The following is a 56,148-nucleotide window of genomic DNA, read 5'->3' on the forward strand; positions in this document are numbered from 1 at the left end:
CAGTTTCCTCTCCTATACGCGTCATGAATACTTCCGCCGCATTCTGTGCCAGATGATTGGCCGCTGGGTACATGCGGGTGAAGCGCCAGCGGATCTTCAGCTGCTGGGCGAAATGGTGAAAAACATCTGCTTTAACAATGCGCGTGACTACTTCGCCATTGAACTGAACTAAGGCCGTTTGAGGTTGATATGCAATACATCAAAATCCATTCGCTGGATAACGTTGCCGTCGCGCTGGCCGATTTAGCCGAAGGCACGGAAGTAACCTTCGACAACCAGTCGGTGACGTTACGTCAGGCCATCGGACGTGGACATAAATTTGCCCTGATCCCCATCGCGAAAGGGGAGAACGTGGTGAAGTACGGTTTGCCCATCGGTCATGCGCTGGCGGATATTAAGCCGGGTGAATACATTCATTCCCACAATACCCGCACCAATCTCAGCGATCTGGACGAGTACAGCTATCAACCTGACTTCCAGACAGAAGAAGGACAGGCGGCCGATCGTGAGGTGCAGATCTACCGCCGCGCCAGCGGGGAGGTGGGGATCCGCAATGAACTGTGGATCCTCCCGACCGTCGGCTGCGTGAACGGGATCGCGCGTCAAATCCAGACGCGTTTCCTGAAAGAGACCAACGATGCTGAAGGCACCGACGGCGTGCATCTGTTCAGCCATACCTACGGTTGTTCCCAGCTGGGCGACGACCACATTAATACCCGCACCATGCTGCAAAACATGGTGCGTCACCCGAATGCGGGTGCGGTGCTGGTGATTGGCCTCGGCTGTGAGAACAACCAGGTCGACGCCTTCCGCGACACGCTGGGCGAATTTGACCCTGAGCGTGTGCACTTTATGGTGTGTCAACACCAGGACGACGAGGTGGAAGCGGGCGTTGAACAACTGCACCAGCTGTATGAGGTGATGCGTCACGACAAGCGCGAGCCGGGCAAGCTGAGTGAACTGAAGTTTGGCCTGGAGTGTGGCGGATCTGACGGGCTTTCCGGCATTACCGCTAACCCGATGCTGGGCCGCTTTTCAGATTACGTCATCGCCAACGGCGGCACCACGGTGCTGACCGAAGTGCCGGAGATGTTCGGCGCAGAGCGCATTCTGATGAGCCACTGCCGCGACGAAGTGACCTTTGAGAAGACCGTCACCATGGTCAACGACTTCAAACAGTACTTCATCGCCCATAACCAGCCGATTTATGAGAACCCGTCGCCGGGTAACAAGGCGGGCGGGATCACCACGCTGGAGGAGAAATCCCTGGGCTGCACCCAGAAAGCGGGGGCCAGCCAGGTGGTGGACGTGCTGCGCTACGGTGAGCGTCTGAAAACGCACGGTCTGAACCTGTTGAGTGCACCGGGCAACGATGCGGTCGCCACCAGTGCGCTGGCGGGAGCGGGCTGTCACATGGTGCTGTTCAGTACCGGACGCGGCACGCCGTACGGCGGATTTGTGCCAACGGTGAAAATCGCCACTAACAGCGAACTGGCGGCGAAGAAAAAGCACTGGATTGACTTTGATGCCGGCCAGCTGATCCACGGCAAAGCGATGCCGCAGCTGCTGAGCGAATTCGTGGACACGATTGTGGAATTTGCCAGCGGCAGGCAGACCTGCAACGAGAAGAACGACTTCCGCGAGCTGGCGATCTTTAAGAGTGGTGTGACGCTTTAATCGGTACGGCCTGATGCCCTCTCCCACGGTGAGAGGGTACAAACATTAAAAACGGCAACATATGTTGCCGTTTTGCATTTACCTTGTAGGCCCGGTAAGGCGTAGCCGCCACCGGACTTTTCGTTTTAACCGCGCAGGGCGTTCTTCGCTAACCGCGCGTCTTCCGCCTGGCAGGCCGCAGCGGTGAACAGCACGTCGGTGGAAGAGTTCAGGGCCGTTTCGCAGGAGTCCTGCAATACGCCGATGATAAAGCCGACGGCCACCACCTGCATGGCGATCTCATTCGGGATACCGAACATGTTACATGCCAGTGGGATCAGCAGCAGCGAGCCGCCCGCCACGCCGGACGCGCCACAGGCACACAGTGATGCAACGACGCTCAACAGCAGCGCGGTTGGCAGATCCACCGGAATGCCCAGCGTATGCACTGCCGCCAGCGTCAGCACGGTGATGGTGATCGCCGCACCTGCCATGTTCACGGTTGCACCCAGAGGAATCGACACGGAATAGGTATCGCGATCCAGATTCAGCTTCTCCGCCAGCGCCATGTTGACCGGAATGTTTGCCGCCGAGCTGCGGGTGAAGAAGGCATACACGCCGCTTTCACGCAGGCAGGTCAGCACCAGCGGATACGGGTTGCGGCGGATCTGCCAGAACACCAGCAGCGGGTTGATCACCAGCGCTACCAGCAGCATACAGCCGACCAGAACGACCAGCAGCTGCGCGTAGCCCCACAGCGCGTCAAAACCGGTGGTGGCCAGCGTGGAGGAGACCAGCCCGAAAATACCGATTGGCGCAAAGCGAATCACCAGCTTCACCATAAAGGTCACGGCGTTCGACAAATCATTGACCAGGTTTTTCGTGGTCTCGTTACCGTGACGCAGCGCGAAGCCCAGACCGATCGCCCAGACCAGAATGCCGATGTAGTTTCCGCTCATCAGCGCGGTGACAGGGTTAGAAACCATGCTCATCAGCAGACCGCGAAGCACTTCCACAATCCCGGACGGCGGGGTGATATCACCGGCCGCGCTGGTCAAGTGCAGCGTGGACGGGAACAGGAAGCTAAACACCACGGCCGTTAAGGCAGCAGAGAAGGTTCCCAGCAGATACAGGAACAGAATAGGGCGAATGTTGGTTTTTTGTCCGTGCTGGTGGTTGGCAATCGACGCCATCACCAGCATCAACACCAGTACCGGCGCGACGGCCTTCAGGGCGCCCACAAACAGCGTCCCGAGCAGCCCCGTGGCCTCCGCGGCAGGTTTTGACACCATCGCCAGCAGAATACCCAGTACCAACCCGATCAGAATTTGTTTTACAAGACTGCCCTGCGCCAGGCGCGCCAACAGACCGCGTGATTGTGTGCTCATACGTTATTCCTGAGTGAAATTGCGTTCCATCCTGGATGTGCTCTAAGTCACATTTATTTCCGGATGTAAGTAAATGTTTGCCTGGTCGAGTATAGGGAATACGTGAAAGGAGGGAAGCGTAAAATGCTGGATTTTACGTGTTGCGTCATGTTTTTTAACTATTGGTTAACGAAGTGCCGGGTGGCGCTGCGCTTACCCGGCCTGCATTGCATTTTCCCCTCTCCCTGTGGGAGAGGGGTGGGTGAGGGCATCAGCCCGCACCAAACGTTTCACTAAACCTGCTGTTTCTTATCGTGCTGGCGGTTAACCCAGGTATTGATAATCAGCGTAACCAGCAGAATGCCAAATACCACGCCGAGCGAAATGGCGATCGGGATATGGTAGAAATCAACAATCAGCATCTTGATACCGATGAATACCAGGATCACCGACAGACCGTACTTCAGCATGGAGAAGCGCTCTGCCGCGCCTGCCAGCAGGAAGTACATCGCACGCAGGCCAAGGATCGCGAACAGGTTTGAGGTCAGAACGATGAACGGGTCGGTGGTGACTGCGAAGATAGCCGGGATACTGTCCACCGCGAAAATCACGTCGCTCAGTTCGACAAGAATTAGCACCAGCAGCAGCGGGGTGGCGAACAGCAGGCCGTTCTTACGCACGAAGAAATGCTCGCTCTCGATCTTGTCCGTCATGCGCAGATGACCACGTATCCATTTCACCAGTGGCTTATCACCGATACCGGTATCGTCTTCTTTCGCGAGCGCCATTTTGACCCCCGTGAACAGCAGGAACGCACCAAACACATACAGCAGCCATTCGAACTGAGTAATCAGCCAGCTACCGGCGAAGATCATAATGGTACGCAGGACAATAGCGCCCAGCACGCCGTACACCAGCACGCGACGTTGCAGAGCCGCAGGTACGGCGAAGTAGCTAAACAGCATCAGCCAGACGAAGACGTTATCGACCGCCAGCGCTTTTTCAATCAAATAGCCGGTAAGGAAGGCGAGTGCCTGAGGATCGGCCACCGCGCGGCCTTCGGTTGAGGCCAGATACCACCAGAAGGCGGCACAGAAGAGGAGTGAGAGGGTAACCCATACCAGCGACCAGACGGCGGCTTGCTTAACGCTCATGCCGTGCTCGCCGCGACGGCCCTGCAAAAAGAGGTCGATTGCCAGCATGATGAGCACGACAACCGCGAATCCGCCCCACAGCATTGGAGTGCCGACAGAATGCATACTATTTTCCTTACACATAAAAAACAAAAACGGCCATGGTCAGAAGACGATAGCCGTTAGCTTTTTATGCATAGACCTCGCCTTCCGGCAAGGTCTCACTTACAACCACGAAGGTTGCCCGGCGACCGGATGCGGTTTTGCACGCATCGTAATGACGATCCACCGGCGAAGAAGTTACTCCCCTTTGCAGGTAACAAATTATGTCAGACCGTCGATTTCGTCAATGGTCTGCATGGTTTCATTACACAGCTTTACGCGACGGCTTCCACATTCACGCCGTCTGCGGGGAACACCACGCCAGTCTGTCGGCGGATCTCCGTTTGCAGCTTCGCGGTGGTGCGGCTGATCGCAAGCCCTGGGTGGTTCACTTCGTTATCTTCTACCAGACGGGCGAAGACCTCTGCCTCATAGAGCATAGTGTTAATATGCTGAGGCTGCGTCAGCTCCTGCGCTTTGCCGCCGCGCGGGACGATGCTTAGCTTCTGGCATTCGGAGATTTTTTCGATCACCAGCGAGCCGTCTTCGCCCTGAATTTCGCTTGGCAGTACGGAGTCACTGACCTTCGAGTGCTGCAACGTCACGCTGAAATCACCGTAGTCCAGCACCACAACGCCGTGCGCATCCACGCCGCTCTCCAGCAGGCTGGCGGTGGCCGTTACGCCGTGCGGTTCACCCCACAGGGCGACCGCAGAGGCCAGGCAGTAAAAACCGATATCCATAATCGAGCCATTCGAGAAGGCCGGGTTAAAGGTGTTCGGGTTTTCGCCGTCCAGGTAGCGCTGGTAGCGTGAGGAATACTGGCAGTAGTTGATGAAGGCTTTACGCACTTTGCCAATTTTCGACAGGGACTGCTGCAACAGCAGGAAGTTCGGCAGGCTGGCGGTTTTGAACGCTTCAAACAGCACCACCTGGTTTTCGCGGGCAAGCGCAATGGCGGCTTCCACTTCCTCAATATTCGAGGCCAGCGGCTTCTCGCAGATCACATGCTTTTTGTGGCTGAGGAACAGCTTCGTTTGCGGGAAGTGCAGAGAATTCGGGCTGGCGATATAGACCGCGTCAATGGCGTCGCTTTGCGCCATCTCATCGAGCGAGGTGAACAGATGTTCAACCAGGTAGTCATTCGCAAAACTCTGCGCCTGCTCAAGGCTGCGGGAATAGACTGCGGTGAGCTTATATTTGCCGGTTTCGTGGGCGGCGTCGACGAACTGGCGCGTGATCCAGTTCGTACCGATGACTGCGAAACGTATCATAAACGTTTACGTACTCCGTAGCAGGGAACCTAAAGCCACTGTAGCACGTCATCATGACATTTCGCGTGCGCTACTGCGCATTACTCTTTAACGATAAATGCGTCAGCCACAAACGGGTATCAAACTCCAGCTGGTGGTATTGCGGTTCCATATGGCAGCACAGGGAGTAGAACGCTTTGTCGTGCTCTTTCTCTTTCAGGTGGGCAAGCTCGTGGACCACGATCATCCGCAGAAAGGCTTCCGGCGCGTTGCGAAAGACGGTCGCCACACGGATCTCCGCTTTGGCCTTCAGCTTGCCGCCCTGTACGCGGGAGATGGCGGTATGCAGGCCAAGCGCGTTTTTTAGCACGTGGATCTTATTGTCGTACATCACCTTATTGATCGGCGGCGCGCTCTTCAAATACCGGTTTTTCAGATCCTGCGTATACTGCCAGAGCGCCTTATCGGTGGTGACATCGTGCGTATCGGGGTAGCGTTTTTCCAGCACCGCGCCGAGCTTCTGCTCGGCAATCAGGCTGCGAACCTGAGAAAGTAAATGCTCCGGATAGCCCTGAAGATAAGTCAGCTGGTTCATCAAAACCCCAAAATAGTGTGAAAACAGGTATACTCACGCACCCTTTTCAGGGATACGCCAAATTTTACCATTCAGGAGGGCCGATGAGCCACTTAGACAACGGTTTCCGTTCACTCAACCTTAAACGTTTCCCGGAAACGGACGACGTTAACCCGCTTCAGGCGTGGGAAGCGGCGGATGAATATCTGCTGCAACAGCTGGATGAGACTGAAATCAGCGGGCCGGTTCTGATCCTGAATGATGCGTTTGGCGCGCTGGCCTGCGCGCTGGCGGAACATGCGCCTTACAGTATCGGCGATTCTTACTTAAGCGAGCTGGCGACGCGTGAAAACCTGCGCCACAACGATATCGACGAATCCAGCGTGAAGTTCCTCGACAGCACCGCGGACTACCCGCAGGCGCCGGGCGTGGTGCTGATCAAAGTGCCAAAAACCATGGCGCTGCTGGAGCAACAGCTGCGCGCACTGCGTAAAGTGGTGACGCCGGAAACGCGTATTATCGCGGGTGCCAAAGCGCGCGATATTCACACGTCGACGCTGGAGCTGTTCGAGAAAGTGCTCGGCCCGACCACCACGACGCTGGCCTGGAAAAAGGCGCGCCTGATCAACTGCACCTTCAGCGCGCCAGCGCTGGCCGACGCCCCGGAGACCCTGAGCTGGAAACTGGAAGGCACCGACTGGACTATCCACAACCACGCGAACGTTTTCTCCCGCACCGGTCTGGATATCGGCGCGCGTTTCTTTATGGAACATCTGCCGGAAAACCTGGAAGGGGAGATTGTCGACCTGGGCTGCGGTAACGGCGTGATTGGCCTGACGCTGCTGGCGAAGAACCCGGAAGCCAGCGTGGTGTTCAGCGACGAGTCACCGATGGCGGTGGCGTCCAGCCGTCTTAACGTGGAAACCAACCTGCCGGAGGCGCTGGATCGCTGCGAGTTTATGATCAATAACGCGCTGTCAGGCGTAGAGCCTTTCCGCTTCAACGCCGTGTTCTGCAACCCGCCGTTCCACCAGAAGCATGCCCTGACGGATAACGTCGCGTGGGAGATGTTCCACCACGCGCGCCGCTGCCTGAAAATCAACGGCGAGCTGTATATCGTGGCGAACCGCCACCTGGACTACTTCCACAAGCTGAAGAAGATTTTCGGTAACTGCGTCACCATTGCCACCAATAACAAATTCGTGGTGCTGAAAGCGGTGAAGCTGGGGCGTCGTCGGTAAGATTGGATATGTGCGGCCTGATGGCCTCACCCCAACCCTCTCCCACAGGGAGAGGGAGCAAACACTAAAAACGGCAACTGGGTTGCCGTTTTGCTTTTACCTTAGCCGCCCGGCAATGCCCTAGATCGCCAGAGCCAATTTCGTTCCCTGCGCAATTGCCCGCCGGGCATCCAGCTCCATCGCCACATCGCACCCGCCGATCAAATGCACCGTTTTCCCCGCCTCGCGCAGCGGATCCGCCAGATCGCGCTTCGGCTCCTGCCCGGCGCACAAAATCACATGATCCACGCGCAGCAGCTGCGGTTCGCCGCCGATCAGCACGTGTAGCCCGTCGTCGTCGATCTTCTGGTAGCTCACCCCGGGGATCATCTTCACCCCGCGTGAGAGCAGGGTGGCGCGGTGGATCCAGCCCGTGGTTTTTCCCAGACCTTCACCCGGCTTGCTGGCTTTTCGCTGGAGCATCACAATCTGACGCGGGCTTTTCGGCAGCTGCGGACCTTCCGGGCGTAAACCGCCGGACTGACTGAGACTGGTATCAATGCCCCATTCCACGCAGAACTCAGCGATGTTCTGGCTGGTGGCTTCGCCCGGCTGGCTTAAATACATCGCGGTATCAAAACCGATCCCGCCGCAGCCGATGATCGCCACCTTCTCGCCAACCGGCGCTTTGGCCCTTAATACATCCAGATAGCTCAATACCTTCGGATGATCGATGCCTTCGATCGCAGGCGTGCGCGGGGCGATCCCGCTCGCGAGGATCACCTCGTCGAAACCGATCAGATCCGCCGCGCTGACAAACTGTTTAAGCCGCAGATCGACGCCCGTCAGGTCGATCATTCTTCTGTAGTAGCGCAGCGTCTCGTAAAACTCCTCTTTGCCGGGGATCTGCTTGGCGATGTTGAACTGCCCGCCGATCTCGGCCGCGGCGTCAAACAGCGTCACGCTGTGCCCGCGCGCGGCGGCGTTAACCGCAAATGCCAGCCCCGCCGGGCCCGCGCCGACCACGGCCAGGCGTTTTTTCGTCGCTGCCGGCACGATTGGCATTTTGGTTTCATGACACGCGCGGGGGTTAACGAGGCAGGAGGTGACTTTGCCGACAAAGATCTGATCCAGACACGCCTGATTACAGCCGATGCAGGTGTTGATCTCATCCGCGCGCCCGCTTTGCGCTTTGGAGAGCAGTTCGGCATCCGCGAGGAACGGACGCGCCATCGAGACCATATCGGCGTCGCCGCGGGAGAGCACATCGTCCGCCACCTGCGGATCGTTAATGCGGTTAGTGGTCACCAGCGGAACGGAGACTTTGCCTTTCAGCCTGCGCGTTACCCAGCTGAACGCCGCACGCGGCACCGGCGTGGCGATGGTGGGGATGCGCGCTTCATGCCAGCCAATCCCGGTGTTGATAATGGTGGCACCGGCGGCTTCTATTGCCTGCGCCAGCTGCACGGTTTCGTCGAACGTGCCGCCGCCCTCCACGAGGTCGAGCATCGACAGGCGGAAGATGATAATAAAATCCGCGCCCGCACGTTCACGCACCGCGCGCACCACCTCCACGGCAAAACGCATGCGGCGGGCATAGTCCCCGCCCCATTCGTCGTCGCGCTGGTTGGTGCGGGTGGCGAGGAATTCGTTGATCAGATAGCCTTCCGAGCCCATCACCTCCACGCCGTCGTAGCCTGCTTCCCGCGCCAGCGCTGCGCAGCGGGCGAAATCGTCGATCAGCGCGAGGATCTCGTCGTGGCTGAGGGCATGGGGTGTGAAGCGGTTAATCGGCGCCTGAATAGCCGACGGCGCAACCAGGTTCGGCTGATAGCTGTAGCGTCCGGTATGCAGAATTTGCAGGGCGATCTTGCCGCCCTCGCTGTGAACCGCGTCGGTCACAATGCGGTGATGTGCAAGCTGGCTCGCATCGTTCAACACCGCGCCGCCCTCCATCGTCACGCCAGAGGAGGCAGGCGCGACGCCGCCGGTGACGATCAGCGCCACGCCGTGTCGCGCGCGCTCGGCATAAAATGCGGCCAGGCGCTCTGGCCCGTCCGGCCGCTCCTCCAGGCCAGTGTGCATCGAGCCCATCAGCACGCGGTTTTTAAGCGTGGTGAACCCCAGATCGAGGGGGGCGAATAACGACGGGTAGCGGCTCATAGTCTCTTCCAGTGTAAAATTATTGTTATGTGGTCGGATGAGTTACTAATTTAGCCAGCGGGGAGTAAAAGGGAAAAGGGGAATGCAGTGAATGTGATGGGATTCAAATATTGGCGTGGCCTGATGCCCTCACCCTAACCCTCTCCCACAGGGAGAGGGGACTTAATCTCCCTCTCCCTTAGGGAGAGGGCCGGGGTGAGGGGGATGCCCGCACCAACCCCGGCGCCTGCCACATCGACGTTGTCAGCCCGCTGTCCACCAGCCCAAGCTGGTCGGCATACACCGCCTGCCACTTCTGCATCATGCCGTCGTACAGCTCCCGGTGCTGCGGGTTTGGCGTGAACTCGCGGCTCCACTTCACCAGCCGCTCGCCCGTCGAGGCCATATCTGCGAACAGCCCCGCGCCCGTTCCGGCAGCAATCGCACAACCGAGGGCCGTTGCTTCTTTCACTTCCGGTACGCGCACCGGCAGGCCGGTAACGTCGCTTAAGATCTGACTCCACAGCGCGCCTTTCGCGCCGCCACCCGCAAAAACTAAACTTTCAAACGTCACGCCAGAAAAGCGCGAAATCTGCGCGAGGTTGCAGGCCGAGACGATCGCCGCGTTCTCTTCCAGCGCGCGGAACAGCGTCGCTTTGTTGCACTTTTCCGGGTCGATGGAGAGGTTAATAAACGACGGCGCGGCGTGGTACCACTGCTTGAAATGCATCGCGTCGGAGAAGATTGGCATCACCCCGTGGGAGCCTGCCGGCACGCGGCTCGCCATCTCTTCCAGCAGGGTATAGGTGTCCATTCCCATCCGCTCGGCAATCAGTTTTTCCTCTGCGCAGAAGGCGTCGCGGAACCAGCGCATGGTCAGCCCGGTAAAGAAGCTGATCGACTCCGCCTGCGCCATGCCGGGAATGACGTGCGGGTTCACGCGAATATTCATCTCAGGATCGGTGCGTACCTGCGGCAGATTCACCACCTGCTGCCAGAAGGTGCCGCCCAGCACCGCCGTTTGTCCGGCGCGAACCACGCCCAGCCCCAGACAGCCCAGCTGCACGTCGCCGCCGCCCATCACCACCGGCGTGCCCTCGCGCAGGCCGCTCTGCTGCGCGGCCTGTCTGGTAATCGCCCCCAGCACGGTGCCGGTCTCTTTCACCGGGGAGAGGATATCGGCGCGCAGCCCGGCCATGTCCAGCAGCGCCGGACGCCAGTCGCGGGAGAAGAGGTCCAGCATGCCGGTGGTGCCCGCATTGGAGGGATCCACCGCCAGCTCGCCGGAAAGTTTCGCCGCCAGCCAGTCGCTGATCATGGTGATGGTGGCGGCGTTACGATAAATATCCGGACGATGGTGCGCCAGCCACAGCAGGCGCGGCATCGCGCTGAGCGCCAGCGTCTGGCCGGAGACGTCATACACTTCGGATTCAAACCGGTAGTCGTGGATCTCTTTGAGTTCAGCTACCTCGCGGCTGGCGCGGGCATCAACGTTGGCGCAGGCCCAGATAGCCTCGCCGTTGCGGTCGTACAGCACAATCCCTTCGCGCATCGAGCAGCAGGCGACGGACTCAATATCCGCCGCGCTCAGGCGCGCGCGCTCCAGCGCCTGCTGAATGCACCGGCAGGTCAGCCGCCAGTTGGTGTCGAGGTCGAACTCCATTGAACCCGGGACATTCTCCACGCTCAGGTGCTTCCACTCGGCCTGGCCAACGGCAATCTGATTGCCCTGTAAATCGAAAATCACGGCGCGAACGCTGCCTGTCCCTGCATCTAACGCTAAAAGGTAACTCATGAGCTTGCCTCGTGTCAGGCGCAGGGCTGCTCTTATCCGGCCAGAGCCAGCACCGCGCGGGCTGTCGTCTCTTCCGTCACCAGGCCATTAATACGGCGACCCTTCAGTGCGGCATAAATCGCATCGGCTTTCTCTTCCCCTCCGGCCACGCCTACGATGGTGGGCAGCTGCGCCAGTTCATCGAGCGTGACGCCCAGTAATTCTTTGTGGATCTCCAGCTCCTCGACGCATTCCCCTTCGGCATTGAGGAAATAGCCGAGGATATCGCCGACCGCGCCTTTGCGGGCGTACATCAGCTGTTCACCTTCGCTGATATAGCCGGAGCGCAGTATCGTTGCGTCGCGGCGCTGGTTTACCGAGCCAATCCCGACCACCGCCACGTCAGCGGCGGTGGCGGCGAGGATCACGTCCCGCACGCTGGTTTCACGTTTTAAGATCCCGGCAACTTCAGCGGAAGACACGCGCAGCGGGGCGGGGATCATGCTGACGCTACAGGCCGCATCCAGCTGGCCGATACCGGTCATATACGGCCCGACGCCGCCAGAGAGCGTCACCAGGCGGATCTGCTGCGAGCTGATAAAGCCGCTTAAGTGTTGCAGGCTGCTCATGGTGGTTTCACCGAAGCCCACCGCCAACAGCTGACCGGGTTCCAGCACGCCCATCAGCGACTGTGCCGCCCCAATGCCCAGCCGCACGTTCATTGGCGGCGTATTGAGGGCGGGCATCACGCGCACCAGCTTCAGGCCAAAGCGCTGCTGTAGCTCCGTTTCCAGCGCCAGACAGCCCTCGTAGCGGGAGTTGATCTGCACGCGGATCACCCCGGACTGGCGGCCTTTTTCCAGCAGACGGGAGATCTTCAAACGCGGCAGCCCGAGTCGCTCACCGATGTCGTTCTGGGTCAGCCCGTCGTGGTAGTAGCACCAGGCCACGCGCGCTACCAGCTCCTCTTCCGCCAGTGCCATCCCGGCAAACCGTCCTTCTTCCGCAGTGCGTTTATCGCTCATAATTGAACTCTTATAAAAATTTAGATCATATGTTCGTGATGGTGCGAAGGGAAAATGTGAGCCACGCGACAAAACGGAGCTTTTCGATCGTTTCTGGTTTATCTGAATCTCAATCGATAAAACTGTGATCCCTGCACGGTTGTAAATATAGTTCACCGTCTACGCTTTTGAACATTATTAAATCTAAAAATCATTTGTTCAATGGCGGAGCGATGATGACCTCACTTCTCGACGCGCGGAATATCAGCAAGCAGTTCTCAGGCGTGCCGGTTCTAAAAGGCATTGATTTCACGCTGCTTGCGGGCCAGGTACACGCCCTGATGGGCGGGAACGGCGCGGGAAAATCGACGCTGATGAAGATCATCGCCGGGGTTGAAACGCCGGACGGCGGTGAACTTTCGGTTGCGGGTGAGTCTTTTGCACGGCTTACGCCCGCGCAGGCGCATAAGCTCGGCATTTATCTGGTGCCGCAGGAGCCGCTGCTGTTCCCCAACCTGACGGTGCGGGAAAACATTCTGTTTCGTCTGCCGCGTGAACGGGATCTGGAACCGCGCCTTACCGATAAGCTCCGGCAGCTGCAATGCCAGCTTAACCTTGATGCCACCGCCAGCACGCTGGAAGTGGCGGATCAGCAGATGGTGGAGATCCTGCGCGGGCTGATGCGCAATGCCACAATTCTGATCCTTGATGAACCCACCGCCTCGCTCACGCCCGGCGAAACCGAACGCCTGTTCCGCCAGATCCGCGCGTTACAGGCGCTCGGCGTCGGGATTGTTTTTATCTCGCACAAGCTGCCGGAAATTCGCCAACTGGCGAGCCACGTCTCGGTGATGCGCGACGGCGCGGTGGTGCTAAGCGGCGAAACCGCGCAGTTTGACGATAACGCTCTGATTGCCGCCATGACGCCAGTGAGCCGGGAAAAATCCCTGAGCGAGACGCAAAAGCTGTGGCTGGCGCTGCCGGGCAACCGCCGCACTCAGCCGCAGGATTTCCCGGTGCTGCGCGTGGAGGATCTCACCGGGGAAGGGTTTATCGATCTGGATCTTGAGATCTACGCCGGAGAGATCGTCGGCCTGGCGGGGCTTGTGGGATCCGGGCGCACCGAGTTTGCCGAAACGCTCTACGGCCTGCGCCCGGTGCGCGGGGGGCGCGTCTGGCTGGAGAATCAGGAGATCACTACCGATCCGGTAAGTTCACGGCTGGAAAAAGGGCTGGTCTATCTGCCGGAAGACAGGCAGGTTTCCGGCCTGTTCCTCGACGCGCCGATCCGCTGGAACACCGTGGCGCTGAACGAGCCGTCTCTCTGGCAGCAGCGCAAGCGGGAGTCTGCGGTGGTGGAGCGCTATCACCGGGCGCTCGGGATCAAGCTTAACCATGCGGATCAAACCGTGCGTACGCTTTCCGGCGGCAACCAGCAGAAGGTGCTGCTGGCGCGCTGCCTGGAGGCCAATCCTTTACTCCTCATTGTCGATGAACCGACGCGCGGCGTGGACGTCTCTGCGCGCGCCGATATCTACCAGCTTATCAAAAGCGTGGCGGCGCAGAACGTGGCGGTACTGATGATCTCAAGCGATCTTGATGAGTTTCCGGGCCTTGCCGATCGGGTGCTGGTGATGCATCAGGGCGTACTCAGCGGCGAGCTGCCGCGCCACGCCGTCAGCCTCGACAGGATGATGGCGCTGGCGTTCGGAGGGCAATCATGAAGACCTTACTCAAAAACCGCGAGCTGAGCGCGTTTCTCGCCATTCTGGCGCTGTTCGCCGTGCTGGTGGCGCTGAACCCGTCTTACTTGAGTCTGCAAACGCTGGGGATGATCTTCGCCAGCTCGCAGATCCTGATCCTGCTGGCCATCGGTGCCGCGCTGGTGATGCTGACCCGCAATATTGACGTCTCCGTGGGTTCCACCGTCGGGCTGTCGGCGATCGCCGTCGGCGTGGCGCTCAACGGCGGCTACAGCCTGCCCGTTTCCATTCTCTTCGCGCTGTCGATTGGCGCGCTGGCCGGGGCGTTCAACGGTTTTCTGGTGGTGGGCCTGCGCATCCCGGCGATTGTCGCTACCCTCGGCACGCTGGGGCTGTACCGCGGGGCGATGCTGCTCTGGACCGGCGGAAAGTGGATTGAAGGGCTGCCGCCGGGGCTGAAATCCCTCTCTGAGCCTGCCGTCGTCGGTATTTCGCCGCTCGGCATGCTGGTGTTGATTATCGCAGCCACAGGCGCGTGGACGCTATCGCGTACCGCGTTCGGCCGTGATTTCTACGCCGTGGGGGATAACCTCGCTGCCGCACGTCAGTTGGGCGTGGCGGTGAACCGCACCCGCATGCTCGCCTTTACCCTCAACGGCATGCTGGCGGCCTGCGCCGGGATCGTCTTTGCCGCGCAGATTGGCTTTGTGCCCAACCAGACCGGCAGCGGGCTGGAGATGAAAGCCATCGCCGCCTGCGTGTTGGGTGGCATCTCGCTGCTGGGCGGCACCGGCACGCTGGTCGGCGCCTTCCTCGGCGCGTTCTTCCTCACCCAAATCGATACCGTGCTGGTGCTGTTCAGGCTCCCGGCGTGGTGGAACGACTTTATCGCCGGGCTGGTGCTGCTGGGCGTGCTGGTGCTCGACGGGCGCTTGCGTCAGGCGCTGGCAAGGCATCAGCGGGCGCTGAAGTACGGCCGCTTCCAGCCGGGTAACAGAGGGGGAAAGCACGTCACCCCGTTTCCAAAACGCAAAAAAGAGGTGGCGTAAATGAAGCTTAACTGGGAGAGCGCGCTGCTGATATTGCTGGTGCTGGAGATCCTGCTCTTTGGCGCCATCAACCCGCGCATGCTCGATATCAACATGCTGCTGTTCAGCACCAGCGACTTCATCTGCATTGGCATCGTGGCGCTGCCGCTGACGCTGGTCATTATCAGCGGTGGGATTGATATTTCGCTCGGCTCCACCATCGGCCTGTGCGCCATCGCGCTGGGGGTGATGATGCAGGCGGGGTGGCCGATGGCGGTGGCCATTCCGCTGACGCTGCTGCTCGGCCTGCTGTGCGGGCTGGTAAATGCGGCGCTGATCCACTACACCGGCATCAGCCCATTGGTCATTACCCTCGGCACGCTCTACCTCTACGGCGGCGGGGCGCTGCTGCTTTCCGGCATGGCGGGCGCGACGGGCTACGAGGGCATCGGCGGCTTCCCGGACAGCTTTACCGCGTTTGCCAATCTCACGGTAGCTGGCCTGCCGATCCCGCTGGTGCTGTTCGCGGTGATTACCGTTTTCTTCTGGCTGATTACCCACCGCGGGCGCTTTGGCCGTCATCTGTTTTTGATCGGCCAGAACCCGCGCGCGGCGCGCTATGCGGCGCTGTCGGTGAACGGTATGCCCTACGCGCTGTACGGCCTGGTGGGGGTGGCGTCAGCCGTTGCCGCGCTGGTGATGGTCTCCTATTTCGGCTCCGCGCGTTCAGATCTGGGCCGCGATTTGCTGATGCCTGCGCTCACCGCCGCCGTGCTCGGCGGGGCGAATATCTACGGCGGGTCAGGTTCGGTTGTCGGCACGGCGCTGGCGGCGCTGCTGGTGGGCTACCTGCAACAGGGTTTACAGATGGTCGGCATCCCCAACCAGGTGTCGAGCGCGCTGTCAGGTGCGCTGCTGGTTGTGGTGGTGATGGGACGTTCGCTGAGTCTGCACCGCGAATGGGTGCGTTCTCTCTTCAGAAAATTTTCCGGAGCGTAAGATGAAAACAAAACTGATAGTCCTGGCAATGGCCCTCAGCTTCGCCTCGGCGCAGGCGGCGGATCGGATTGCCTTTATCCCGAAACTGGTGGGGGTGGGCTTCTTCACCAGCGGCGGAAACGGCGCGAAAGAGGCGGGAAAAGATCTTGGCGTGGACGTGACCTACGACGGCCCGACCGAGCCGAGCGTTTCCGGCCAGGTGCAGCTGATCAATAACTTCGTCAACCAGGGCTATAACGCCATTATCGTCTCCGCCGTGTCGCCGGACGGCCTCTGCCCGGCCTTAAAACGCGCGATGCAGCGCGGCGTCAAGGTCCTGACCTGGGACTCCGACACCAAGCCGGAGTGCCGCAGCATTTACATCAACCAGGGGACGCCGGAACAGCTGGGCGGCCTGCTGGTGGAGATGGCAGGCAAGCAGGTCACCAAACCGAATGCCAAAGTGGCGTTCTTCTACTCCAGCCCGACCGTCACCGACCAGAACCAGTGGGTGAAAGAGGCGAAGGCCAAAATCGAGAAAGATCATCCTCAGTGGCAGATCGTGACCACCCAGTTTGGCTATAACGATGCCACCAAATCCCTGCAAACCGCCGAAGGGATCTTAAAAGCGTATCCGGATCTGGATGCGATCATCGCCCCGGACGCCAACGCCCTGCCAGCCGCGGCGCAGGCGGCAGAAAACCTGAAGCGCGAAGGGGTGGCGATTGTTGGCTTCAGCACGCCAAACGTGATGCGTCCGTACGTGGAGCGCGGCACGGTGAAAGCCTTCGGCCTGTGGGACGTGGTGCAACAGGGCAAAATTGCGGTCAATGTCGCCGATCGTTTGCTGAAAAAAGGCGATCTTAACGTTGGCGACAGCGTGGACGTGAAAGAGATCGGTACGCTGAAGGTCGAGCCGAACAGCGTGCAGGGCTACCAGTATGAGGCGAAGGGCAACGGCATCGTGCTGCTGCCGGAGCGCGTGGTGTTCACCAAAGAGAACATCAACCAATACGATTTCTGACGGGGGAAGTAATGGCTGATTTAGACGACATCAAAGACGGCAAGGATTTTGGCATCGGCACGCCGCAGCAAAATGTGCCGTTCACCCTGAAGGGCTGCGGCGCGCTGGACTGGGGCATGCAGTCCAGGCTTGCGCGCATCTTCAACCCGCAGAGCAACCGCACGGTGATGCTGGCCTTTGACCACGGCTACTTTCAGGGGCCGACCACCGGGCTTGAGCGTATCGATCTCTCCATCGCGCCGCTGTTTGGCGAAACTGACGTGCTGATGTGCACCCGCGGCATCCTCAGGAGCCAGGTTCCCGCCGCAACGAACAAACCGGTCGTGCTGCGCGCCTCCGGCGGTAACTCGATTCTGGGCGAATTGTCCAACGAGTGCGTGGCGGTGGCGATGGAGGACGCGCTGCGCCTGAACGTTTGCGCGGTCGCGGCGCAGGTGTATATCGGCAGCGAGTTCGAGCATCAGTCGATCAACAACATCATCAAGCTGGTGGACGCGGGGGCGCGCTACGGCATGCCAACCCTGGCGGTGACGGGAGTGGGGAAAGAGATGGCGCGCGACGCGCGATATTTCTCGCTCGCCAGCCGCATTGCCGCCGAAATGGGGGCGCAGTTCGTCAAAACCTATTATGTGGATGAGGGCTTTGAAAAAGTCACCGCCAGCTGCCCGGTGCCGATCGTCATCGCCGGGGGGAAAAAGCTGCCGGAGCACGAGGCGCTTGAGATGTGCTGGCGGGCGATCGACCAGGGCGCGTCCGGCGTGGACATGGGACGCAATATCTTCCAGTCCAGCGCGCCGCTCGCCATGCTGAAGGCGGTGAAAAAAGTGGTTCACGAGAACATGAGCGCCCGTGAAGCGTTCCAGTTCTGGCAGGAAGAAAAACAGGGAGAAGCAAAATGAACGTGACGTTAGTGGAGATCAACATCAAACCCGAGCGGGTAGACGAGTTTCTGACGGTGTTTCGCGCCAACCATGAAGGGGCGATTAAGGAGCCGGGAAACCTGCGTTTTGACGTCCTGCAGGACCCGCGGGTGAAAACCCGGTTCTTTATCTATGAAGCCTATAAAGACGAAGAGGCGGTGCTGGCCCATAAGCAAACCCCGCACTATCTGGCGTGCGTGGAGAAGCTGGAAGAACTGATGTCGGAGCCGCGTAAAAAACGCAGCTTTGTTGGCTTGTTGCCGGAGTAAAAACGCAGTGAAGGCTTTGTAGGCCGGGTAAGCGCTAGCGCCACCCGGCCTTTTTCAGGCCAGCTTCAGGTCCGCCAGGATCGCAGCAAGCGCCTCGCGCGGTTCACCCTGAATTGCCTGTAGTGGGAAGGGGAGCGCCGGTGCCTCCACTTTTCCCATCATCTCGGCTGCCGCTGCGACCACTCGCAGGCTGCCGTAACGGCGGAACAGCGTCCATAGCGGCTCCAGACGTTCTGATTCCATGCTGTCTTTCGAGTGCGCAATCGCCAGTGCCGCCTGAGGGAACAGCCCGCCGACGACGGAATACCAGACGTCAAACCCGGCCAGCAGGGCGGATGCTGCCCGCCAGTCGCCGCTTATCCCCAGCGTGACCGTCTTTGGAAGACGCGCCCGCACCTGCGACACATCCTCCGGCATGCGGCCCATTTTCACCGAGCCAATATTGGGCAACGCCGCCACGGCAAACATCAGCTCGTCGCTAAACTCAAACCCGGTGGTGGCGGGATTATCATAAACGCACAGCGGGACGGAGAGCTGGCGCGTTACCGTCTCATACAGCGAATATACCTCGTCCGTCGTCAAACGCTGGTACGACACTGGTGCCATCAGCACGCTGGATGCACCTGCCTTCTGCGCGTGCTCAGCCAGACGCAGAATGTCATCCAGTCTCAGTGCGCCAATGCTGACCATGACCGGAATGTCATTGGCATGTTCCACCGCGCAGCGGGTAATTTGCGTGCGCTCCTCGACGGTGAGGTAGGCATAGCTGCCCGTTGAACCCAGAATACCCAGCGAATCCACCCCCGCGTCAACCAGGGGGCGCAGCAGATTGATAAAGGCCTGCTCGTCAAACTTTCCCTCTTTCAGGGGCGTTAACGGAAAGGCACTTAACCCGTGAAACATGGTGTTGTCCTCTTACACTTCCAGCAGTTGAACCTGAGCCGTTGCGCCTGGCATTAATCGTTGCAGATTGTTAACCAGCTCCTTGCCCGCTTCTTCGAGCGCATCTGATGGCATCGTTGGCAGACTTTCGAGAATAAACCACATGGTCTTCGCCTGGCTATCAAGACGTGATTGAAAAACAGGCAATCCCGGTTCTGTGGTAAAGCGCAAAGGGCGGTTCTGCCAGATTACTGGCGGGTACCGCTGGCCCGGACATGGTTGAACTGTGACAGTGGAAGATGCAGCCGGGGGAACACTTCGCTTCACCATGACCGTGGCGGAGTTCCACCGGTAAAAAACTGCCCGGTGGCGCGAACGCTGACCGGGCCTGCGGGGATGAGGGTGTTGCGGGCTTCGTAGGCCGGGTAAGCGTTAGCGCCACCCGGCGCTTTTTACGCCTCTTCCACACTCACCCTTAGCGCTGCCAGCGCTTTGCGCGCCGCCTTCAGCACCTGCTCGCACTGCTCAATCGTCAGCGTCAGCGGGGGTTCAATGCGGATGGTTTTCGAGTTGTTGAGCGTGCCCGCCACCAGTACCCGCTGGCGGAACATCTCGCTCGCGAAGCTGTAGCCGGTTTCGTTGTCGACAAACTCAATCGCCATCAGCATCCCTTTCCCGCGCGCATCCTGCACCAGATCCGGGTATTCCCGGCCCAGCTGGCGGAAGCCGTCCAGCAGCATGTCGCCTTTCTGCTCCGCCTGCGCGGGCAGGTTTTGCTCCAGCAGCACGTTGATGGTCGCCAGCGCCGCCGCACAGGCCAGCGGGTTACCGCCAAAGGTGGTGGTATGCAGGAACGGGTTGTCGAACAGCACCGAGAACACCTCCTCCGTCGCCACCGTTGCACCAATCGGCATCACGCCGCCGCCGAGCGCTTTCGCCAGACACAGAATGTCCGGCTGAACGTTCTCGTGTTCGCAGGCGAACATCTTGCCGGTACGTCCCATCCCGGTCTGCACTTCGTCGAAGATCAGCAGCGCGCCAAACTCATCGCACAGCTGACGCACGGCGGGCAGATAGCCCTGCGGAGGCAGGATCACGCCGCCTTCACCCTGAATCGGCTCCAGGATCACCGCCGCCACGTCATCGCCGGTTTTACGGCATTCACTCAGCGCGGTACGCATGGCGTTGATGTCGCCAAACGGCACGTGGCGGAAGCCCGGCAGCAGCGGCATAAACGGTTTGCGGAAGGTGGATTTGGCGGTCGCCGACAGAGCGCCCAGGGATTTTCCGTGGAACGCGCCGCTGGTGGCAATGAAGGTGAATTTCCCACGCGGCGACTGGTACGCTTTAGCGAGTTTAATCGCCGCTTCGACCGATTCCGTGCCGCTGTTGCTAAAGAAGCTGTATTTCAGCTTGCCGGGCGTTAAGGCCGCCAGCGTTTTCGCGAGCATGGCGCGAAGCGGGTCGAGCAGTTCCTGACTATGGAGAGGTTGTTTCGCAAGTTGATTCTGTACGGCGGAAACCACAACTGGATTACGGTGCCCCACGTTGAAAATACCAAAACCACCCAGGCAATCGATAAACTCCTGTCCCTGGGTGTCGACAAGCGTGTTCAGACTTCCCGCTTGCCACTCTACGGCTCCGTAATCCCCGCCGGCGGTAACAGATTTGCGATACTCCAGAAAACCCGGATTCACATGCTCTTTAAAGTAATCAATGACCTCTCGGTTAAGTTGTTTCATCTCCTCATGATCGAGCGTTCGTTTTTCGATGAGATTCAGTGCGTGCGCGGTACAGGCAAGAGCCGAGGCGCTGGAAGGTAACCTGTTCAAAATATGCTCCCGGGGATCGCGTATCACATGATACTGAGTTAAGTATTGCAGGGATTACGCCACCTCAGATGCCTTAACAAAAATCGGGATAAATGCCAGGTGAAATCAAAGTTGCACAATATTTAATCACGCCATTGCGCGCCGCACGGGATAAGGGATAGCGAGCCGGGGACAGGGTTTTTGTCAACTGCACTGGCGTAGGGCAGCGAGTGCGACTTACGTGTGCATCGGAGGATCATGCTTTATAGGTAGTTTCAGCCAGAAAGTATTTTAAATCAATTAATTATAAAATCGCACGAAAAGTGCGGTTTAACTGAGATTTGCGATCTCAATCATAGTTAACAACTAAAGATAAATTTTTTATCGCCGAAAAAACATAAGCAACAAAATTAACATTCAAATAACCTGCAAGGGATGCTCACTATGTCCTCTCCTGACTATGTCACCCAGAATGAATATCCGCTGGACGATGACACCACGCTTATGTCGACCACCGACCTCCACAGCTACATGACCCACACTAACGACACTTTTGTGCAAGTGAGCGGCTTTTCGCTCCAGGAGCTGCTCGGGCAGCCGCACAACATTGTGCGCCACCCGGATATGCCGAAAGCGGCGTTTGCCGATATGTGGTACACGCTGCAAAAAGGCGAGCCCTGGAGCGGGATTGTCAAAAACCGTCGTAAAAATGGCGATCACTACTGGGTACGCGCGAATGCGGTGCCGATGGTGCGTAATGGCCAAATGACGGGCTATATGTCCATTCGTACCCGCGCCACGCAGGACGAGATTGCCGCGGTGGAGCCGCTTTATAAAGCGCTCAACGAAGGACGCTGCAAAAAACGCATTCATAAAGGGCTGGTGGTGCGCAAAGGCTGGCTCGGCAAATTACCGGCGATGCCGCTGCGCTGGCGCGTACGTAGCGTGATGGCAGTACTTTTTGCGGTGATGGCCGCAACGCTGATTGCCAGTGCCGCGGGCTGGGCTTCTCTGGTTGCGGCTGCCGTGGTGATGCTGCTTGGCACTCTGGTGTTTGAACAGCAGATTGTCCGCCCGGTGGAAAATGTCGCACGGCAGGCGCTCAGGGTCGCTACAGGAGAGCGTAACAGCGTTCAGCATCTTAACCGCAGCGATGAACTGGGGCTGACGCTGCGGGCCGTCGGCCAACTGGGGCTGATGTGCCGCTGGCTAATCAACGACGTTTCCAGCCAGGTAGTGAGCGTGCGCGACGGTAGCGACAGGCTGGCGCAGGGCAATGAAGATCTTAACGACCGCACGCGCCAGACCGTGGCAAATGTGCAGCAGACCGTGGCAACAATGAACCAGATGGCGGCGTCGGTGCAGAGTAATTCTGAGACCGCAGCCGAAGTCGACAAGCTCTCGATGGCGGCCAGCAGCGCGGCCACGCAGGGAGGCACCGTGATGCAGACCGTGGTGAAAACCATGGATGACATTGCAGACAGTACCCAGCGCATTGGCTCAATTACCTCGCTTATCAATGACATCGCCTTCCAGACCAATATTCTGGCGCTGAACGCCGCGGTTGAGGCGGCGCGCGCGGGCGAGCAGGGTAAAGGCTTTGCGGTGGTGGCGGGCGAAGTGCGTCATCTGGCCAGCCGCAGCGCGAACGCGGCTAACGATATTCGTAAACTGATCGACGCCAGCGCCAGCAAAGTGCAGTCGGGTGCCGATCAGGTACATGCCGCGGGGCGTACTATGGATGATATTGTCGAGCAGGTGAAAAACGTCACGCAGCTTATCGCGCAGATCAGCCACTCCACTTCCGAGCAGGCGACAGGCTTGACAGAGCTAACCCGTGCTGTGGCAGAGCTGGACAGCATTACACAGAAAAATGCTGACCTGGTCGAAGAGAGCGCACAGATTTCCGCGATGGTTAAGCACCGGGCCGGACGCCTCGAAGATGCGGTTACCGTGCTTCATTAAGTAACGTATGCTTCCGTAAAGCCGTTTATTCCTCCGGGGTAAACGGCTTTTTGTTTTCCTGAATAAGTTATATTGTTAATGAAATATTAAGTTACTAAAAAAAGCGCCCGATTTTTAATTGCTACGCCCCAAGCTTATTGAATGTGATAAATAAAAAAACGATCAAAGTCATAAAGTTAGCTCGTTTTCTACCGATAACAGCGATCGTCTGAGAAATAATCACATCGATGGGGTAAATATGTTTATACATGACGTAAAGATCGGCACGAAATTATTTCTGGCGTTTGGATTATTTATTGTCCTGATGATCGTCAGCGCAAGTTTGTCCCTGATGAGCCTGAATCGGGCAAACAATGGAATGCAAACTATCCTTACCAGCGACTATCCAACCACGGTAAAAGCGAACCAGTTAATCGACAACTTCCAGGAATTTATCAGCACACAGCAGCTCATGCTGTTGGACGAACAGGGGACGTACACGGCGCAATCAGAGCAGCGTCTGAAGGCAATTAGCGAGCGTATCACCGCAATCCTGAACGAGCTGGACAACGTTCTCAAGGATAAAAAATCCCAACAGGTGCTGGCGGATATCCACGGCGTACGCCAGCAGTATCTTGACTCGCGCTACCGCATTTTACAGGCCGTGCAGAATAACGACCGTGCGGGAGCGCTAAACGAGATGATGACCCACACCCTGAAACTGCAACAGTCCTACAAAGCAAAAGTGCAGGCGTTAATTGCGATCCAGGACCGGGAGATGCAGAGTGCGGGCGAGCAGGTAGAAGGCGATTTCCGTACCAATCGTCTCCTGCTGATCCTGATTACGCTTTTCAGCATCGCGGCAGCCAGCCTGATTGGCTGGTTCATCGTGCGATCCATTACCCGCCCGCTGAACGACGCGGTGAATTTTGCACAAGCCATTGCCGAGGGCGATCTCACCGGAAGCATGACCTCGCACGGTAAAGATGAGACCGGAAGGTTACTCACCGCACTGATGGAGATGAAAACGCGTCTGCTGGAGATTGTGCAGCAGGTGCAAACCGGATCGGAAAACATCTCCAGCGCCGCCGCGCAGATTGTCGCGGGCAACCAGGATCTGGCTGCCCGCACGGAGGAGCAGGCCAGTTCCGTTGAACAGACGGCCGCGTCGATGGAGCAGATCACCGCCACGGTGAAGAACACCGCGTCGCACACCGGAGAAGCGACGAACCTGTCTGCCGATGCAGCCGCCGTCGTGAAAAACAACGGCGAGATGATGAAGCAGGTCACCAGCAAGATGCGCCTGATTAACGAAACATCGAACAGAATGTCCGACATTATCGACCTGATCGACGCCATTGCCTTCCAGACTAACATACTGGCGCTAAACGCGGCGGTCGAAGCGGCGCGCGCGGGTGAGCATGGTCGCGGCTTTGCGGTCGTGGCGGGCGAGGTGCGCCAGCTCGCGCAGAAAAGTGCAACATCCGCAAGTGAAATTCGTCAATTGATTGAAAGTTCCACAAGCCAGACGCAGGACGGCATGAACCTTGTGGAGAAAGCCAGCGGGCTTATCAACGGGATGGTCGGCAACGTGGAGGAGATGGATGTTATCCTGCGTGAAATTCGCCAGGCCAGCCACGAACAGACGGAAGGCATCTCGCAGATCAATAGCGCCATTGGCCTGATAGACGCTACCACACAGCAGAACTCTGCGCTGGTAGAGGAGTCCGTTGCGGCGGCCGCATCCCTTAACGAACAGGCGATGCACCTGAAAGAGCTGGTCCGGGTGTTCCGCGTGAGCGACGGCGTGCTGGCTTAATCCAGCTGGGAGATCTCTAGCGCCGCGCGGTCAATCACGCCGATAATTTGTTTGAGCTGCGCGTCGCTGAGCTCTCCCTGATTTACCTTGAGGTCTAATACCGCTTTAAAGTTTTCCAGGGCCCGCTTCATCTGCGGGTTTTTGCGCAGCTGGAATCCGACGGAGCGCGCCTTGATACGCGTCTGGATCTGCTCCAGCTGTTCCCGGTTATTTTCCAGCCACTGTTCTCCGGCGGCGTTAATCGCAATCCGCTTACGGCCGTTCTCTTCCTCGGTAATGGTGATAAGCGCCTGATCCTGCAAATAATCCAGCGTCGGGTAGATCACGCCAGGGCTTGGCGTGTAATGTCCCTGCGTCAGGTTCTCGATCTCTTTTATCAGCTCGTAGCCATGGCTCGCATTGCGGGTCAGAATATCCAGGATCACCAGCCGCAGATCGCCATGGCCAAAAAATCGTGGCCGACGTCCACCGCCCTCATGTTCGTGTCGCATGTTTTTTCCTCAATTTGATATATCTAAACTATATCTAAGATATATTCAGATGCAATCTAAAAAATCTTGATTTCTGAGTTAATAGCAATCATTATCATTAAAAATTCATTTCGATATATCGTATTCACCTGAAAAGGGCATCAACATGGCATCTACCCGTTACCCTCAACGTGTCCGTAATGACCTGTGTTTTCGCGAGTTGAACGTGCTACGCACTGAGCGAGTCAGCGCAGGATTTCAGCGCATTGTATTAAGCGGCGAGGCGCTGGAGGGCTTTAGCTCCCGCGGCTTTGACGACCATACCAAAGTCTTTTTCCCGGCATCGGGCACTCCCTTCGTACCGCCTGTCGTGACCGATGAAGGCATTGACTGGGGGGACGGCGTGCGTCCGCAGTCGCGTGACTATACCCCGCTGTACGATGGCGAAAAACATGAGCTGGCGCTCGATTTCTTCATTCATGACGGCGGCATTGCCAGCAACTGGGCGACAGAGGCGAAGGTGGGCGACAGGCTGACCATCGGCGGTCCGCGCGGTTCGCTGGTGGTGCCGGAAGATTACGCCTGGCAGCTGTACGTGTGCGACGAGTCGGGCATGCCCGCGCTGCGCCGCCGTTTGGAAAGCATCGAAAAACTGCCGGCACGCCCGGACGTTCACGCCGTCGTCACGGTGGGCGATGCATCGTACAAAGCGTACCTGAAGCACCTGAGCGGGTTCAACATTACCTGGGTTATCGGCCACAACGAGCAGGCGGTGGCGGATCATCTTGCAGCGTTGGCCGTGCCGGACGAAGATTACTTTATCTGGCTGACCGGAGAGGGGAAGGTGGTGAAACGCCTTAGCCGTCAGTTTGAAACCGACGCAATTGACCCACTGCTGGTGCGCGCCAGCGCGTACTGGCACGCCAAATAATCAGGCTGCGGGATCCAGCTGCGCTTCGCTCACCTGATGTTCGAGCGAGGCGCATACCTCTTTCAGCGCTTTCTCCTGCTGGGCAAAGTAGGCTTCCATATTGCTGAGCGACGAGACGAGCAGCCAGGACTCTTCTTTCTCCAGCTCTGCCAGCTCGTTCACCAGGGTGTCGATTTGCTCACGCACCTGCGCCATTTTTTTGCGAATACGTTCCAGGTCGTTCAGCCTGTCGCTCGCCATCATCGGTTCGAACCCTTGTTGCAGACGGGCGACCAGCGAGCGAATGGCCTTTACGTCGCCGCGCTGTTTGGCCTGGTTGAGCTGCACCATCATCCTGTTGGCTTCTTCTTTTAAATCATCGGCAACTAAATCCGGGTGGCATAGCTTGCTCGCCTGACGCCAGAGCCGCTTCAGTTCGTTCCGATCCTCTTCAGAGAGATCCTTCCCTTTACGCAGGCGCACTTCAGCATCACGATGCTGTTCGCGATACTTCTTGTACTCTTCGTTGGCCTCATCGCGTGCCTGACGCGCCGGCTCTTCTTCACGCGTTAAACCGTTTTCAAGCTCCATCGCTTCGGCCAGCAGGTTGGCAATCAGATTGCTTTGCTGCTGAAGATGCTTGCGCGCCTCTGCTGCCTGGACGGAATCCGCGGGCAGATCTCGCCAGCGCTGGGTGAGCGTCGACAAAACCTCCACGGCCTGCGCCATATACTCCTGGCAGCGGCGGTAATCCTCTTCCCGACGACGCGTCTCCGCCTGCTGACGACGCAGGTTAAGCTCCGCCAGCGTTTTACGCAGGGCGAGGATCTGCTGCATCAACGGCCCGAGGCGGGAGAAATAGAGATCGTTGAACTCATCAAGCTGTTGTACCCGGGCGTTACGGCGATCAATCAGATCGCGCAGACGCGCTTCCAGGGCTTTCAGCTCCAGCTTGCTGGCGGCAAGCTGCGGGTCACGCCACGGAGTAACGGCACGCTGGCTTTGAAGCCAGGCGGTGATAGCGCGAAGGGCTGCGGTGTAATTTTTCTGCTCAAGCGCCGCGACGATGGACAGGAGATCATCGTCAAAGGCGTCCGCTTTGAGGCGTTTCAGCTGGCTCAGGATGATATCGTCATCTTCCAGCTCAATGGCATTTTTAATGATTTCTAGCCGTTTGATCGGTGTGCTCATGATGCCTTTCGCTCTGGCGCTTAAGTGTTTGAGTTAAGGTTAGTTGTTGTAAAAGCTACGGGAAATAATACACACGGATGATGATCGGCGCGACGGGGGATTTCTTTAGTTTTTAGAGTTTGTGAGGGGAAGCGGCAGGCCGGGCTACGTGTGGTGGGTTCCTTATCGACTTGCACAGGGCGCGGCAAAAATCAGAAGCAGGATATCGCCTGGCGAATGCCTGCGAAAAAAGTCAGGGGGCAAAAAGGGGCATCTGTCATTCATCCAACAAAAAAGCCACTCATTCGAGTGGCTTAACTGGATGATTCTAAAGCTAAAATTTGGTGGCCCCTGCTGGACTTGAACCAGCGACCAAGCGATTATGAGTCGCCTGCTCTAACCACTGAGCTAAGGGGCCATGGCGGTGAATTATAAAGTAACTCCCCTCAGCAATCCAGCCATTCACACCTGCCTGCTGTTTTTATAAACAATGCATAATCAATCCTTTATACTTATCTCAAGATGCATAGACAGGAGTAGAGATGATCAACGATATTCTGGCCCCTGGCCTGCGGGTGGTGTTCTGCGGTATCAATCCTGGAAAGTCATCGGCGCACACCGGATTTCACTTCGCTCATCCGGGAAATCGCTTCTGGAAGGTGATCTACCAGGCCGGGTTCACCGACAGGCTACTCAAACCTGAAGAGGAGCAGCACCTGCTGGATACGCGCTGCGGCATTACTATGCTGGTCGAGCGGCCAACGGTACAGGCCAGCGAGGTCAACCTGCATGAGTTACGCAGCGGCGGTCGGGAACTGGTCAGGAAGATAGAGGACTATCAGCCCGCCGCGCTGGCGATCCTCGGCAAGCAGGCCTACGAGCAGGCGTTCAGCCAGCGCGGTGCTAAGTGGGGTAAGCAGAGCATCACCATTGGCGTGACGCAGGTGTGGGTGCTGCCGAATCCGAGCGGGCTTAACAGGGCTACGCTGGATAAGCTGGTGGAGGCGTATCGGGAACTGGATGAGGCGCTAATGAGTAGGGGATTGTAATATATTCTTGTTTTATCCGGCGTTGCATCTGATTTTTATGTAGCGCCTCTTAAATATAATTAATCTCAGCTTCATTAAACATACTCATTTCTAACGCGGGGGAACTCTTCCTCCGTGTCTATATTCTTTTAAGCGATTAATACTTTACCTGTCTTATTCAAATTGCCTGTTGCAGTAAATAAAAACGATCCATGAGGTAAGTATGAATAATAAATGTAACCATCATTTTTTGCAGGCTTACCCTGTCATTTTTTCCGGCTTACCAGCAATGAGCTCAGAAAATGAAAAGGAACTGATTCAGTTTTGTGAAAGCTATCCACATTACGTTTTATCCGCAATGCCCTGGGCTGCGGCGGAGATAGCAGGGTCTGTGGGTTTTCAACGCTGTTTCATATGATTTACGGCTTTGGCGGCAGGAAAATATACCTTCCGAAAAAGCAGGAACGCTTTAAAAAGCTCTACGGCATTGATATTTCAGCCGAACAGTATAACCGATTGTTAATGCGTGTTGATTCGGCCGGGAATATTGAATTACCTTCAGCCTGGGGTGTTTTTATCGCCATTCGGCGTGCAGCAATGCAAATGGCTATGCGAGATAATGCCTCTTCGACAGAATTAACGCGTACGTTTGGAGTGAGTATGCGAAATATAAGGATGATTCGTTCTACTACCGATAAACAAAAAGGAGGTGAAGTGCTTTAGTTATTATTTTTAGAAATAAACACAATATCACAATCTTAAGAGGAAAAGAAAATGTCACAACAATACACGCTTACTTTTCAAAACAACACGCGTAACTACGGCAAAATTTGCGTCTACCAGACTGCACCGGATATTGCCGACCCGCAGCTGATGTCTCTGGCATGGTTTACCGAGCCTGCGCATCCTACTACCCGCGTACAGTTTAGCTGGACCATTGATTACGCGTTTATCTGGGATGAAACCGGTCCGCTGGTGCCGGGTGTGAAATTTGATGCATCACAAACGTGGCCTGCCGATCTCACTAAAAATAACAACGTTACGCTGACCTCTTCCCGTAACGCGTTAACCTTCCGGGATCAGGTCACTGGCGGGCGTCCCGGCACGCTTTACGTTCATAACGATAATACGGTGCCTTTCGATCAGGTCTCTGTAGGCATCGCTATGTCGGGAGCGGGCACCTTTGCCAAAGAGGCGCAGCCGAATTTGCAGTTCTCCTATACGCCGCATCCGGTCTACTGGGTGACCTTTGGCGATTATGAAACGGGCGAAGTGCTGGACACGGAGAGCATCACCAACGCACAGCAGATCAGCTTTAACCCTAACGTCTATAACGTGGATGTCGTACTCAATCTCGACAATACATGGGCTGTGAAATAATTCAGAGGAGAGTGATGATGATTATTATCGTATGTACTGACGATCCTGAACTGGTGGATATTGCGGCCGAGTCTGTCCTTAAAGAGCCGGAAGTATTTCGCAGCTACTATAAAGTTTTCCATAGTGCTATTCCGCCACTAGATGTTGAAGAAGATCTGTTTATTATTGCCCACGGCGCGTTCCAGGGTGATGAAGGCAGGCCGGTGATTGGCGATCGGGATGGTGACCGTGACTTTTATCTCAATGGCGCCCAGTGTTTCATCAATATTCATTCGTTGATCCCACCCGGATATAAAGGACGAGTTTTTGTCGACGCATGTCAGTCGGCAACCGACTCGCGAAAAATCGACAGCTTTATTACCACGTTGCAGATCCAGTTTTTGCTGAATTCTTTCAAGGCACTGGTCTATGGGATTAATGGTGACAGCTCGGGATTGATTCCACTTCCTGACGATTCGAAATGGCGTCTGGCGAAACTTTAAAAAAAAAGCCCCGATGAAAAATCGGGGCTTCATACTACCAGGAATACAGGTTAATCGTCCAGGAAGCTACGCAGCACTTCAGAGCGGCTTGGGTGACGCAGCTTACGCAGCGCCTTCGCTTCGATCTGACGGATACGTTCGCGGGTCACGTCAAACTGTTTACCCACTTCTTCCAGCGTGTGGTCGGTGTTCATATCGATACCGAAACGCATACGCAATACTTTGGCTTCACGGGCGGTCAGGCCAGCCAGAACGTCGTGCGTAGCGGCACGCAGGCTCTCGGTGGTGGCAGAGTCCAGCGGCAGCTCGAGGGTAGTATCCTCGATGAAATCACCCAGATGCGAATCTTCATCATCACCGATTGGCGTTTCCATGGAGATTGGCTCTTTAGCGATTTTCAGCACCTTACGGATCTTGTCTTCCGGCATCAGCATGCGTTCAGCCAGCTCTTCCGGGGTCGGCTCGCGACCCATCTCCTGCAACATCTGGCGAGAGATACGGTTGAGTTTGTTGATGGTCTCAATCATATGCACCGGAATACGGATGGTGCGCGCCTGGTCTGCGATAGAGCGGGTGATCGCCTGACGGATCCACCAGGTAGCATAGGTGGAGAACTTGTAACCACGACGGTATTCAAACTTATCTACCGCTTTCATCAGACCGATGTTGCCTTCCTGAATCAGATCCAGGAATTGCAGGCCACGGTTGGTGTATTTCTTGGCGATAGAGATAACCAGACGTAAGTTCGCTTCAACCATCTCTTTCTTCGCACGGCGGGCTTTCGCTTCACCGATGGACATACGACGGTTGATGTCTTTCACCTGCTCGATGGTCAGGCCGGTCTCTTCTTCAATCTGATGCAGTTTTTGCAGGCCGCGCTGCACATCTTCTTTCACGTCGTGCAGCTTTTCAGACCACGGCTTGTTCATTGCAATTGCGGCGTTGAACCAGGTTTCGCTGGTTTCATTGCCGGTGAAGAGGGTGATGAAGTTCTTCTTCGGCATTTTGCACTGTTCAACGCACAGCTTCATGATGATGCGTTCCTGGGTACGTACGCGATCCATCATCACGCGCATGCTGTTCACCAGGTAGTCGAACTGTTTTGGCACCAGGCGGAACTGTTTGAACACTTCAGACAGCTTCAGGATCTCTTCCTGAGCGGCGGCATGGCTGCGGCCTTTCGCTTTGATGGTGTCACGCGTCACTTCGTACTGGGTACGCAGCTCGGCAAACTTCTCACGCGCCAGTTCAGGGTCGATGCTGTTGTCGTCGTCGCTGCTGTCGTCGTCGTCTTCTTCATCTTCGTCTTCGTCATCATCCATCTCTTCCTGAGACAGCTCAGAACCGACGTGAGTGGCGGTTGGCGCCATATCTTCTTCAGCGTTCGGGTCAACAAAACCGGTGATCAGGTCAGACAGGCGCGCTTCTTCCGCTTCAACGCGATCGTACTGCTCCAGCAGATAAGTAATCGCTTCAGGGTATTCGGCAACAGAGCACTGAACCTGGTTGATCCCGTCTTCGATGCGTTTTGCGATGTCAATTTCGCCTTCGCGGGTCAACAGTTCAACGGTACCCATTTCGCGCATATACATGCGGACCGGGTCAGTAGTACGCCCGATTTCAGATTCCACGCTGGACAGGACCTGTGCAGCAGCTTCTTCCGCATCTTCGTCAGTGTTGTTGGAGGTTTCAGCCAGCAACAGATCATCGGCATCCGGTGCTTCTTCCATCACCTGAATGCCCATGTCATTGATCATTTGGATGATGTCTTCGATCTGATCTGAATCGACGATATCTTCCGGCAGATGGTCATTGACCTCGGCATAGGTCAGATAGCCTTGCTCCTTACCGCGTTGGACAAGAAGTTTCAGCTGTGACTGCGGGTTTTGCTCCATAAGACGGTATCCACACTTAATTCGTTTGATTGGTGTCGGCGATGGGGCTGCCAACCTTTAAAGCGAGGGCGTACTTATATTTTTGCCGCTGCCTCTCAGTGCGGCTGCCGGGGGCTTCCCGATCGATATTCGGCACTTAAGCCGTTAAATTTTTTATTTCTTCGCCAGTTCCTGGTTAATCATCCAGAGTTCCCGGCGTTCTTCGCTGCTTAAGCCGTGCGTGCGCTCGCGAGCTATCAACTCTTCCTGGCGCAACTCAAGCATCGAATCAAACATATGGTTGAGCGAGTCGGTGAACGTTTTTTCTGCAATGTCCTTATCTGCTATATCGTCCCACATCGACAGTTTTTCAAGGGTAGCGGCCTCTTTTGTGCCGCGATAATGTTCTAAAAGTTGTCCGGTGGTCAGACCTGGCTGAGACAAACACGTGTTGACCAGTTCTGAAAATAAGCCAAGCCCGGGCAATTTATCGTGGTTCAAACCCGCCAGCGACGGCACTTGCGGCGCAAGTTCGGGGTTTTGCACCAGTAACCCTATCAGTATACGCATGGTTGTGCGTTTTAGCTGAGGCGCGGGGCGAACCGTGCCGTTTTCAGCCTGTTTCGGCATTAAACGTTCAAGCTGGCTGTCATCCAGAATACCGAGCTTGTTGCCTAACTCCTGACGCAGATAGATACGCAGCGTTTCGCCGGGCACCTGGCTGATTAACGGCAGCGCCAGCGTACTGAGCTGCGCGCGCCCGTCAGGGGTACTCAAATCGACCTGCGGCATCAGGCTGTTAAACAAAAACGTGGAGAGCGGCTGAGCCTGCTCCATCCGCGCTTCAAACGCCGCTTTGCCCTCTTTACGCACCAGCGTATCCGGGTCTTCACCGTCGGGCAGAAACATAAAGCGTAGCTGACGCCCGTCGGTCATATAGGGCAGCGCGGTTTCCAGCGCTCGCCAGGCGGCGTCGCGTCCTGCGCGGTCACCGTCGTAACAGCAGATGACGTTGTTGGTCACCCTGAACAGCAGTTGAATATGATCGGCTGTGGTGGACGTCCCTAACGACGCCACCGCGTAGTTGATGTCGTACTGCGCCAGCGCGACAACGTCCATATAGCCTTCGACGACCAGAAGACGCGGAGGTTCCGCGTTATCCTGCTGTGCCTCATAAAGACCGTAAAGCTGGCGGCCCTTATGGAAAATATCGGTTTCCGGGGAGTTAAGGTATTTCGGCAGGGCATCACCCAGCACGCGACCACCAAAACCAATCACCCGGCCACGCTTGTCGCGGATCGGGAACATCACCCGTTCACGGAAGCGGTCGTAGCTTCGTCCCTGGTCATTGGTGACCAGCATGCCTGCATCGATGAGAGACTTACGATCTTCGCTATTGCCGCCAAAACGCTTTAACACGTTGTCCCAGCCGGGCGGGGCGTAACCAATAGCGAAACGCGCAATCACATCGTCGCTCAGTCCGCGCTTGGTCAGATACTGACGCGCAGGCTCAGCCGCAGAGTGCTTAAGAGACTGTTGGTAAAACGAATTCAGGCCATCCATCAACTGATACAGCGTTTGTCGCTGATGGCGCTCGATCTGACTTGGCCCACTGCCCGCTTCATACGGCACTTCAAGGTTATGCATCGCCGCCAGCTCTTCGACGGTTTCAACGAACTCGAGCTTGTCGTAGTTCATCAAAAAATCGACGGCATTACCGTGTGCGCCACAGCCGAAGCAATGGTAGAACTGTTTTTCACCGTTTACGGTGAAAGAGGGGGTTTTTTCGTTATGGAACGGACAGCACGCATGGTAGTTCTTGCCCTGCTTTTTCAGCTTTACCCGCGCGTCGATGAGATCGACGATGTCGGTTCTGGCGAGCAGGTCATTGATGAAAACGCGTGGGATTCTTCCGGCCATATGCCCCAAAAATTTAAGCGACTTATAAACGAAAACAAGCCGCGCATTCCTTCCGGAAGCACGGCCTTACGACTACAACTCTGTCTGTCAATTGAGGGCTGTAGCCCTCAACAGATTAGTACAGACGAGTACGGCGTGCGTTTTCGCGAGCCAGTTTCTTCGCGTGACGTTTCACAGCGGAAGCTTTAGCGCGCTTACGTTCGGTCGTTGGTTTTTCATAAAACTCACGACGACGAACTTCAGCCAGAACACCTGCTTTCTCGCATGAACGTTTGAAGCGACGCAGTGCTACGTCGAACGGCTCGTTTTCACGTACTTTAATTACCGGCATGTAACTCTCACCTTTAATAAATTCGGTTTGCCGCTGGCATCAACGCCAGCTTATTTCAAAATGGTGCGGAATTTTACTGCAAATGCTGCTGCTTTGTAAAGCACCGATGCGATTTTGAAAGGGACTTTAATAAGGGTGAGGAGTATACACGAGGCTTCTTCCTGGGGCGAACAAAGTTTTACAACAATCCGCCCAGGCTCTACACTGCGCGGTACTGAAACGAGGTAAAACAAGTCATGCGTGTACTGGGTATTGAAACATCCTGCGATGAAACCGGCATCGCGATTTACGACGACGAAAAAGGGCTTTTGGCCAACCAACTGTATAGTCAGGTGAAATTGCATGCTGACTACGGCGGCGTCGTGCCTGAACTGGCCTCTCGTGACCACGTACGTAAAACGGTTCCCCTGATTCAGGCGGCGCTGAAAGAGGCCGGGCTGTGTGCAAAAGATATTGATGCCGTGGCCTATACCGCAGGCCCGGGTCTGGTGGGCGCGCTGCTGGTCGGCGCAACGGTTGGCCGTTCGCTGGCCTTCGCGTGGGATGTGCCGGCGATTCCGGTTCACCATATGGAAGGGCATCTTCTGGCGCCGATGCTGGAAGATAATCCACCTGAATTCCCGTTTGTGGCGCTGCTGGTCTCCGGCGGGCATACGCAGCTGATTAGCGTGACGGGCATTGGCAAGTACGAGCTGCTGGGCGAGTCGATCGACGACGCCGCCGGTGAAGCGTTCGACAAAACCGCCAAGCTGCTGGGGCTGGACTATCCCGGCGGCCCGATGCTCTCCAAAATGGCGTCGCAGGGAACGGAAGGGCGCTTTGTCTTCCCGCGTCCAATGACCGATCGTCCGGGGCTGGACTTCAGCTTCTCCGGTCTGAAAACCTTCGCGGCGAATACGATCCGTAATAATGATGACAGCGAGCAGACGCGTGCCGACATTGCCCGTGCGTTTGAAGACGCGGTAGTGGATACGCTGATGATCAAGTGCAAACGCGCGCTGGATCAGACCGGCTTTAAGCGCCTGGTGATGGCGGGCGGCGTTAGCGCCAACCGCACGCTGCGCGCGAAGCTGGCGGAGATGATGCAAAAGCGTCGCGGGGAAGTGTTCTACGCCCGTCCGGAATTCTGTACCGATAACGGGGCGATGATCGCCTATGCCGGGATGGTGCGCCTGAACGCAGGCGCAACGGCTGACCTGAGCGTGTCCGTGCGTCCACGCTGGCCGCTGGCTGAACTGCCGGAGGCGTAACCCTCACCCTAACCCTCTCCCACAGGGAGAGGGGAGCATGGCGCTACACCCGCAACATCCCTTTCTCTTCCAGAAACGCAATAATCGTCGCCAGACCGTCACCCGCTTTCAGGTTGGTAAACGTCCACGGACGCTCCCCGCGCATGCGGTGAGTGTCGCGTTCCATTACCTCCAGCGATGCCCCCACGTACGGCGCGAGATCGGTTTTGTTGATCACCAGAAAATCGGATTTAGTGATCCCCGGTCCGCCCTTGCGCGGGATTTTTTCCCCTTCGGCCACGTCGATCACGTATATGGTCAGATCCGCCAGCTCCGGGCTGAACGTCGCGCTCAGGTTATCGCCGCCGCTTTCAACGAAGATCAGATCCAGATTGCCGAATTTCTCGCTTAACGCTTCCACCGCCGCCAGGTTCATCGAGGCATCTTCGCGGATGGCGGTATGCGGGCAGCCGCCGGTCTCCACGCCTACGATGCGCTCCGGCTCTAGCGCGCCCGCCTCGGTCAGGATGCGCTGATCCTCTTTGGTGTAGATATCGTTGGTCACCACCGCCAGATGGTACGTGTCGCGCATTGCCTTGCAGAGCGCTTCCAGCAGTGCGGTTTTACCCGACCCTACCGGGCCGCCTACGCCGACGCGCAGGGGATGTTTGTAATCAGCCATGTTGACTCCTCAGGAACGGAATAGACGTGAATATTGGGTTTCGTGGCGTGCGGAGGCGATAGCAGACAGCGGCGTGGCTGCGCCCAGCGCGTCGTCGTCACGTAAAAATACCTCTTCGAACCCGGCGGCGAAGTGGTCGCTCAGGTCGATAATCAGCTGCTGCGCAGCCTGCTGCCCAAACGGTACGAGCTTGACGCCTGCCATCACCGCGCTCTCAATCCAGCTGTAGCCGAGGCTCAGCGCCAGTTCGCGCGCGCCAATGCCCCAGCGCACGCCGAGCCACGCCATGCCGATGAGCTGGCTCTGCATGCACAGTGTCAGCCATTCAGCAGGGCAGTCAGGTTCCCAGCTTTTAATCAGGCGCGTGAAGGCCGCGCCACGGTTGCGCTCCTCATCGCGCAGCTCGCGCGTTTCCCGGCAGGCGAGCAGGTATGCCGTCCAGCGTTTTGCCTTTCTAAGATCGCTTTGCTCACAGGCCTGATAAAGACGGATAAACAGCGGCAGATCGACGCAGAAAAAGCTCCGCTCCATCTGCTGGATTTGCCAGCGCCTGAAGGCGTCGGCGTCGATGATCCAGCCCGCTTCAACGGCCCACTCCAGCCCCTGCGACCAGGTAAATGACCCGACCGGCAGGCTGCTGCTGGAGAGCTGCATCAGGCGCAGCCGCTGGCGGGTGTGCTCCATCAGGCAATCAGCGCCAGCAGAGCGGAAGCAATCAGCCCGCCGCCGAAGGTTTTACGCAGGCCGTCGTGACGGCGCAGCAGCAGCCCCACCGTGAAGCTGGCGCACAGCACCGTGGCGCTGGCGAGCATGAACCCACTGGTGAACAGCCAGAAGCTGTGGCCGGACATTTCCACCCCGTGCGCCCAGCCGTGGAACATCGCCAGGGCTGGTACCGCCAGCAGCAGGCGATTTTCAGTCTTAAACATCATCACGCCGCAGACCGCCAGCGAGGCGATAATCAGCATCTCCATGCCGCTAAAGCCGCCGAGCAGGCTGCCCGCAATCGCGCCAACGAGCATCATCCCGAGCGTGGCAAACGGCAGCAGGAGCTTGCGGCCACTCAGCGCCGAGAGCACGCCCGCGCCGGTGAGCATCAGCAGGTGATCCAGCCCGGTTAGCGGATGGAGAAAACCGGCCTGAAAGCTGTCGCTCCCGTGTCCCGGATGGGCGAGCGCCGGAACGGAAACGGCCAGCAATAACAAGGGCAAATACTTACGCATGATGAGTCCTTAATGTGAATGAGCGTGGGAGTGGCTATGGCTATGGGCATCGCTTGTATAAGCGCCCGCTTCCGGTTCAAACGGCAGGCTGGCGAAGGCCACCTCCAGCCCAAACTGACGCAGCATGTCGTCGAGGACGTGGTCGTGGTGGTAGCGCAGTTCGCCGGGCATGATTTGCAGCGGCACGTGACGGTTGCCCAGGTGATAACAGGCGCGGGCGAGCAGGAACGGGTCGGCGCAGCGCACCACGGAAACCGACTCTGCTGCTGCGATCACTTCAATGACCTCGCTACCGTCGTCTGTCGTCAGCAGGTCGCCCCCGCGCAGCAGCAGACCGCGCGGCAGCATCAGCCCGGCGTCGCGGCCATCGTTCAGCGCCACGCGGGCGCGGCTTTTCACCCGCACGTCAATCGGCAGCGTTACGCTGGCGGTAATCGGGTGCGCGTGGTCCAGGCGTTGGGTTAAATAGATCATCATGACTCCTCAAAACAGGAAATAGCGTTGCGCCATCGGTAGAACGTCGGCCGGTTCGCTGGTTATCAGTTCGCCGTCGACGCGTACCTCATAGGTTTGCGAGTCAACGGTGATATTCGGCTGTAAATCGTTGTGGATCATGTCGGCCTTTTTCACCGTCCGGCAGCCTTTCACCACCGCGGTGGCGCTTTGCAGATTGAGCTGCTGCTGGACGCCGTTCTCGCTGGCGGCCTGGGAAACAAACGTCAGTCGCGTGGCGTGGCGTGCGGCGCCAAGAGCACCAAACATCGGGCGGTAATGTACCGGCTGCGGCGTGGGGATCGAGGCGTTGATATCGCCCATCGGCGCGCAGGCGATCATCCCGCCTTTGACGATGGTGGCCGGCTTGACGCCAAAGAAAGCGGGGGACCAGACCACCAGATCCGCCAGCTTGCCCGCCTCAATAGAACCGACCTCATGGGCGATGCCGTGGGTAAGAGCCGGATTAATGGTGTATTTGGCGATATAGCGCTTCACACGGAAATTATCGTTATCGCCGGTCTCTTCCGGCAGTGCGCCGCGCTGCACCTTCATGCGGTGCGCCACTTGCCAGGTGCGGATAATCACTTCCCCCACGCGGCCCATGGCCTGTGAATCCGACGAGGTGAGCGAGAATGCGCCGATATCGTGCAGCACGTCTTCGGCGGCGATGGTCTCCCGGCGAATGCGGGATTCGGCAAACGCCACGTCCTCGGCGATATCGGGGTCCAGATGATGACAGACCATCAGCATGTCCAGGTGCTCGTCGATGGTGTTGACCGTGTAGGGCAACGTCGGGTTGGTGGAGGAAGGCAGAATATTCGGGTGGGCGCAGGCGGTGATGATATCCGGCGCATGGCCGCCGCCCGCGCCTTCCGTGTGGAAGGTGTGGATAGTGCGTCCGCCGATGGCGGCCAGCGTGTCTTCGACAAAACCGGACTCGTTCAGCGTGTCGCTGTGCAGCGCCACCTGAATATCCATCTCTTCAGCGACCTCCAGCGAGCAGTTGATCGCCGCAGGCGTTGCGCCCCAGTCCTCGTGGATCTTAAGCCCGATGGCACCTGCCGCGATCTGCTCGCGCAGCGCGTCCGGGTTTGAGCCGTTCCCTTTACCCAGCAGGCCAATATTCACCGGCAGCGTATCGGCGGCCTGCAACATGCGGGCGATATACCACGGCCCCGGCGTGCAGGTGGTGGCGTTTGTACCTGCCGCGGGCCCGGTGCCGCCGCCGATCATGGTGGTGATGCCGGACACCAGCGCCTCTTCCGCCTGCTGCGGACAGATCCAGTGGATGTGGGTGTCGATCCCGCCTGCGGTGACGATCTTCCCTTCGGCGGCGATGACCTCCGTTGCCGCGCCAACCGGGATCGTCACGCCGGGCTGAATGTCCGGGTTTCCGGCTTTACCGACGGCGAAGATCCGCCCATCTTTTACGCCGATATCGGCTTTCACGATCCCCCAGTGATCGACGATCAGCGCGTTGGTGAGCACCAGATCCACGCAGTCGTCGGCGGTCATCTGCCCTTGTCCCATGCCGTCGCGGATCACTTTTCCGCCGCCGAATTTGACCTCTTCGCCGTAGATCGTGAGATCGTCTTCCACTTCGATCCACAGCTCGCTGTCGGCCAGCCGCACTTTATCCCCGGTAGTGGGGCCGTACATATCGGCATACGCCTGGCGTGAAATCTCAGCCATGTTTCACCTCGCCCATGACCTCGCCGCGAAAACCGAAAATGCGCTGCGCGCCTGTCACCTGCACCAGCGTCACTTCCCGCTTCTGGCCGGGCTCGAAGCGCACGGCAGTGCCTGCCGGTATATTCAGCCGGTAGCCTTTAGCATTTTCCCGCTCGAACTTCAGCGCCGGATTGACCTCGTAAAAGTGGTAGTGCGATCCCACCTGGATCGGCCTGTCACCGTGGTTTTCCACGATCACACTTCGGGTTTCGCGCCCGACGTTGAGAGCAATGTTGCCGGACTGGATCCGGTATTCACCTGGGATCATCACGCGCTCCTTACACGATCGGGTTGTGGACGGTGACGAGCTTGGATCCGTCCGGAAAGGTGGCTTCCACCTGTATATCCGGGATCATCTCCGGCACGCCCTCCATCACCTGGTCGCGCGTCAGGACGTGGCGGCCCGCCTCCATCAGCGAAGCGACGGTTTCGCCATCGCGTGCGCCTTCCATAATAAAGGCGCTGATCAGCGCGACCGATTCCGGGTAATTGAGCTTTACACCGCGCGCGAGGCGGCGTTCGGCAACCAGCGCGGCGGTAAATAGCAACAGCTTGTCTTTTTCTCTGGGTGTCAGTTCCATAGCGTTTCTCTTATGTCTGCCAGATACGCGGCGAACAGGCGGTTTTGGTGGTGAGACGCGGGCGAAGCGACTGCCAGATATCGCGCATCACCCGCTGGCAAATCAGGTTGTCGTGAGAGAGAAAACGCACCGACAGCAGATCGTCGGTGAGTGTTGCCCCGGCATAATTTTCCAGCGGGGCGAGCAGCTCGCGCACCGCGTCGAGATGTTCATTAGCGGCCGGATAGAACAGCAGGGTGCCGATCCACGGTTTCCCGGCGACGGACGTAAGGTCACCATTGCTAAGTTGCAGCCGCTCAATCAGGCGCGGTTCGTCATCTACCCAAAGCTCAAGGCGGCTCTCCAGCGTGCCGTGGCTGAAGGTTTCGTTTATCACCGGACGGCCCAGGCAGTACAGCTCCCACGCCAGCAGCGTGCTGGTGGTCTTCAGGTGGAAAACGGAACGCAGCGCGGCATTCGCGCCGGGAAAGATAATGGTGTCCTGCGGCAGCCACTCCAGCGTAGCGTCTTCCTCAAGATAAAAATGCTGGCTCAGACTGGCTGGCGGGCCGCTGCTGCGATAGAACTTACTGGCGCCAGGCATGGTGATAAGTGCGTGGCTTTTGGCGTCGAGCCGCACGGAAATGTCCAGCGTATCACCGCCCACGATCCCGCCTGGCGGGTGCAGCAGGTAAAGATGGCAGGTTTCCCCTTCGGGATAAAACGGACGCTGAACGGTGAGCGGTCCGATGTGACGCGCGGCATGGAGGCGGGTTTTCTCTGGGGTATGACAAAACTGGAGGGCAAGCGTGGCCTGCCAGCCTTTGTATGAATTATCAGTGACCTGAGTTGCTAACATCGTGCTTCCATTTCCACACTATCGGGATACGTTTCAGTATGCCCTGGCGGAAATGAAGGCTGTCATATGAGTCGCTTATGGATAAAAAAACCGGCTCATGTGAGCCGGTTTCAGACCGTTGATAAAGTGCATTTTGTCAGTTTCGCCCGGCGGCGCTACGCTTGCACGGGCCTGCAAGAGAAAACGCAATGCAGGCCGGGTAAGCGCAGCAGCACCCGACAAGGAAGGCTAGCGATAATCCTCTGCATCCACATCATACCCCGAGGGCTCCCAGCGGATCGCCAGCAGCGACGCCAGACCGATAAACGGCGCCAGCGCAATCACCCAGAACACGGCGGTATCCAGCGAGGCGACCAGCAGCGGGAACAGAAACAGTGACAGCGTTGAACTGCTGCGCATCAGCGTCTGGTTAAGCCCCACGCCCACTCCGCGCAGCGAGGTCGGGTAGCTCAGGGAGGCAAACGTCATGGTATGCGCGCCGGGTCCAAAACCCTGGCCAAACAGAAACAGCGCCAGCATCGCGACGGCCACCGCGCCTTCCGTGGACCCGTCTGGGCGGCCAATCAGCGCCAGGCCGAGCAGCGCTGCCAGCTGGCAGGCATACCCCGCCAGCGACATCCGCCACGCGCCGAAGCGCGGAACATAGCGCACCGCCAGCAGCCCGCCGACAAACGCGAACAGCAGATTAAGCGCCAGCGAGATCAGAATGGTTGTCAGCATCGATTGCACAAAGAAGCTGGAGATGATCACCGGCAGGCCAAAGGCAACGGCGTTATAGGCGAAGGAGGAAACAACCGACAGCAGCGTGGCAAGCGTGGTACGCCGCAGATAGATGCCGCGAAACAGGTTCAGGTAGTTCGACCATTTTGCCTTATTCACGACAGGCGCGGGCTGGTCGAGCGCTTCCTGCGGTACGTGGGCATTAATGTTGTAAGACTGCCGCAGGATGGATGCCGCCTCTTTCAGATTGCCCTGATTTGCCGCCCAGACCGGGGATTCGCTCATATAGCGGCTGCGGATGGCGATAATCACCAGCGCGGGCACCGCGCCAAAGCCAAGGATCAGACGCCAGAGCCAGTCGCTGTGGCTTTGCGGCAGCACGGCGTAGAAGAAGAGCACCAGAAGATAAGATATGCTGATGGCTGCATACCAGGTGGGGCACCACATCGCGACGCTGGAGGCTTTATTCCCTGGGCCTTTTAGCCGGGCGAACTCGCTGAGAAACGCCATCGCCACGGGAAGGTCGATCCCGACGCCAAGACCCATCACAAAGCGCGCGCCCGCCAGCACATATTCGTTCGGGGCCAGCGCACAGGCGATGGCGGCGACGACAAAGAACACCATATCAGCCATAAAAACGCGGTAGCGCCCGATTTTATCCGTGAGGTAACCACCGAGCAGCGCCCCGACTATCGCGCCAAAGGTAATGGCTGAAGCCACCATGCCGGTACCGGCAGGCGTCAGATTAAATTCGCGGGTGATGTCTTTGATGCCGAACGCCAGCGCGCCGAGATCGTAGGCGTCGAGAAAAATTCCCCCGAGTGCGATACCGACCACGATGCGCGCATTGGCCCGGCCCTGAGAACCGTCATTAACGAGACGTGAAACGTCCGATGCGCTGCGTACCCACTTGATGTCGCCATCCGGGGTGTTTCCTGCCATTGGAAGGGGAGTTGAATCTGTGATTTCTGCCATTTTCTTTTTATGTGGTTGTATTGTGTATCTAACAGTTACCACAGGCAGAAGGTGACAAAAATCACATTTGGTTATAAGGCATAACGAACGGTTTACTGGGCGTCTTTCTTTTTACGCTTAAGTTTTGCCCAGATCTTCGTTTCCTGACGACGCCACAGGCGCTGAATGTTGTCGTGATGGCGCAACAGGATCAGACACGAGAGCATCGACACCGGGAAGGTAAACTGCGGTTTAAACCACCAGACATAAAACGGGGCGATCAGCGCGCTGACGATGGCGCCCAGCGACGAATAACCGCTCAGCAGGATGGTCAGCAGCCAGGTGCCCGCCATCACGCCGGTGAGATCCCAGCCGATCGGCGCAATCGCGCCAAACGCGGTGGCAACGCCTTTACCGCCTTTAAAACCAAAGAAAACGGGCCAGATGTGGCCGACGCAGGCGGCGATGGCAATCAGCCCCAGCCAGAAGGGAGTGACGCCGAGCGCATACGCGCCCCAGACGGGAAGCATTCCTTTCAGAACATCAAAAATCAAAACCGCTACGGCTGCTCCCTTGCCGCCAATTCGTAGTACATTGGTCGCTCCCGGATTCCCGGAACCACTTTCACGCGGGTCAGGCAACCCGGCGATGCGGCAGACCAGAATGGCGCTGGAGATTGAGCCGCAAAGGTAGGCGAGGATAATCATTCCAGGCGCGATTGCACTCATAACGCTGTTCCGTTTTGAAAATGTATCTGTATTCTCAGCATCTGTGGATAATACGCATAATTCGCCGGAAGTGGTATCCGGTTTAGCCAAAAAGCAGGCAGGTCGTGATGGATATTGTATTTATAGAGCAACTTTCGGTAATCACCACAATTGGTGTTTACGACTGGGAACAGACCATCGAGCAGAAACTGGTGTTCGATATCGAAATGGGCTGGGATAACCGCAAGTCGGCAAAAAGCGATGATGTGAAGGACTGTCTGAGCTACGCCGACATCAGTGAAACGGTCATCGGCCATGTGGAAGGGCAACGTTTTGCGCTGGTAGAACGCGTGGCGGAAGAGGTGGCGGACCTGCTGCTGAGCAAGTTTAACTCTCCGTGGGTGCGCATCAAACTGAGCAAGCCGGGCGCGGTGGCGCGCGCCGCCAATGTGGGCGTGATTATCGAGCGTGGCACAAATCTGAAAGGAAAGATTTAACGTCATAATAGCTAAACCATTTTAGGTTATACCGGTCTTAAAACCGTATCTTTCACGGTTGTCCGTGTGGGCACCGTTTTTTATATCTTTTTTTAGGGGTTTATAGATGAGCGATATGCACTCGCTGCTGGTGGCGGCAATACTGGGTGTGGTCGAAGGATTGACGGAGTTTTTGCCGGTGTCCAGTACGGGCCATATGATTATCGTTGGCCATCTGTTGGGCTTTGAAGGCGATACCGCAAAGACGTTTGAGGTGGTGATTCAGCTGGGTTCTATTCTGGCGGTGGTCGTGATGTTCTGGCGTCGTCTGTTTGGACTGATCGGCATCCACTTCGGGCGTTTGCCGCAGCGTGAAGGAGAGGGCAAAGGGCGCCTGACGCTGATTCATATTCTGCTCGGGATGATCCCGGCGGTGGTGCTGGGGCTGGTATTCCACGACACCATTAAATCGCTCTTTAACCCGATTAACGTGATGTACGCGCTGGTCGTCGGCGGCTTCCTGCTGATTGCCGCCGAAGTGCTGAAGCCAAAAACCCCGCGTGCGGAAGGTCTGGACGATATGACGTATCGCCAGGCGTTTATGATTGGCTGCTTCCAGTGTCTGGCGCTGTGGCCGGGCTTCTCCCGTTCAGGGGCAACCATTTCCGGCGGGATGCTGATGGGCGTGAGCCGTTACGCGGCGTCTGAGTTCTCGTTCCTGCTGGCGGTGCCGATGATGATGGGCGCCACCGCGCTGGATCTCTACAAAAGCATCGGCTTCCTGACCGTGGGTGACATTCCGATGTTCGCCGTGGGCTTTATCACCGCCTTTATTGTGGCGCTGATCGCCATCAAAACCTTCCTGCAACTGATTAAGCGTATTTCGTTTATTCCGTTCGCAATCTACCGCTTTATCGTCGCGGCTGCCGTGTACGTGGTCTTCTTCTGATGACCGACCGCCCTCAGTCTTTCGGCTGAGGGCAACGTTTTTCCTTCCACGCGGCAACCGCATCAATCCGCCGCTTCGTCAGCTCTTCGCGGATCGCCGGGCCTTTAAACCCTGCCTCCACCACCTCTTTCGTAGGCACCGCTTTCGCCACGTCCCACGCCTCGCGCAGCAAACGACCCTGCGGATAATCGGACGCTTCAAACCCGGTGCGGCCGCGCACGTCGGCTTCGCTGGTAAGCGCAATTTGCTCCACGCGCTGCGGCTTGCGCCAGGCGTCGATGTTATCGAACAGCCTGACGATGGTGGCGGGTTTCAGGATCGGGAAGGTGTGGATCAGGTCATGGAACTCGGCCACCAGTTTTGCCAGATCGCGAATGTCATTCGGCACGCGCAGACGCAGGCAAAGCCCTTCAACCAGCTTCACGCCAGCCGGACCGTGCCCGTGGTGGCGTGGCCACATTTCCTTTGGCGTTAACCCTTTGCCGAGGTCATGGCAGAGGGTGGAAAAGCGCACGTCAACCTCAGGACTGAGCATGGCGGCCATGCTCAGCGTCATCAGGGTGTGAATGCCGGTATCAATTTCCGGATGCCATTTCGCCGGCGCGGGTACGCCAAACAGCGCATCTATTTCCGGGAACAGCACCTTCAGCGCCCCGCAGTCGCGCAGAACCTGGAAAAAGACCTGAGGATTGCGTGTGGTCAGGGCGTTTTCGGTCTCTTTCCAGACGCGTTCTGGCGTCAGGTGTTCCAGCTCACCGGCTTCGGTCATGGCCGTCATCAGCGCCATCGTCTCGTCGGCGATACGGAAGCTGAGATGGGCATAACGGGCGGCAAAACGCGCCACGCGCAGCACGCGAAGCGGATCTTCAGAAAAGGCGGGGGAAATATGGCGTAAAAGTCGGTCGCGCAGATCGTTCTGGCCGCCGTAGGCGTCGATAATATGGCCGTTTTCGTCCTGCGCCAGGGCGTTAATGGTGAGATCGCGGCGCAGCAAATCCTGCTCCAGCGTCACATCCGGTGCGGCATAGCAGGTGAAGCCGGTGTAACCGGAACCCGATTTCCGTTCGGTACGCGCCAGGGCGTACTCTTCGCGGCTTTTCGGATGGAGGAACACGGGAAAATCGCGGCCTACCTGCTGGTAGCCCGCGTCAATCATCGCTTCGGGCGTGGCACCGACCACGACCCAGTCTTTATCTTTGACCGGCAGACCTAATAACGCATCACGTACCGCACCACCGACCAGATAACTCTTCACGCCAACACTCCCGTTTTCTCTTTTCGCAAGATGATACGTAAGTGTGGCAGAGAAGACGAGTTAGTTCATCCAGCGGTCTTTACGTTTACGGCTTGGGATAAGGTGAGGAAGCACCAGACCCAGCACCAGACCTACGCCCAGCACACCGCCGCCATACATAAACCACTGCATGATGATGGTGCGTTGTTTGTCATCCAGCTGAAGATTAGCGGCGTTTACTTTTTTCTGCGCGACGATCAGCTCGTTTTTCAGCTTCTGGTTTTCATCTTTCAGACCGGCGATCACGCTGTCGCTTTGCGCCACTTTCTGCTGCATCTCTGCGGTGCGCTGGTTCCAGGTACCGTCAATGTTGTTCAGCTTATCGGTCAGGGTTTTTACCTGATTTTCCAGATCCGGCACGCGAGTGCGCAGGCTCGGCACTGTGCTCAGCTCTTTCAGCGGGATCCACGAGGTGCGGCCAGAGCTGTCACGAACCTGGCCGTAATTGGTGTCTGCGTTAGTTTGCAGCAGCGTGACTTCCTCGCCGGCATTTACCGTACCCACGAGGCGATAATTGTCTCCAGGGCCACTGCGTACCCAGGTGTTCAGTTCATCAGAAACGTAACGTTTCTCTTCGGCGTGGACCGCAGTTGCAGCGCTAAAAGCGAGTAAAGTAAGTCCAATCAGGCGTAATTTAAGCATATCAGTCGTTATTTTCATAAAAAGTGGAACGATAGTAGTGGCATCAGTGTCGCTACGCAAAGGATTCATCATCAATCGGAATCATCTGTGTCATGATTTCCACCGCTTTAAACTTTTACGCCCGTCAAATTGCTCATTGCGTGGCAATTTGGCGCAAAATACTATGTACTGACAAACAAATGGCGAGGAAGTTCGCCTTCATCGACGCGTCTGTGACGCACGCAAAAGTACAAGGCTATGGCACAAGAGATCGAATTAAAGTTTATCGTCGAAAAAGATAGCGCTGACGCGCTCCGCCAGCATCTGAATACGCTGTCCGGCGAGCACCATGAACCCGTACAGCTGCTCAACATCTATTACGAAACGCCGGACAACTGGCTGCGCCACCACGATATGGGCCTGCGCATCCGGGGTGCGAACGGGCGCTACGAGATGACGATGAAAATCGCCGGTCGCGTGGTGGGCGGTTTGCATCAGCGTCCGGAATACAATATCGACATCAGTAAGCCAGAACTTGAGCTGGATCGTTTTCCGGCGGAAGTGTGGCCGGAAGGGACGCTGCCCGCAACGCTGTCGGCAGAGGCGCAACCGCTGTTCAGCACCGATTTCTGGCGTGAGAAATGGCTGGTGACGGAAGGCAAGAGCCGCATTGAGATCGCGTTCGATAGGGGTGAAATTAAGGCGGGTGAAGAGCAGGAGCCGATCTGCGAGCTGGAGCTTGAACTGCTGGAAGGCGAGGCGAGCGACGTGCTGAAGCTGGCGCGTAAGTTGGTGAACCAGCCAGGCCTGCGTCAGGGCAGCCTGAGCAAAGCGGCGCGCGGCTATCACCTGGCCGCCGGGAATGCGCCGCGCGTGCTGCGAGAAACCCCGATTCTGCGCGTTGTGCCGAAAGCCTCCGTTGAGCAGGGTATGGAGGCGGCGCTGGAGCTGGCGCTTTCTCAGTGGCAGTACCATGAAGAGCTGTGGGCGCGTAACGTGAAAAACGCCAAAAAACAGGTGCTTGCTGCCATGGGGCTGGTGCGTCATACCCTGGCGCTGTTCGGCGGTATTGTACCGCGCAAAGCCAGCGCTCACTTACGTGATCTGCTCACTCAAACCGAAACGCTGATGCTTTCCGACGTGTCGGCACAAACGGCAATCTACAGCCCGCAAAACGCCAGCGCGAAACTGGCGCTGACCGAATTTCTTGTGACGCATGGCTGGCGCACTTTCCTGGATACGAAAGGGCAGACCAAAATCGCGGAGAACTTCAAACGCTTCGCGGATATCCATCTTTCCCGTCACGCCGCCGAGCTGAGAACCACCTTCGCCCATCCGCTGGGCGACCAGTATGGCGACCAGCTTCCCCGTCTGGCGCGTAATATCGACAGCATGTTGCTGCTGTCCGGTGCGTATGAGGGCGTAAAGGCTCAGGCCTGGCTGGAGAACTGGCAGGGGCTTAAGCATGCCATCGAGACCCGTCAGAAGATTGAGATCGAGCATTTCCGCAACGAGGCCATTTCGCAGGATCCGTACTGGCTGCACAGCGGAAAACGTTAATTCTGGCAAGGAACCCCTGATATGCCGCTTTCTTCGCAGTTACAGCAGCACTGGCAGACCGTTTGCGGACGCCTGCCCGAGTCGTTACCCGCGTCATCGTTAAGCGAGCAGGCGAAAAGCGTGCTCGCGTTCAGTGATTTTGTGCAGGAGAGCGTCAGCGTCAACCCGGACTGGCTGGCAGGGCTGGAAAGCGCGCCGCCGCAGGCTGACGAGTGGCGGCATTATGCTGGCTGGCTGCAAACCGCGCTGGCAGAGGTGGCAGATGAAGCCACGCTGATGCGCGTTCTGCGTCAGTTCCGCCGCCGGGTGATGGTACGCATTGCCTGGGCGCAGGCGCTTGAACTGGTCAGCGAAGAGAGCACCTTGCAGCAGCTGAGCGAGCTGGCGCAGACGCTGATTATCGCCGCGCGGGACTGGCTCTACGCCGCCTGCTGTAAGGAGTGGGGCACGCCGTGCAGCGAAGAAGGGGTTCCGCAACCGCTGTTGATTCTGGGGATGGGCAAGCTGGGCGGCTGCGAGCTCAATTTCTCCTCAGACATCGACCTGATTTTTGCCTGGCCGGAGAACGGCTCCACGCGCGGTGGTCGTCGCGAGCTGGACAATGCCCAGTTCTTTACTCGCCTGGGGCAGCGGCTGATTAAGGCGCTGGATCAGCCCACGCAGGATGGTTTTGTCTACCGCGTGGACATGCGGCTGCGTCCATTTGGCGACAGCGGGCCACTGGTGCTGAGCTTTGCCGCGCTGGAAGATTATTACCAGGAGCAGGGGCGCGACTGGGAGCGTTACGCGATGGTCAAAGCGCGGATCATGGGCGACAGCGACGATGCCTACGCCAACGAGCTGCGCGCCATGCTGCGCCCGTTCGTTTTCCGCCGCTACATCGACTTCAGCGTGATCCAGTCCCTGCGAAATATGAAAGGGATGATTGCCCGCGAGGTGCGTCGACGTGGCCTGAAGGACAACATCAAGCTCGGCGCGGGCGGTATTCGTGAGATCGAATTTATCGTGCAGGTCTTCCAGCTGATACGCGGCGGGCGTGAACCTTCTCTGCAATCCCGCTCGCTGCTGCCGACGCTAAGCGCTATCGATCGGCTGCATCTGCTGCCGGAAGGCGACGCGCAAACGCTGCGTGACTCTTATCTCTTCCTGCGTCGTCTGGAAAATTTGCTGCAAAGTATCAACGACGAACAGACCCAGACGTTACCGGGCGATGAGCTGAACCGCGCGCGTCTGGCCTGGGGGATGCGGGTGGATGACTGGGCGGCGCTGACGCAACGGCTGGAAGCGCATATGGCGGGCGTGCGCCGCATCTTTAACGATCTGATCGGCGACGACGAAAGTGAATCTCAGGACGATGCGCTCTCCGAGCACTGGCGTGAACTGTGGCAGGACGCGCTCCAGGAAGATGACACCACGCCGGTGCTGGCGCACTTAAGCGACGACGCGCGCCATCGCGTGGTGGCGCTGATTGCCGATTTTCGCCTCGAACTGAACAAGCGCGCCATTGGCCCGCGCGGTCGGCAGGTGCTGGATCATCTGATGCCGCATCTGCTGAGCGACGTCTGCTCCCGCGACGATGCGCCGGTGCCGCTGTCGCGCATGATGCCGCTGCTGAGCGGGATCGTCACGCGTACCACTTACCTTGAACTGTTAAGCGAGTTTCCCGGCGCGCTGAAGCACCTGATTTCCCTCTGCGCCGCCTCGCCGATGGTGGCAAACAAGCTGGCGCGTTATCCGCTGCTGCTGGACGAACTGCTCGACCCGAATACGCTCTATCAGCCGACGGCGACGGACGCCTACCGCGACGAGCTGCGTCAGTATCTGCTGCGCGTACCGGAAGAGGACGAAGAGCAACAGCTTGAGGCGCTGCGTCAGTTTAAGCAGGCGCAGATGCTGCGCGTGGCGGCGGCTGATATCGCCGGTACGCTGCCTGTGATGAAAGTGAGCGATCACTTAACCTGGCTGGCGGAAGCGATCATCGACGCGGTTGTTCACCAGGCGTGGGTGCAGATGGTGGCCCGCTACGGGCAACCGAAGCACCTTACAGACCGCGAAGGCCGCGGCTTCGCGGTGGTGGGCTACGGCAAGCTTGGCGGCTGGGAGCTGGGCTACAGCTCCGATCTGGACTTAATCTTCCTGCACGACTGTCCGGTGGACGTGATGACCGACGGCGAGCGTGAAATCGACGGGCGTCAGTTCTATCTGCGCCTGGCCCAACGCATTATGCACCTGTTCAGCACCCGTACCTCATCCGGCATTCTGTATGAAGTAGATGCGCGCCTGCGCCCGTCCGGCGCGGCAGGCATGCTGGTTACCTCGACGGAGGCTTTTGCCGACTATCAGAAGAACGAAGCCTGGACGTGGGAGCATCAGGCGCTGGTGCGCGCCCGCGTGGTGTACGGCGATCCGCAGCTCAAAACGCAGTTCGATGCGATTCGCAGGGCGGTCATGACCACGCCGCGCGAGGGCAGTACGTTGCAGACCGAGGTGCGCGAGATGCGCGAGAAAATGCGCGCGCATCTGGGCAATAAGCATCGCGATCGCTTTGATATCAAAGCCGACGAGGGCGGTATTACCGATATTGAATTTATCACTCAGTATCTGGTGCTGCTGCACGCGCACGACAAGCCGAAGCTGACGCGGTGGTCGGATAACGTGCGCATTCTGGAACTTCTGGCGCAAAACGACATTATGGACGAGCAGGAGGCGCAGGCCTTAACCCGCGCCTACACCACGCTGCGCGATGAACTTCATCATCTGGCATTGCAGGAACAGCCGGGGCATGTGGCGCTGGACTGTTTTGCCGCAGAGCGCGCCCGGGTGACGGCCAGCTGGCAGAAATGGCTGGTGGAGCCGTGCGTAACAAATCAAGTGTGATATTATCGCGCGCAAATTGTGAATCTTTCTGGAGTCAGGAATGAAAGTAACACTGCCAGAGTTTGAACGTGCTGGAGTAATGGTTGTCGGGGATGTGATGCTGGATCGCTACTGGTATGGGCCGACCAGCCGTATCTCTCCGGAAGCGCCGGTACCTGTCGTTAAGGTCGACACCATTGAAGAGCGTCCAGGCGGCGCGGCAAACGTGGCGATGAACATAGCCTCGCTGGGTGCACATTCGCGTCTGGTAGGCCTGACCGGTATTGACGATGCGGCGCGTGCGCTAAGTCAGTCGCTGGCGGACGTGAACGTGAAGTGCGACTTCGTTTCAGTTCCGACACACCCAACCATTACTAAGCTGCGCGTGCTGTCGCGTAACCAGCAGCTGATCCGCCTCGACTTTGAGGAAGGGTTTGAAGGCGTTGATCCTGAGCCGCTGCACGAGCGTATTAGCCAGGCGCTGGGCAATATCGGCGCGCTGGTGCTGTCTGATTACGCCAAAGGCGCGCTGGCGAGCGTGCAGACGATGATTCAACTGGCGCGAAAAGCTAACGTGCCGGTGCTGATTGACCCGAAAGGCACCGATTTTGAGCGCTATCGCGGCGCGACGCTGCTGACGCCAAACCTCTCTGAGTTTGAAGCGGTGGCGGGCAAGTGCAAAACCGAAGAAGAGCTGGTTGAGCGCGGCATGAAGATCATCGCTGATTTCGAGCTGTCTGCGCTGCTGGTGACCCGTTCCGAACAGGGCATGACGCTGCTGCAACCGGGCAAGGCGCCGCTGCATATGCCAACCCAGGCGCAGGAAGTCTACGACGTGACCGGGGCCGGTGATACGGTGATCGGCGTGCTGGCGGCGACGCTGGCGGCGGGTAACTCCCTGGAAGAAGCATGCTACTTCGCGAATGCCGCGGCGGGCGTGGTCGTTGGTAAACTCGGCACCTCCACCGTTTCGCCAATCGAGCTGGAAAACGCGGTGCGTGGGCGCGCGGAAACAGGCTTTGGCGTCATGACCGAAGACGAGCTGAAAGTGGCCGTTGCTGCCGCGCGCAAACGCGGTGAAAAAGTGGTGATGACGAACGGCGTGTTCGATATCCTGCACGCGGGCCACGTGTCGTATCTGGCGAACGCGCGCAAGCTGGGCGATCGCCTGATTGTGGCGGTCAACAGCGATGCCTCAACCAAACGTCTGAAAGGCGAAACCCGCCCGGTGAACCCGCTGGAGCAGCGCATGATCGTGCTCAGCGCGCTGGAAGCGGTGGACTGGGTGGTCTCATTTGAAGAAGACACCCCGCAGCGCCTGATTGCTGGCATTCTGCCGGACCTGCTGGTCAAAGGTGGAGATTACAAGCCGGAACAAATCGCGGGCAGCGAAGAGGTTTGGGCTAACGGTGGCGAAGTGATGGTGCTCAACTTTGAAGACGGGTGTTCAACCACCAACATCATTAAGAAGATCCAGAAAGACAGTCAGTAGCCTGTGCGGGCTGACGCCCTCACCCCAACCCTCTCCCACGGGGAGAGGGGGCAAACACAAAAAACGGCAACCAAAGTTGCCGTTTTGCATTTCCCTTACGCCTGGTCATCCACCGGTGGAATAGCTGGCGCTGGCTTCACTTCTTCCGGCGCATTGCGGTTTTCCAGCTCGGTCAAACGCTGTTCCAGCAGCGCCAGCTTCTCGCGGGTGCGCAGCAGAACCTGCGTCTGCACGTCAAACTCTTCGCGGCTGACCAAATCAAGGCGAACCAACTGTGCCTGCAACGTCTGGCGAATTTTCTTCTCAACGTCATCACCAAATTCACGAATGCCCTTCGGCATGGACTCATGAACCTGACGCGCGATCTGCTCAATTTTCTTTGGGTCAATCATTGTCGTTTCCCTTGATGAAAAGGTGTTAGTGCCTATTGTAGCGCGTCATGTCGTGGGTTAAACAAAATTGTTTGAAGCTTATGCATTGCCCAGGGTAATCAATAGCGTTATAGTTATCTCGCTTATTCTCAGGGCGGGGCGAAATTCCCCACCGGCGGTAAATCAGCATAACGCTGAAAGCCCGCGAGCGCTTTGGGTTAATTCTCAAAGGTCAGCAGATCCGGTGTAATTCCGGGGCCGACGGTTAGAGTCCGGATGGGAGAGAGTAACGATCCAGTCGGGCAAGGCCCGCTCACGTTATCTTTTTGCCGCTTGTTCGGCGCTCCTAAGACTGCCCTGATTCTGGTAACCATAAAGTTAATGAGGTTTTTTTACCATGAATCAGACGCTACTTTCCTCTTTTGGCACTTCAACTCAACGTGTTGAACATGCACTGGATGCACTGCGCGAAGGCCGCGGTGTGATGGTGCTGGACGATGAAAACCGTGAAAATGAAGGCGACATGATTTTTGCCGCTGAGAACATGACCGTTGAGCAGATGGCGCTGACCATCCGTCACGGTAGCGGCATCGTATGCCTGTGCATCACCGAAGAACGCCGTCAGCAGCTTGATCTGCCGATGATGGTTGAAAACAACACCAGCGCTTTCGGGACCGGCTTCACCGTGACCATTGAAGCGGCGCATGGCGTGACAACAGGCGTTTCGGCGGCTGATCGCCTGACCACCGTACGTGCAGCGATTGCTGAGGGTGCGAAACCCTCCGATCTGCACCGTCCTGGCCACGTTTTCCCGCTGCGCGCGCAGCCGGGCGGCGTGCTGACCCGTGGTGGCCATACCGAAGCGACCATCGACCTGGTAACGCTGGCTGGCTTCAAGCCGGCAGGCGTACTGTGCGAACTGACCAACGATGATGGCACTATGGCGCGCGCGCCGGAGTGCATCACCTTTGCGCGTCTGCACAACATGCCGGTGGTGACGATAGAAGATCTGGTGGAGTATCGCCAGGCACACGAGCGCAAAGCCAGCTGAAATCGCTGATGCATAAAAGCCGGGGAATCCCGGTTTTTTTGTGTTTAGTGGTAGTTAATTTTGAACAATACGACTGTTTCGAACGGCCCGGATTGAATCGCTTTCCCTTCTTCCTGTGAAAGTTCAGCCGTGTAGTTTTGCTCGACGTTCAGCTTATCACCTGTGAAATCGGCGTATTCTTTATACTGGTTGAAGGTGTAAGGTTCTGTTCCGTTAAGAATACGCAGTTTTAAGCCATTCCCGATCAGCAACGCGGTGTCATCCGCGCTCAGTGTCTCAGCGGTGTAAAAAGACGAGTCCATCTTAAAGCCGTCGGAGCACTGGGCATCCTGCACTTTGGTCGTTCGTATCGAAAACGTGCGCATGCGCTTCTGCTGATTCACGATATCGCGTGCACTGAAGGTGCCAAAGTCAATCTCCTGGTTTTCCGGGAAAATGCTAAACGTAGCCCCGCAGTCCAGTACCGTAATGTTCTGTAACCCAGTGATGTGGTACTTGAGATTCTTCGCATCGGCCATCTGGTTCACACCGCCTTTACCGTCAAACTGGACAACAATGTAATCGCTCAGCGAGCTTACGTAGCCGTGAGGCGGCATCGCTTTGATTTTTACGAATAAGCGCAGTCGTGCAACAAAGGTGCGAGAGGTGTGTATCTCCTCCGGGTTACCGGAGCATATGAGGTTCTCCCAGCCCATCTGGTGTATTTGAGCAGGGGTATAAATCGTGATGTTTTTGTTGTCGAGGCACTGGCGTGTATCCACGCCGTTAGGCTGGCCCATGGCAACGTAGTCGATTCCTTCATAGGTTACCCCAAGTTCATAATAGGGATCGGTGGCAGAAGGATAGGGATTCACCCAGGCAAAAACGTCTTCCGGTTGAAAGCCGCTTGTGACGTTGTGATCGCATGTCACCGGGATTTTGATGTCATTCGATTCCCAAATCTTCTCGCCTGGCTGCGCATTGCTGGGGATAGCAAATGGCGATATCGTTTCGATTTTTTCGACGGGGCCACCAGCCCCCCCGAGGTAGCAGTCCAGCGCCAGCGCCTCTTTTAACGGCAGCATGGTGAGCAGTAATATCAACAGCAGATTAGTTATATTTCGCATCGTTTTCGATCTTCCGTTCGGTCAGCCTACACTGGGCGGTTCCCGCGCACTGCACGTCGAGCTTTTTCAGGGCGCCGTAATCGTCGATATAGCCGATGCTGTAATAATTCCCGTGGTAGTCACCGGTAGAAGTCGTTGCTGTGGCAAACGGCGCAAGCATCAGGCTGTCGAAGCCCGGCAGCATGGTCTTCGCATTCTTACTGAGCCAGGCCAGGGTGATGTAGTATGGCGTCGGGTTATGTATGGTCAGCCCGTTGGTATTGGCTGAAATTTCCATCCGCATCTCCACCTGCTCGCCAGACTTTTTGGTAATCGCTTTAGGCCGCCATAACAGCTTTATTCGGCTCTGCATCGCCACCTGCATTACGCTGCGCTCCTCGCTTGCGCTGACGCTTTTCGGCGGCACTTCACGAAGGTTGAAATAAAACAGTGATTCCCTGTCTTTCGGCAACTGGCGCGTAGCGGCCTGTTTAACAATTCTCACCTGGGTCGAGGAGCCCGCTTCAATGCGTTGTATGGGAGGAAGCGCCATAAAGTGCGTATCTTCTTTTTGCCCCTTTTCATTTTCAATCCAGGAGAGCGCCAGATAAGGCAGAGCCTTGCTCTGGTTGTCCAGTTTCAGGCTGGTGGCCTTGTCGCTTTCAGGAAAAACAATACGTGTGCGGTCCAGGTTAATGGCAGCATGGGTGGAAAATGCTGTGCTGATGAGCATCAGGCACAGGCTTTTAAGCGGCGTTAATTTCATGATGATTTCTTACTGACACGGCAGTATCAACTGCATACTGTTTTCTAAGTGAGAAGGTAACGAGAAGCGACACTGTTGCTTGTCGCCCCATGTCACCCGAAATTGCTGTTCTGGCTCAACGGCGCCCAGCCAGACGTGGCCTTCGTCGGCCACCATCCCAACCTGCAAATCGCTTTCTTCCCGGCGAACGATCGCCCCGAGCGGTGGCGTTCCTGATGGCATCCGCAGAACGCCTGCCACATCCTTACCTGCACGGGTGGCAATCTGACGATACCCAATGGCTCCCTCAGTCCAGGTTG

Annotated in this window: 54 protein-coding genes, 1 tRNA gene, 1 pseudogene and 1 riboswitch (2 of these 57 cut by a window edge); of the genes and pseudogenes, 24 read left to right on the top strand and 32 right to left on the bottom strand. The window is 57.5% G+C overall.

The genetic code is table 11. The features are described from left to right. Together uxaC and G6Q29_RS17640 are read left to right on the top strand one after the other, a co-directional pair. A protein-coding gene (uxaC, locus tag G6Q29_RS17635; RefSeq protein WP_165466794.1) for a glucuronate isomerase crosses the window boundary here: on the top strand, window positions 1–172 show its 3' portion. Its footprint begins 1,241 nt before the window's first position; 172 of the gene's 1,413 nt are visible here — the last part of the coding sequence; the start codon falls outside the window, past its left edge; the stop codon is at window positions 170–172. A gap of 17 nt (window positions 173–189) precedes the next feature. Continuing rightward, the gene (locus G6Q29_RS17640; RefSeq protein WP_165466795.1) at window positions 190–1,677 is read left to right on the top strand and encodes a UxaA family hydrolase; all 1,488 of its coding nucleotides are present in this window, start codon (window positions 190–192) and stop codon (window positions 1,675–1,677) included. Between the two features lie 125 nt (window positions 1,678–1,802). Here the strand turns inward: G6Q29_RS17640 and sstT are convergent, their stop codons facing one another. The 4 genes from sstT to G6Q29_RS17660 all read right to left on the bottom strand — a co-directional run bounded on the left by sstT (window position 1,803) and on the right by G6Q29_RS17660 (window position 6,106). Then, complete coding sequence (sstT, locus tag G6Q29_RS17645; protein ID WP_165466796.1) at window positions 1,803–3,044, bottom strand: serine/threonine transporter SstT; 1,242 nt, start codon at window positions 3,042–3,044, stop codon at window positions 1,803–1,805. Window positions 3,045–3,316: 272 nt separating this feature from the next. Beyond that, window positions 3,317–4,282, bottom strand: a complete 966-nt coding sequence (locus G6Q29_RS17650; protein ID WP_047355082.1) for a TerC family protein — start codon at window positions 4,280–4,282, stop codon at window positions 3,317–3,319. Window positions 4,283–4,533: 251 nt separating this feature from the next. Then, complete coding sequence (locus G6Q29_RS17655; protein ID WP_165466797.1) at window positions 4,534–5,532, bottom strand: Gfo/Idh/MocA family protein; 999 nt, start codon at window positions 5,530–5,532, stop codon at window positions 4,534–4,536. Between the two features lie 70 nt (window positions 5,533–5,602). Further along, a complete protein-coding gene (locus G6Q29_RS17660) occupies window positions 5,603–6,106 on the bottom strand; it encodes a YgjP-like metallopeptidase domain-containing protein (protein ID WP_165466798.1) in 504 nt (167 codons plus the stop codon). 83 nt (window positions 6,107–6,189) lie between these two features. Between G6Q29_RS17660 and rlmG the strand changes: the two genes are divergently transcribed. Further along, window positions 6,190–7,326 carry a 23S rRNA (guanine(1835)-N(2))-methyltransferase RlmG gene (gene rlmG / locus G6Q29_RS17665; RefSeq protein WP_165466799.1) on the top strand — a complete coding sequence of 379 codons (1,137 nt, stop codon included), beginning with the start codon at window positions 6,190–6,192 and terminating at the stop codon, window positions 7,324–7,326. 120 nt (window positions 7,327–7,446) lie between these two features. Here the strand turns inward: rlmG and G6Q29_RS17670 are convergent, their stop codons facing one another. The 3 genes from G6Q29_RS17670 to lsrR form a co-directional block, all read right to left on the bottom strand. Further along, window positions 7,447–9,468 carry an FAD-dependent oxidoreductase gene (locus G6Q29_RS17670; RefSeq protein WP_165466800.1) on the bottom strand — a complete coding sequence of 674 codons (2,022 nt, stop codon included), beginning with the start codon at window positions 9,466–9,468 and terminating at the stop codon, window positions 7,447–7,449. Window positions 9,469–9,646: 178 nt separating this feature from the next. Then, a complete protein-coding gene (gene lsrK, locus G6Q29_RS17675) occupies window positions 9,647–11,242 on the bottom strand; it encodes an autoinducer-2 kinase (RefSeq protein ID WP_165466801.1) in 1,596 nt (531 codons plus the stop codon). Between the two features lie 32 nt (window positions 11,243–11,274). Further along, on the bottom strand, window positions 11,275–12,246 hold the full coding sequence (lsrR, locus tag G6Q29_RS17680; RefSeq protein WP_165466802.1) for a transcriptional regulator LsrR: 972 nt from the start codon (window positions 12,244–12,246) through the stop codon (window positions 11,275–11,277). A 215-nt stretch (window positions 12,247–12,461) separates the two neighbouring features. On the opposite strand from lsrR, the gene lsrA reads away from it, so the two are divergent. From lsrA to lsrG, 6 genes are read left to right on the top strand one after another with little or no spacing between them, the layout of a single operon-like run. Beyond that, window positions 12,462–13,949, top strand: coding sequence for an autoinducer 2 ABC transporter ATP-binding protein LsrA (gene lsrA, locus G6Q29_RS17685; RefSeq protein ID WP_165466852.1), 1,488 nt, complete (start codon window positions 12,462–12,464; stop codon window positions 13,947–13,949). Next, window positions 13,946–14,977, top strand: coding sequence for an autoinducer 2 ABC transporter permease LsrC (gene lsrC, locus G6Q29_RS17690; RefSeq protein ID WP_165466803.1), 1,032 nt, complete (start codon window positions 13,946–13,948; stop codon window positions 14,975–14,977). Before lsrA ends, lsrC begins: the two co-directional genes overlap by 4 nt. Next, entirely contained in the window at window positions 14,978–15,955 is a 978-nt protein-coding gene (gene lsrD / locus G6Q29_RS17695; RefSeq protein WP_165466804.1) for an autoinducer 2 ABC transporter permease LsrD, read from the top strand. A 1-nt stretch (window position 15,956) separates the two neighbouring features. Next, on the top strand, window positions 15,957–16,958 hold the full coding sequence (lsrB, locus tag G6Q29_RS17700; RefSeq protein WP_165466805.1) for an autoinducer 2 ABC transporter substrate-binding protein LsrB: 1,002 nt from the start codon (window positions 15,957–15,959) through the stop codon (window positions 16,956–16,958). 11 nt (window positions 16,959–16,969) lie between these two features. Then, window positions 16,970–17,857, top strand: coding sequence for a 3-hydroxy-5-phosphonooxypentane-2,4-dione thiolase (gene lsrF, locus G6Q29_RS17705; RefSeq protein WP_165466806.1), 888 nt, complete (start codon window positions 16,970–16,972; stop codon window positions 17,855–17,857). After that, entirely contained in the window at window positions 17,854–18,147 is a 294-nt protein-coding gene (lsrG, locus tag G6Q29_RS17710) for a (4S)-4-hydroxy-5-phosphonooxypentane-2,3-dione isomerase (protein ID WP_165466807.1), read from the top strand. Before lsrF ends, lsrG begins: the two co-directional genes overlap by 4 nt. A 54-nt stretch (window positions 18,148–18,201) precedes the next feature. Here the strand turns inward: lsrG and G6Q29_RS17715 are convergent, their stop codons facing one another. Then, the gene (locus G6Q29_RS17715; RefSeq protein ID WP_165466808.1) at window positions 18,202–19,050 is read right to left on the bottom strand and encodes a dihydrodipicolinate synthase family protein; all 849 of its coding nucleotides are present in this window, start codon (window positions 19,048–19,050) and stop codon (window positions 18,202–18,204) included. Between the two features lie 12 nt (window positions 19,051–19,062). Next, window positions 19,063–19,194: a hypothetical protein gene (locus G6Q29_RS21755; RefSeq protein ID WP_431732543.1), complete on the bottom strand. Its 132-nt coding sequence runs from the start codon at window positions 19,192–19,194 to the stop codon at window positions 19,063–19,065. Window positions 19,195–19,217: 23 nt separating this feature from the next. Between G6Q29_RS21755 and G6Q29_RS21760 the strand changes: the two are divergent. After that, a pseudogene (locus G6Q29_RS21760) lies at window positions 19,218–19,316 on the top strand (XRE family transcriptional regulator); the annotation flags it as partial. A gap of 165 nt (window positions 19,317–19,481) precedes the next feature. Here the strand turns inward: G6Q29_RS21760 and ygjG are convergent. Beyond that, window positions 19,482–20,861, bottom strand: a complete 1,380-nt coding sequence (gene ygjG / locus G6Q29_RS17720; protein ID WP_207309809.1) for a putrescine aminotransferase — start codon at window positions 20,859–20,861, stop codon at window positions 19,482–19,484. A 423-nt stretch (window positions 20,862–21,284) separates the two neighbouring features. Here ygjG and G6Q29_RS17725 point away from each other — a divergent pair, with 423 nt between their 5' ends. Both G6Q29_RS17725 and G6Q29_RS17730 read left to right on the top strand, forming a co-directional pair. Continuing rightward, window positions 21,285–22,805, top strand: coding sequence for a methyl-accepting chemotaxis protein (locus G6Q29_RS17725; protein WP_165466810.1), 1,521 nt, complete (start codon window positions 21,285–21,287; stop codon window positions 22,803–22,805). Window positions 22,806–23,043: 238 nt separating this feature from the next. Continuing rightward, window positions 23,044–24,603 carry a methyl-accepting chemotaxis protein gene (locus G6Q29_RS17730; RefSeq protein ID WP_165466811.1) on the top strand — a complete coding sequence of 520 codons (1,560 nt, stop codon included), beginning with the start codon at window positions 23,044–23,046 and terminating at the stop codon, window positions 24,601–24,603. Here the strand turns inward: G6Q29_RS17730 and G6Q29_RS17735 are convergent. Beyond that, complete coding sequence (locus tag G6Q29_RS17735; RefSeq protein ID WP_165466812.1) at window positions 24,600–25,094, bottom strand: PadR family transcriptional regulator; 495 nt, start codon at window positions 25,092–25,094, stop codon at window positions 24,600–24,602. The two genes, G6Q29_RS17730 and G6Q29_RS17735, sit on opposite strands and share 4 nt — an antisense overlap. 145 nt (window positions 25,095–25,239) lie before the next feature. On the opposite strand from G6Q29_RS17735, the gene G6Q29_RS17740 reads away from it, so the two are divergent. Further along, window positions 25,240–26,004: a siderophore-interacting protein gene (locus G6Q29_RS17740; protein ID WP_165466813.1), complete on the top strand. Its 765-nt coding sequence runs from the start codon at window positions 25,240–25,242 to the stop codon at window positions 26,002–26,004. Here G6Q29_RS17740 and G6Q29_RS17745 read toward each other — a convergent pair whose 3' ends face one another. Together G6Q29_RS17745 and G6Q29_RS17750 are read right to left on the bottom strand one after the other, a co-directional pair. Beyond that, window positions 26,005–27,174 carry a DNA repair protein gene (locus tag G6Q29_RS17745; protein ID WP_165466814.1) on the bottom strand — a complete coding sequence of 390 codons (1,170 nt, stop codon included), beginning with the start codon at window positions 27,172–27,174 and terminating at the stop codon, window positions 26,005–26,007. A gap of 321 nt (window positions 27,175–27,495) precedes the next feature. Beyond that, window positions 27,496–27,571: transfer RNA gene (locus G6Q29_RS17750), tRNA-Ile, on the bottom strand. Window positions 27,572–27,695: 124 nt separating this feature from the next. Here G6Q29_RS17750 and mug point away from each other — a divergent pair. From mug to G6Q29_RS17770, 4 genes are all read left to right on the top strand, one after another. Further along, window positions 27,696–28,202, top strand: a complete 507-nt coding sequence (gene mug, locus G6Q29_RS17755; protein ID WP_165466815.1) for a G/U mismatch-specific DNA glycosylase — start codon at window positions 27,696–27,698, stop codon at window positions 28,200–28,202. 393 nt (window positions 28,203–28,595) lie between these two features. After that, window positions 28,596–28,904, top strand: a complete 309-nt coding sequence (locus tag G6Q29_RS17760) for a hypothetical protein (RefSeq protein ID WP_165466816.1) — start codon at window positions 28,596–28,598, stop codon at window positions 28,902–28,904. Window positions 28,905–28,955: 51 nt separating this feature from the next. After that, on the top strand, window positions 28,956–29,561 hold the full coding sequence (locus G6Q29_RS17765; RefSeq protein WP_165466817.1) for a protein rhiA: 606 nt from the start codon (window positions 28,956–28,958) through the stop codon (window positions 29,559–29,561). 14 nt (window positions 29,562–29,575) lie between these two features. Continuing rightward, window positions 29,576–30,043 carry a hypothetical protein gene (locus G6Q29_RS17770; protein ID WP_242637231.1) on the top strand — a complete coding sequence of 156 codons (468 nt, stop codon included), beginning with the start codon at window positions 29,576–29,578 and terminating at the stop codon, window positions 30,041–30,043. A gap of 50 nt (window positions 30,044–30,093) precedes the next feature. Here G6Q29_RS17770 and rpoD read toward each other — a convergent pair whose 3' ends face one another. From rpoD to rpsU, 3 genes are all read right to left on the bottom strand, one after another. Then, window positions 30,094–31,938, bottom strand: coding sequence for an RNA polymerase sigma factor RpoD (rpoD, locus tag G6Q29_RS17775; protein WP_165466818.1), 1,845 nt, complete (start codon window positions 31,936–31,938; stop codon window positions 30,094–30,096). 153 nt (window positions 31,939–32,091) lie between these two features. Continuing rightward, entirely contained in the window at window positions 32,092–33,837 is a 1,746-nt protein-coding gene (gene dnaG, locus G6Q29_RS17780) for a DNA primase (RefSeq protein ID WP_165466819.1), read from the bottom strand. Window positions 33,838–33,952: 115 nt separating this feature from the next. Continuing rightward, entirely contained in the window at window positions 33,953–34,168 is a 216-nt protein-coding gene (gene rpsU, locus G6Q29_RS17785; protein ID WP_001144069.1) for a 30S ribosomal protein S21, read from the bottom strand. Window positions 34,169–34,404: 236 nt separating this feature from the next. On the opposite strand from rpsU, the gene tsaD reads away from it, so the two are divergent. Then, window positions 34,405–35,418: a tRNA (adenosine(37)-N6)-threonylcarbamoyltransferase complex transferase subunit TsaD gene (gene tsaD / locus G6Q29_RS17790; RefSeq protein ID WP_165466820.1), complete on the top strand. Its 1,014-nt coding sequence runs from the start codon at window positions 34,405–34,407 to the stop codon at window positions 35,416–35,418. Between the two features lie 43 nt (window positions 35,419–35,461). On the opposite strand, the gene ureG is transcribed toward tsaD, so the two are convergent. From ureG to plsY, 10 genes are all read right to left on the bottom strand, one after another. Continuing rightward, window positions 35,462–36,079: an urease accessory protein UreG gene (ureG, locus tag G6Q29_RS17795; protein WP_047733930.1), complete on the bottom strand. Its 618-nt coding sequence runs from the start codon at window positions 36,077–36,079 to the stop codon at window positions 35,462–35,464. Window positions 36,080–36,088: 9 nt separating this feature from the next. Beyond that, entirely contained in the window at window positions 36,089–36,763 is a 675-nt protein-coding gene (locus G6Q29_RS17800) for an urease accessory protein UreF (protein ID WP_165466821.1), read from the bottom strand. Continuing rightward, window positions 36,763–37,302 (bottom strand): HupE/UreJ family protein, encoded by a 540-nt coding sequence (locus G6Q29_RS17805; RefSeq protein ID WP_165466822.1) that lies wholly within the window; start codon window positions 37,300–37,302, stop codon window positions 36,763–36,765. Before G6Q29_RS17805 ends, G6Q29_RS17800 begins: the two co-directional genes overlap by 1 nt. A gap of 9 nt (window positions 37,303–37,311) precedes the next feature. Further along, complete coding sequence (gene ureE / locus G6Q29_RS17810; RefSeq protein WP_165466854.1) at window positions 37,312–37,776, bottom strand: urease accessory protein UreE; 465 nt, start codon at window positions 37,774–37,776, stop codon at window positions 37,312–37,314. A 9-nt stretch (window positions 37,777–37,785) separates the two neighbouring features. Then, complete coding sequence (ureC, locus tag G6Q29_RS17815; protein ID WP_165466823.1) at window positions 37,786–39,489, bottom strand: urease subunit alpha; 1,704 nt, start codon at window positions 39,487–39,489, stop codon at window positions 37,786–37,788. Next, the gene (locus G6Q29_RS17820; protein ID WP_165466824.1) at window positions 39,482–39,796 is read right to left on the bottom strand and encodes an urease subunit beta; all 315 of its coding nucleotides are present in this window, start codon (window positions 39,794–39,796) and stop codon (window positions 39,482–39,484) included. Before G6Q29_RS17820 ends, ureC begins: the two co-directional genes overlap by 8 nt. 10 nt (window positions 39,797–39,806) lie before the next feature. Then, a complete protein-coding gene (locus G6Q29_RS17825) occupies window positions 39,807–40,109 on the bottom strand; it encodes an urease subunit gamma (protein WP_003862556.1) in 303 nt (100 codons plus the stop codon). Window positions 40,110–40,119: 10 nt separating this feature from the next. Beyond that, a complete protein-coding gene (locus tag G6Q29_RS17830) occupies window positions 40,120–40,947 on the bottom strand; it encodes an urease accessory protein UreD (RefSeq protein WP_165466825.1) in 828 nt (275 codons plus the stop codon). Between the two features lie 228 nt (window positions 40,948–41,175). Next, window positions 41,176–42,642 carry an MFS transporter gene (locus tag G6Q29_RS17835; protein WP_165466826.1) on the bottom strand — a complete coding sequence of 489 codons (1,467 nt, stop codon included), beginning with the start codon at window positions 42,640–42,642 and terminating at the stop codon, window positions 41,176–41,178. A gap of 92 nt (window positions 42,643–42,734) precedes the next feature. After that, window positions 42,735–43,349 (bottom strand): glycerol-3-phosphate 1-O-acyltransferase PlsY, encoded by a 615-nt coding sequence (gene plsY / locus G6Q29_RS17840; RefSeq protein WP_165466827.1) that lies wholly within the window; start codon window positions 43,347–43,349, stop codon window positions 42,735–42,737. A 107-nt stretch (window positions 43,350–43,456) separates the two neighbouring features. Between plsY and folB the strand changes: the two genes are divergently transcribed. After that, window positions 43,457–43,825: a bifunctional dihydroneopterin aldolase/7,8-dihydroneopterin epimerase gene (gene folB, locus G6Q29_RS17845; protein ID WP_165466828.1), complete on the top strand. Its 369-nt coding sequence runs from the start codon at window positions 43,457–43,459 to the stop codon at window positions 43,823–43,825. A gap of 106 nt (window positions 43,826–43,931) precedes the next feature. After that, window positions 43,932–44,753, top strand: a complete 822-nt coding sequence (gene bacA / locus G6Q29_RS17850) for an undecaprenyl-diphosphate phosphatase (RefSeq protein ID WP_003862545.1) — start codon at window positions 43,932–43,934, stop codon at window positions 44,751–44,753. A gap of 13 nt (window positions 44,754–44,766) precedes the next feature. Here the strand turns inward: bacA and G6Q29_RS17855 are convergent, their stop codons facing one another. Continuing rightward, the gene (locus tag G6Q29_RS17855) at window positions 44,767–46,008 is read right to left on the bottom strand and encodes a multifunctional CCA addition/repair protein (protein ID WP_165466829.1); all 1,242 of its coding nucleotides are present in this window, start codon (window positions 46,006–46,008) and stop codon (window positions 44,767–44,769) included. 60 nt (window positions 46,009–46,068) lie between these two features. Next, entirely contained in the window at window positions 46,069–46,689 is a 621-nt protein-coding gene (locus tag G6Q29_RS17860; RefSeq protein ID WP_001303390.1) for a TIGR04211 family SH3 domain-containing protein, read from the bottom strand. Between the two features lie 237 nt (window positions 46,690–46,926). Between G6Q29_RS17860 and G6Q29_RS17865 the strand changes: the two genes are divergently transcribed. Genes G6Q29_RS17865 through hldE form a run of 3 tightly spaced genes read left to right on the top strand, consistent with a single transcriptional unit; the run spans window position 46,927 to window position 52,576 of the window. Then, on the top strand, window positions 46,927–48,228 hold the full coding sequence (locus G6Q29_RS17865; protein WP_165466830.1) for an inorganic triphosphatase: 1,302 nt from the start codon (window positions 46,927–46,929) through the stop codon (window positions 48,226–48,228). A 21-nt stretch (window positions 48,229–48,249) separates the two neighbouring features. Further along, complete coding sequence (gene glnE, locus G6Q29_RS17870; RefSeq protein WP_165466831.1) at window positions 48,250–51,105, top strand: bifunctional [glutamate--ammonia ligase]-adenylyl-L-tyrosine phosphorylase/[glutamate--ammonia-ligase] adenylyltransferase; 2,856 nt, start codon at window positions 48,250–48,252, stop codon at window positions 51,103–51,105. Between the two features lie 40 nt (window positions 51,106–51,145). Further along, window positions 51,146–52,576, top strand: a complete 1,431-nt coding sequence (gene hldE / locus G6Q29_RS17875) for a bifunctional D-glycero-beta-D-manno-heptose-7-phosphate kinase/D-glycero-beta-D-manno-heptose 1-phosphate adenylyltransferase HldE (protein ID WP_165466832.1) — start codon at window positions 51,146–51,148, stop codon at window positions 52,574–52,576. 95 nt (window positions 52,577–52,671) lie between these two features. On the opposite strand, the gene ubiK is transcribed toward hldE, so the two are convergent. Then, window positions 52,672–52,968 (bottom strand): ubiquinone biosynthesis accessory factor UbiK, encoded by a 297-nt coding sequence (gene ubiK / locus G6Q29_RS17880; RefSeq protein WP_003862539.1) that lies wholly within the window; start codon window positions 52,966–52,968, stop codon window positions 52,672–52,674. 120 nt (window positions 52,969–53,088) lie between these two features. Next, window positions 53,089–53,239: riboswitch (FMN riboswitch) on the top strand. A 105-nt stretch (window positions 53,240–53,344) separates the two neighbouring features. Between ubiK and ribB the strand changes: the two genes are divergently transcribed. Next, complete coding sequence (gene ribB / locus G6Q29_RS17885) at window positions 53,345–53,998, top strand: 3,4-dihydroxy-2-butanone-4-phosphate synthase (RefSeq protein WP_165466833.1); 654 nt, start codon at window positions 53,345–53,347, stop codon at window positions 53,996–53,998. 44 nt (window positions 53,999–54,042) lie between these two features. Here ribB and G6Q29_RS17890 read toward each other — a convergent pair whose 3' ends face one another. The 3 genes in view from G6Q29_RS17890 to G6Q29_RS17900 are tightly spaced (at most 9 nt apart) and all read right to left on the bottom strand, a layout consistent with a single transcriptional unit that may run on beyond the window. Continuing rightward, window positions 54,043–55,104 (bottom strand): fimbrial protein, encoded by a 1,062-nt coding sequence (locus G6Q29_RS17890; RefSeq protein WP_165466834.1) that lies wholly within the window; start codon window positions 55,102–55,104, stop codon window positions 54,043–54,045. Beyond that, the gene (locus G6Q29_RS17895; protein WP_165466835.1) at window positions 55,088–55,849 is read right to left on the bottom strand and encodes a fimbrial biogenesis chaperone; all 762 of its coding nucleotides are present in this window, start codon (window positions 55,847–55,849) and stop codon (window positions 55,088–55,090) included. The genes G6Q29_RS17890 and G6Q29_RS17895 overlap by 17 nt, the downstream gene beginning before the upstream one ends. 9 nt (window positions 55,850–55,858) lie before the next feature. Next, window positions 55,859–56,148 carry the 3' end of a fimbria/pilus outer membrane usher protein gene (locus G6Q29_RS17900; protein ID WP_165466836.1) on the bottom strand. 2,149 nt of this gene lie beyond the right edge of the window, so 290 of the gene's 2,439 nt are visible here — the last part of the coding sequence; its start codon lies off the right edge, out of view — the gene reads right to left on this strand; its stop codon occupies window positions 55,859–55,861.

Source organism: Enterobacter cloacae (assembly GCF_011078175.1).
Lineage (GTDB): Bacteria > Pseudomonadota > Gammaproteobacteria > Enterobacterales > Enterobacteriaceae > Enterobacter > Enterobacter cloacae_Q.

Excerpts from the sequence above, each read along its gene's own strand:
- G6Q29_RS17745 (WP_165466814.1), bottom strand. The coding sequence starts at position 27,174 with ATGAGCACACCGATCAAACGGCTAGAAATCATTAAAAATGCCATTGAG.
- lsrR (WP_165466802.1), bottom strand. The coding sequence starts at position 12,246 with ATGAGCGATAAACGCACTGCGGAAGAAGGACGGTTTGCCGGGATGGCA.
- tsaD (WP_165466820.1), top strand. The coding sequence starts at position 34,405 with ATGCGTGTACTGGGTATTGAAACATCCTGCGATGAAACCGGCATCGCG.
- rpsU (WP_001144069.1), bottom strand. The coding sequence starts at position 34,168 with ATGCCGGTAATTAAAGTACGTGAAAACGAGCCGTTCGACGTAGCACTG.
- G6Q29_RS17895 (WP_165466835.1), bottom strand. The coding sequence starts at position 55,849 with ATGAAATTAACGCCGCTTAAAAGCCTGTGCCTGATGCTCATCAGCACA.
- G6Q29_RS17825 (WP_003862556.1), bottom strand. The coding sequence starts at position 40,109 with ATGGAACTGACACCCAGAGAAAAAGACAAGCTGTTGCTATTTACCGCC.
- G6Q29_RS17735 (WP_165466812.1), bottom strand. The coding sequence starts at position 25,094 with ATGCGACACGAACATGAGGGCGGTGGACGTCGGCCACGATTTTTTGGC.
- G6Q29_RS17890 (WP_165466834.1), bottom strand. The coding sequence starts at position 55,104 with ATGCGAAATATAACTAATCTGCTGTTGATATTACTGCTCACCATGCTG.
- G6Q29_RS17640 (WP_165466795.1), top strand. The coding sequence starts at position 190 with ATGCAATACATCAAAATCCATTCGCTGGATAACGTTGCCGTCGCGCTG.
- lsrC (WP_165466803.1), top strand. The coding sequence starts at position 13,946 with ATGAAGACCTTACTCAAAAACCGCGAGCTGAGCGCGTTTCTCGCCATT.
- bacA (WP_003862545.1), top strand. The coding sequence starts at position 43,932 with ATGAGCGATATGCACTCGCTGCTGGTGGCGGCAATACTGGGTGTGGTC.
- ubiK (WP_003862539.1), bottom strand. The coding sequence starts at position 52,968 with ATGATTGACCCAAAGAAAATTGAGCAGATCGCGCGTCAGGTTCATGAG.
- G6Q29_RS17765 (WP_165466817.1), top strand. The coding sequence starts at position 28,956 with ATGTCACAACAATACACGCTTACTTTTCAAAACAACACGCGTAACTAC.
- G6Q29_RS17805 (WP_165466822.1), bottom strand. The coding sequence starts at position 37,302 with ATGCGTAAGTATTTGCCCTTGTTATTGCTGGCCGTTTCCGTTCCGGCG.
- G6Q29_RS17740 (WP_165466813.1), top strand. The coding sequence starts at position 25,240 with ATGGCATCTACCCGTTACCCTCAACGTGTCCGTAATGACCTGTGTTTT.
- G6Q29_RS17830 (WP_165466825.1), bottom strand. The coding sequence starts at position 40,947 with ATGTTAGCAACTCAGGTCACTGATAATTCATACAAAGGCTGGCAGGCC.
- sstT (WP_165466796.1), bottom strand. The coding sequence starts at position 3,044 with ATGAGCACACAATCACGCGGTCTGTTGGCGCGCCTGGCGCAGGGCAGT.
- plsY (WP_165466827.1), bottom strand. The coding sequence starts at position 43,349 with ATGAGTGCAATCGCGCCTGGAATGATTATCCTCGCCTACCTTTGCGGC.
- G6Q29_RS17730 (WP_165466811.1), top strand. The coding sequence starts at position 23,044 with ATGTTTATACATGACGTAAAGATCGGCACGAAATTATTTCTGGCGTTT.
- G6Q29_RS17800 (WP_165466821.1), bottom strand. The coding sequence starts at position 36,763 with ATGGAGCACACCCGCCAGCGGCTGCGCCTGATGCAGCTCTCCAGCAGC.
- G6Q29_RS17760 (WP_165466816.1), top strand. The coding sequence starts at position 28,596 with ATGATTTACGGCTTTGGCGGCAGGAAAATATACCTTCCGAAAAAGCAG.
- G6Q29_RS17650 (WP_047355082.1), bottom strand. The coding sequence starts at position 4,282 with ATGCATTCTGTCGGCACTCCAATGCTGTGGGGCGGATTCGCGGTTGTC.
- G6Q29_RS17770 (WP_242637231.1), top strand. The coding sequence starts at position 29,576 with ATGATGATTATTATCGTATGTACTGACGATCCTGAACTGGTGGATATT.
- lsrA (WP_165466852.1), top strand. The coding sequence starts at position 12,462 with ATGACCTCACTTCTCGACGCGCGGAATATCAGCAAGCAGTTCTCAGGC.
- G6Q29_RS17660 (WP_165466798.1), bottom strand. The coding sequence starts at position 6,106 with ATGAACCAGCTGACTTATCTTCAGGGCTATCCGGAGCATTTACTTTCT.
- folB (WP_165466828.1), top strand. The coding sequence starts at position 43,457 with ATGGATATTGTATTTATAGAGCAACTTTCGGTAATCACCACAATTGGT.
- dnaG (WP_165466819.1), bottom strand. The coding sequence starts at position 33,837 with ATGGCCGGAAGAATCCCACGCGTTTTCATCAATGACCTGCTCGCCAGA.
- lsrB (WP_165466805.1), top strand. The coding sequence starts at position 15,957 with ATGAAAACAAAACTGATAGTCCTGGCAATGGCCCTCAGCTTCGCCTCG.
- ribB (WP_165466833.1), top strand. The coding sequence starts at position 53,345 with ATGAATCAGACGCTACTTTCCTCTTTTGGCACTTCAACTCAACGTGTT.
- G6Q29_RS17655 (WP_165466797.1), bottom strand. The coding sequence starts at position 5,532 with ATGATACGTTTCGCAGTCATCGGTACGAACTGGATCACGCGCCAGTTC.
- lsrF (WP_165466806.1), top strand. The coding sequence starts at position 16,970 with ATGGCTGATTTAGACGACATCAAAGACGGCAAGGATTTTGGCATCGGC.
- glnE (WP_165466831.1), top strand. The coding sequence starts at position 48,250 with ATGCCGCTTTCTTCGCAGTTACAGCAGCACTGGCAGACCGTTTGCGGA.
- G6Q29_RS17725 (WP_165466810.1), top strand. The coding sequence starts at position 21,285 with ATGTCCTCTCCTGACTATGTCACCCAGAATGAATATCCGCTGGACGAT.
- lsrD (WP_165466804.1), top strand. The coding sequence starts at position 14,978 with ATGAAGCTTAACTGGGAGAGCGCGCTGCTGATATTGCTGGTGCTGGAG.
- G6Q29_RS17820 (WP_165466824.1), bottom strand. The coding sequence starts at position 39,796 with ATGATCCCAGGTGAATACCGGATCCAGTCCGGCAACATTGCTCTCAAC.
- G6Q29_RS17835 (WP_165466826.1), bottom strand. The coding sequence starts at position 42,642 with ATGGCAGAAATCACAGATTCAACTCCCCTTCCAATGGCAGGAAACACC.
- ureG (WP_047733930.1), bottom strand. The coding sequence starts at position 36,079 with ATGGCTGATTACAAACATCCCCTGCGCGTCGGCGTAGGCGGCCCGGTA.
- mug (WP_165466815.1), top strand. The coding sequence starts at position 27,696 with ATGATCAACGATATTCTGGCCCCTGGCCTGCGGGTGGTGTTCTGCGGT.
- rlmG (WP_165466799.1), top strand. The coding sequence starts at position 6,190 with ATGAGCCACTTAGACAACGGTTTCCGTTCACTCAACCTTAAACGTTTC.
- G6Q29_RS17865 (WP_165466830.1), top strand. The coding sequence starts at position 46,927 with ATGGCACAAGAGATCGAATTAAAGTTTATCGTCGAAAAAGATAGCGCT.
- G6Q29_RS17715 (WP_165466808.1), bottom strand. The coding sequence starts at position 19,050 with ATGTTTCACGGGTTAAGTGCCTTTCCGTTAACGCCCCTGAAAGAGGGA.
- G6Q29_RS17860 (WP_001303390.1), bottom strand. The coding sequence starts at position 46,689 with ATGCTTAAATTACGCCTGATTGGACTTACTTTACTCGCTTTTAGCGCT.
- ureC (WP_165466823.1), bottom strand. The coding sequence starts at position 39,489 with ATGGCTGAGATTTCACGCCAGGCGTATGCCGATATGTACGGCCCCACT.
- hldE (WP_165466832.1), top strand. The coding sequence starts at position 51,146 with ATGAAAGTAACACTGCCAGAGTTTGAACGTGCTGGAGTAATGGTTGTC.
- lsrG (WP_165466807.1), top strand. The coding sequence starts at position 17,854 with ATGAACGTGACGTTAGTGGAGATCAACATCAAACCCGAGCGGGTAGAC.
- G6Q29_RS17670 (WP_165466800.1), bottom strand. The coding sequence starts at position 9,468 with ATGAGCCGCTACCCGTCGTTATTCGCCCCCCTCGATCTGGGGTTCACC.
- rpoD (WP_165466818.1), bottom strand. The coding sequence starts at position 31,938 with ATGGAGCAAAACCCGCAGTCACAGCTGAAACTTCTTGTCCAACGCGGT.
- ureE (WP_165466854.1), bottom strand. The coding sequence starts at position 37,776 with ATGATCTATTTAACCCAACGCCTGGACCACGCGCACCCGATTACCGCC.
- lsrK (WP_165466801.1), bottom strand. The coding sequence starts at position 11,242 with ATGAGTTACCTTTTAGCGTTAGATGCAGGGACAGGCAGCGTTCGCGCC.
- G6Q29_RS21755 (WP_431732543.1), bottom strand. The coding sequence starts at position 19,194 with ATGTGGTTTATTCTCGAAAGTCTGCCAACGATGCCATCAGATGCGCTC.